The organism is Streptomyces sp. NPDC034670 (assembly GCF_055574875.1).
The window spans coordinates 61619-116754 of sequence record NZ_JBVITR010000003.1; the positions used below are offsets into that span (position 1 = coordinate 61619).

Below are 55136 nucleotides of genomic sequence, written 5' to 3' on the forward strand. Positions count from 1 at the left end.
CCCTGAGGTGTCCTCTCCGTCTCTCCTTTCCCTCCCCCCCCCCCCCCCCCTTCTTCCCCCCCCCCCCCCCCCCCCCCCCCCCCCCGGTACCGCCACCCCGCGGGGCTCAGCCGAGCAGGATCACCTCGGCCTCGGTGCCCGGGGCGAGCGAGGCGACGTCCTCGGGGACGACGATCAGCGCGTTGGCCCGGGCGAGGGCCGCCACGAGGTGGGATCCGGCGCCGCCCACCGGGGTCACCGTGCCGTTCGCGTACCGGCCGCGCAGGAACTGGCGGCGGCCCTTCGGCGAGGTCAGCGTCCCGTCCGCGGCGAGCGTCGCGCGGGTCCTCGGCCGGTGGACGTCCGCCAGGCCCATCAGGGTGCGGATGGCGGGGCGGACGAACAGCTCGAAGGAGACGTACGAGGAGACCGGGTTGCCGGGCAGGGCCAGCAGCGGGGTGCGGTCGGGGCCGATAGAGCCGAAGCCCTGGGGCTTGCCCGGCTGCATGGCGAGCCTGCGGAACTCGACGCCGCCGCCCGGCTCGTCCGCGTCCGCCAGGGACGACAGCGCCTCGCGGACGACGTCGTACGCCCCGACGCTCACGCCGCCGGAGGTGACCAGCAGATCGGCGCGCACCAACTGGTCCTCGATGGTGTCCCGCAGGGTCTGCGCGTCGTCGGCGACGGCGCCCACCCGGTAGGCGATGGCGCCGGCGTCGCGGGCGGCGGCGGTGAGGGCGAAGCTGTTGGAGTCGTGGATCTGGCCGGGGCGCAGTTCCTCGCCGGGCTGGACGAGTTCGCTGCCGGTGGAGAGCACGACCACGCGCGGGCGCGGGCGCACCCGGACCGTGCCGCGGCCGATCGCGGCCAGCAGGGAGATCTGCGGCGGGCCGAGGACGGTGCCGGCCTCCAGGGCGCGGTCGCCGGCCCCGACGTCGCTGCCCCGGGCGCGCACGTGCGCGCCCGCCGGGGCCGGACGGTGGACGTGCACCTGCCCGGCGGCGCCCTCCGGTGCGAGGCTGTGGGCGGGCATCACGGTGGCCGGGCCCGCGCCGAGGCCGCCGTCGGTCCACTCCACGGGGACGACGGTCTCGGCGCCCGGCGGGAGCGGGGCGCCGGTCATGATGCGGACCGCCTGGCCGGGGCCGACGTGGAGGAGGTCGGCCTGGCCGGCCGCGACGTCCCCGACGACGTCGAGGACCGCCGGGTACCGCTCGCTCGCGCCCGCGATGTCCGCGACCCGCACCGCGTACCCGTCCATGGAGCTGTTGTCGAACGGCGGCAGGGGCACCGGCACCGTGACGTCCTCGACCAGGACGCAGCCCTGGGCGTCGAGGAGGTTCAGCTCGATGGGTTCGAGGGGGCGGACGGTGGCGAGGATGTCGTCCAGGTGCTCGTCCACCGACCAGAGGTGGTCCGGGCCTGCGGTGCGGGGCGCGGCGGTGCTCAACGTTCCTGCATCTCCTCGGTGACGTAACGGCGGAGCCAGGTCCGGAAGTCCGGGCCCAGGTCCTCACGTTCGCACGCGAGCCGGACGATGGCACGCAGGTAGTCGCCGCGGTCGCCGGTGTCATAGCGGCGGCCCTCGAAGACGACGCCGTGCACCGGGCCGCCGATCCGCTCGTCCGCCGCGAGCTGCTGGAGGGCGTCGGTGAGCTGGATCTCGCCGCCGCGGCCCGGCTCGGTCTTGCGCAGCACGTCGAAGACGGCCGGGTCGAGGACGTAGCGGCCGATGATGGCGTAGTGGGAGGGCGCCTCCTCGGCCGCGGGCTTCTCGACCAGGCCGGTGACCCTGACGACGTCGGAGTCCTCGGTGGCCTCGACGGCGGCGGACCCGTACAGGTGGATCTGCTCGGGGGCCACCTCCATGAGCGCGACGACGCTGCCGCCGTGCCGCTCCTGGACCTCGATCATCCGCCGGAGCAGGGGGTCGCGCGGGTCGATCAGGTCGTCGCCGAGGAGGACGGCGAAGGGTTCGTCGCCGACGTGCGGCGCGGCGCACAGGACGGCGTGGCCGAGGCCCTTGGGATCACCCTGGCGGACGTAGTGCATGGTGGCCAGGTCACTGGATTCCTGCACCTTGGCGAGCCGGTCGGCGTCGCCCTTCTTCTCCAGGGCGGATTCCAGCTCGTAATTGCGGTCGAAGTGGTCCTCCAGGGGGCGCTTGTTGCGGCCCGTCACCATGAGGACGTCGTCGAGGCCCGCGGCGACCGCCTCCTCGACCACGTACTGGATCGCCGGCTTGTCGACGACCGGCAGCATTTCCTTGGGGGTGGCCTTGGTGGCCGGCAGGAACCGGGTGCCGAGGCCTGCTGCGGGGATGACAGCCTTGCTGATCCGAGGGTGCGACTGAATCATGCCGGTCACCCTAGCCGGTGTTCTTGGAGGGAATCCTTGGCTCCGGGCCCTTAAATCTCATATGAGCATATTGAAACGGTACGGGGACAATCTTGGAACACAACGCACGCGCGGACGATCCCGGCAAGCGCGTACGGCGACGGGAGGTCCTCCGGGCGAGGAACGCATTGACGGCGGTCGACCTGCGGGAATCCGCGACCGCGCTGGCCCGCCGGGCACTCGGGCTGCCCGAACTGGCGCACGCGGGCACGGTGGCGGCGTACGTCTCCGTGGGAAGCGAGCCCGGCACGCCCGCGCTGCTGGACGCGCTGCGCGAGCGGGGCGTCCGCGTGCTGCTGCCCGCCCTGCTGCCCGACAACGACCTGGACTGGGGCGTGTACACCGGCGAGGACTCCCTCGTCCGCGTCCGGCACGGCGGGCGGATGGCGCTCCTCGAGCCGGCCGGGGACCGTCTCGGACCAGACGCCGTGACCGGGGCGGACGTCGTCCTGCTGCCGGGCCTCGCCGTCGACGCGCGCGGGATGCGGCTGGGGCGCGGCGGGGGCTCCTACGACCGGGTCCTCGCCCGGCTGGAGCGCGCGGGCGCGCACCCGGCGCTGGTGGTGCTGCTGTACGACCGCGAGGTCGTCGGGCGCCTTCCCGCGCAGCCGCACGACCGGCCGGTGCACGCGGTGGTGACGCCGTCGGGGGTGCGGCGGTTCGGCTGAGCCCTTCCCCGCGGGGCCGGGCCGGGCGGCGCGGCCGCGTCCGGTGACACGCGAAGGCGGCCGCCACGCGCGCGTGGCGGCCGCCTTCCCCGTGCGGGCCGGTCCGGTCAGGGCTTGAGCACCAGCGTGTCGGCGGTGCTCTTCTCGACCGCCTTCTCGGTGAACGGCCACTCCAGCAGCTCGCCCTCGGCCCACTTGTCCGTCTGGTCGACGTAGTGGGCGCTGTAGGCGTGCCCGGAGGCGCCGGTGAGGTTGATCCACCGCGACTTGTCGAGGTCGCCGAGGTTGACCACCATCCGCATGGACGGCACCCACACGACCCCGTAGCCGCCGGCGGCGTTCCAGCCGGTCGCGTTGACCGTCGCCTCGCCGCCGCCGAGCTCCCACGGACCGCGGTTGAGGACGTACCGCAGGACTCCGGGGCCCTCGGTGCCGAGCGTCTGGTTCTCCAGGAACAGGCGGTGCAGCCGGCCCCAGCTCCAGCTGTCGATGTCCTTGCCGAGCTCGGCGGTCAGCTCCCAGCGGGCGTCGATCAGGGCGCGCTTGAACAGCTCGTCACGGTTGTCCGCGGCGGGGCGGGTGCCCCTCTCGGGGGTCTTCCACCACTCGCTGTCCTCCTTGTCCATCAGCCTGCGGACCACCTCGAACCAGCGGTCGCCGCCGTCCGGCTGCGCCTGGTCGGCGTCGCGCCGGCCGCACTCGCGGACCTTGCCGGCCTCGTCCGCGGGCCCGGTGGTGTTGACCGGGTCGACCCACAGGCACTGGCCCTTGACCCGCAGCTCCTTGGGCAGCTTGTTGCCGAAGGCGAGCTTGAGGATGTTGCGCCAGACGGAGTTGAAGTAGGCGGCGGCCGCCGAGTCGGCGTCCTGGGTGTAGTCCCAGCCCTCCAGCAGCTTCTGCGCCTCGCGCACGTGCGGGTCGTCGACGTCGATCTTGAGCAGCTCGGGCACGATCAGCTTGGCGATGGAGCTGCTGTTGTCGAGCTGCATCTGCCGCATGTCGTCGGTGGAGATCTTGCCGCCGTCCTTGATCTTCGACTGGATCAGGTCGTCGATCCGCTGGCTGCGGGCGCCGTAGCCCCAGTCGGTGGTCAGCGTGTGGGGGTAGTCCTCGCCGACGACGGCCTGGTTGGCGGTGACGATGTAGCCGCGCTCCGGGTTGAACTCGTAGGGCAGCGCGTCCTGGTCGACCCAGTCGGTCCAGCGGGAGTCGGGGTCCCAGCCCGGCGCCGGGAGGGAGCCGTCGTGGCCCTCCGCGCGGACGGGGATCCTGCCGGGCAGGGTGTAGCCGATGCTGCCCTCGGTGTCCGCGTAGACGAGGTTCTGCGAGGGCACCTCGAACAGGGTGGCCGCCTCGCGGAAGTCGTCCCAGTCCTTCGCGCGGTTGATCGCGAAGACGGCGTCCATGGTGCGGCCCGGGTCCAGCGCGGTCCAGCGCAGCGAGACGCCGTAGCCGTCGCCCCGGTCGGGGGCGGCGCTGTCGACGGCGGCCTTCTTGCCGGTCCTGACGAGTTCGTCGGAGCGGTCGGAGAGCAGGGGGCCGTTGGCGGTCTCCCGCACGACGATCCTCCGCGCGGAGCCGCCGGCGACCTTGATGACCTCCTCGCGCGTCTTGAACGGCACCACCTCGTCGCCGTACTGGTAGCCGTCGCCGGTGATCTTCTCCAGGTAGAGGTCGGTGACGTCGACGCCGGAGTTGGTCAGGCCCCAGGCGATGTCCTGGTTGTGGCCGATGATGACGCCGGGCAGGCCGGCGAAGGTGTAACCGGTGACGTCGTACCGGCACTCGGCGGAGACCTCGCGGCAGTGCAGGCCCATCTGGTACCAGACGGACGGCAGCGAGGCCGACAGGTGCGGGTCGTTGGCGAGCAGCGGTTCGCCGGTGATGGTGTGCCTGCCGGAGACCACCCAGGAGTTGGAGCCGATGCCGTCGCCGTTGACGCCGACGGCGGTGGGCAGGTCCTGCAGGACCTGCTGGAGGCCGGCCAGCTGGCTCTCCGGGCCGGACCCGCCGGTGCCGGTCCCCGTGCCCGTCCCCGTCCCGGTGCCGGTTCCTATGCCGGTGCCGGCGCCTGCACCCGTGCCGGTGCCCGTGCCCGTGCCGGTTCCTATGCCGGTGCCTGCACCCGTGCCGGTGCCGGTGCCCGTGCCGCCCGTGTCCTCGCCCTGCTCGTAGGTTCCGGTGAACTCGTTGTACGAGCCCTCCCGGATCACCGGCTTGTTCCGGTCGTACGGGTACGCCGGGTACAGGTCGGCGATCTGCTTCTGGTCGAGGCGGCTGGTCAGCAGGGCGCGGTCGATCTCGTCCTGCATGTTGCCGCGCAGGTCCCAGGCCATCGCCTTCAGCCAGGCCACCGAGTCGACCGGGGTCCACGGCTCGGGCCGGTAGTCGTTGACGAAGCCCAGCGCCGCGTACTCCAGGGAGATCTCCTTGCCCTCCTTGCCCTCCAGGTAGGCGTTGACGCCCTTGGCGTACGCCTGGAGGTACTTCTTCGTGGCGGGGGAGAGCTTCTTCTCGTACTCCTGCTCCGCGACCCGGTCCCAGCCGAGGGTGCGCAGGAACGCGTCGTTGTCGACCTGGTCCTTGCCGAACATCTCCGACAGGCGTCCGGCGGTCATGTGCCGGCGCACGTCCATCTCGTAGAACCGGTCCTGCGCCTGGACGTAGCCCTGCGCCATGAACAGGTCCTCGTCGGAGGCGGCGTAGATCTGCGGGATGCCGTGGCCGTCGCGCTTGACGTCGACGGGGCCCGACAGGCCCTGCAGCGTGATCGAGCCCGTGGTCTGCGGGAAGGAGGCGCGCACGGTGCTGACGGACCAGTACGCCCCGTAGGCGACGCCGCCGATCAGGGCCAGCACCAGGACGAGCACGACCAGGCGGACCTTGCGCCCCTTTTTCCTGCCGGACTTGTTCTTCCTGCCGGACGTGCCGGCCTGCTGACCCGTGGGAGCGGTGGTGTCGGTGGGCATCGCTGTCCTTGCTGTCCTAACGCGAGCGGCAGGTCGAGGCTGTGCTTTTAACTGAGCGCTGGAGCAACGATAGGCGCAGGGCCCCGCCGCCCTTGACGCGGAGTCGCGAACCAGCCCGGACGGACGTTCGATCCTGCCCCCCTTGACGTCAAGAACGCGTCAAGAGTTAGGTAAGGTAACGAAGTAGTTTGCCGCCGCAGCGGTGGATCGCACGCGATGTACGTGTACTCAGGCGCCGCCGCGCGTGGGTCGGGGAAGGGAACGGCCGCTGACAGTCCACCACCTCAACCAGCTCCTGCTCATCTGCTCGATCGTCCTGCTCGTCGCGGTCGTGGCGGTCCGGGTCTCCTCGCGCAGCGGGCTCCCCAGCCTGCTCGTCTACCTGGGCATCGGCGTCGCCATCGGCCAGGACGGCATCGGCCACGTCCACTTCGACAACGCCGAGCTGACCCAGGTCATCGGATACGCGGCCCTGGTCGTGATCCTGGCCGAGGGCGGCCTGGGCACCAAGTGGACCGAGGTCAGACCGGCCCTGTCCGCCGCCGCCGCGCTCGCGCTGGCCGGTGTCGCGGTCAGCGTCGGGGTCACGGCGACGGCCGCGCACTTCCTGATCGGGCTGGAGTGGCGGCAGGCGCTCATCATCGGCGCGGTGGTGTCCTCGACCGACGCGGCGGCCGTGTTCTCGGTGCTGCGGAAGATCCCCCTCCCCTCACGGGTGACGGGCACGCTGGAGGCCGAGTCCGGCTTCAACGACGCCCCCGTCGTCATCCTGGTCGTCGCCTTCTCCGCGACCGGTCCGGTCGAGCACTGGTACGTGCTGATCGGCGAGATAGCCCTGGAGCTGGCCATCGGTGCCGCCGTCGGACTCGCGGTGGGCTGGCTGGGCGCCTGGGGCCTGCGGCACGTGGCGCTGCCCGCCTCCGGCCTCTACCCGATCGCCGTCATGGCCATCGCCGTCGCCGCCTACGCGGCCGGCGCCCTCGCCCACGGCAGCGGCTTCCTCGCCGTCTACCTCGCCTCCATGGTGCTGGGCAACGCCAGGCTGCCGCACTGGCCCGCCACGCGCGGCTTCGCCGAAGGGCTCGGCTGGCTCGCCCAGATCGGCATGTTCGTCCTGCTCGGCCTGCTGGTCACCCCGCACGAACTGGGGGACGACATCGTGCCGGCGCTGGTCATCGGACTGGTGCTCACCATGGTGGCCCGCCCGCTGAGCGTCGTGCTGTGCCTGTCGCCGTTCCGGGTGCCCTGGCAGGAGCAGGCGCTGATGTCGTGGGCGGGGCTGCGCGGCGCCGTGCCCATCATCCTGGCGACGATCCCGATGGTGCAGGGCGTCGCGGGGAGCGAGCGGATCTTCAACATCGTCTTCGTCCTGGTCGTCGTCTACACCCTCCTCCAGGGCCCGACGCTGCCCTGGCTGGCCCGCAGGCTGCGCCTGGGCGGGGAGGCCGGGGCCGCCGACCTCGGCATAGAGTCGGCGCCCCTGGAGCGGCTGCGCGGGCACCTGCTGTCGGTGGTCGTCCCGGACGGCTCGAGGATGCACGGTGTGGAGGTCGCCGAGCTGCGGCTGCCCACCGGGGCCGCCGTCACCCTCGTCGTGCGCGGCGGGGAGTCCTTCGTCCCGCTGCCCACGACGGTGCTGCGGCACGGGGACGAACTGCTCGTCGTCGCCACCGACCCGGTGCGGGACGCCGCCGAACGGCGCCTGCGCGCGGTGGGCCGCGGCGGCAAGCTGGCCGGCTGGCTGGGCATCGGCGGCGCACCGGTGGGGCCCTGAACCGGCCGGTTCCCGGGCTCGGCCGCCCTCCCTCCCCTTCACCGGCGCACGCGCCCCGGGTGCTCGTCTTCACAGGCACGCGGGACCCGGTCCCTGTACGATGCAGACGACACCCAGATGACCTGATCGAACCAACTCTGCCTGATGCAGAGCTGGCGCGACCGTATGGCGGCCGGGACGCCCTGAGCTGTGGCACCGGCATCTACCGCAGTCAGCGCAAGAGGACAGCTCTCGGCGCGCCCGCCCCACCCGCGGGCCGCGCTACCAGGCGGCGGAAAGGCACGGGCCGTGGCATCCACGGTCACCACGTCGAAGGACTCGGCGGCCACCTCCCGCCCGGGATACGGACAGTTGCTGCGCACGCGCGGCGTCTGGACCTTCCTGCTCCCCGGCTTCGCGGCACGCCAGCCGTTCGCGATGCTCACCCTGTCCATCGTGCTGCTGGTGCAGCACACCACCGGCTCCTACGGTGCGGCCGGCGCCGTCGCGGCCGTCACCGGCATCTCCATGGCGCTGTTCGCCCCCTACAGCGGCCGCCTGGCCGACCGCCACGGGCAGCGTGCGGTCCTCGTGCCCGGTGTCCTGGTGCACGCCCTGTCCGGGCTGACCCTGACCGCGCTGGCCCTGAACGGCGCCCCCCTGTGGGCGCTGTTCGCCGCCGCCGTGCCCACCGGCGCCTCGGTGCCGCAGGTCGGGCCCATGGTGCGCGCCCGCTGGGGCGCGAAGCTCAAGGACTCCCCCCTGATGACCACGGCGGCGGCCTTCGAGTCCGTCACCGACGAGTTCACCTTCGTCGTCGGGCCACTGCTGGCCACGGCCCTGTGCACGGCCGTCGACCCGGCCGCGGGCCTCGTCACCGAGGCCGCGCTGACCCTGGTCGGCGGTCTGCTGTTCGCCGCCCAGCGGGGCACCCAGCCGAAGACCGCCGCCGACGGGCACGCGCGCGTGGAGCACGCCTCCGCGCTGCGCGTCCCCGGGGTGCGCGTGCTGATCGTGGCCTTCCTGGGCATCGGTTCCGTCTTCGGCGGCATGCAGGTCTCCCTGGCCGCCTTCACCGAGTCGATCGGCGAGCCCGGTCTGAACGGCGTCCTGTACGGCGTCTTCGCCGCGGGCAACATGCTCTCCGGCATCGCCTGCGGGGCCATCGCCTGGAAGGCCGCCCCGCAGCGGCGCCTGGTCGTCGGGTACGCGGCGCTCGCCCTGACCGCCTCGGCCCTGTGGACCTCCCAGTCGGCACTGCTGCTGGCCGGGCTCGGCCTCCTGGTCGGCATGTCCATCGCACCGACCCTGATCACCGGCTACACGCTGGTGGAGGACCTGGTCCCGACCGGCGCCCGCACCGAGGCCTTCACCTGGCTGACCGGCGCGGTCGCGCTCGGCCAGGCCGCCGGCGTCACCCTCGCCGGACAGCTGGAGGACCGCCTCTGGGGCGGCGCCGGCTTCCTGGTGCCGATGGGCGGCACGGTGCTCGCCCTGGTGACGCTGCTGGCGCTGCGGTCGCGGCTGGTGCCGCCCCCGCGCGAGCGCGCGGTCGCGCGTGGCGTGGGTCACCGCGCCACCACTCCAGTGGACTGAACGCTGGGAATAGGTCAGTATGGACCGTCGTTAGCACTCATCGAGTGAGAGTGCCAGGAGGAAGACAGTGCCCACCTACCAGTACCAGTGCACCGAGTGCGGCGAGGGCCTCGAGGCGGTGCAGAAGTTCACCGACGACGCCCTGACCGAGTGCCCCAGCTGCAAAGGTCGCCTGAAGAAGGTCTTCTCGGCGGTCGGCATCGTCTTCAAGGGCTCCGGCTTCTACCGCAACGACAGCCGCGGCTCCTCGTCGAGCAGCTCCCCGGCGTCGTCGAAGTCGTCGGACTCCTCGTCCTCCTCGGCGTCCTCCTCCTCGGACTCCGGCTCGGGCTCGAGCGCCTCGGCCGGCTCCAGCAGCTCCAGCGCCACCACCGCCGCGTAGGACCGCTTCCTCACGGGACCCCGTCGTCGTACGACGACGGGGTCCTCGGCGCTTCCCCGTCCGGCTAGGGTGCGGGACATGGCGAACATGGCGAACGTGGCGACGGCCGGCATCGGCGTGATCGGCGGCTCCGGCTTCTACTCCTTCCTCGACGACGTGACCGAGATCCGGGTGGACACCCCGTACGGGGCCCCCAGCGACTCCCTCTTCCTCGGCGAGGTGGCCGGCCGCCGGGTCGCCTTCCTCCCCCGGCACGGGCGCGGCCACCACCTGCCGCCGCACCGGATCAACTACCGGGCCAACCTGTGGGCCCTCCGGTCCGTCGGGGTGCGCCAGGTGCTCGGGCCGTGCGCGGTGGGCGGCCTGCGCCCCGAGTACGGGCCGGGCACGCTGCTGGTGCCGGACCAGTTCGTGGACCGCACGAAGTCCCGGACGACCACGTACTTCGACGGCCTGCCGCTGCCCGACGGCACGGTGCCGAACGTGGTCCACGTGTCCCTGGCCGACCCCTACTGCCCCACGGGGCGCGCGGTCGCGCTGAAGGCGGCGCGCGGCCGGCACTGGGAACCGGTGGACGGCGGCACGCTGGTCGTGGTGGAGGGGCCGCGCTTCTCCACCCGCGCCGAATCGCTGTGGCACCGGGCGCAGGGCTGGTCGGTGGTGGGCATGACCGGACACCCCGAGGCGGCGCTCGCCCGTGAGCTGGAGCTCTGCTACACCTCCCTGACCCTGGTCACCGACCTCGACGCCGGCGTCGAGACCGGGGAGGGCGTCTCCCACGAGGAGGTCCTGCGGGTGTTCGCCGCCAACGTGGACCGGCTGCGGGGCGTGCTCTTCGACGCGGTGGCCGCGCTGCCGGCGACGGACGAGCGGGACTGCCCGTGCGCGTCGGCGCTGGGCGGGATGAACCCGGGGTTCACGCTGCCGTAGGGCGGAGGACGGAAGGCGGAGGGCGGTGCCGCCGGGACGGTGCGGCGGGCGGATCCTCCCGGTCCGGCGGGCGGATCGTCTCCTTCGGGTGAGGGGGATGTCCACAGGCCGGTGGCGCGTCCACAGGGCCGGGCGGGGCGGGGCGCGGAGCCTCATCGTGGAGGTCGCAAGCCGGTCCCTCGTCGCAGGTGGTGGTCCCGTGTCCCTCCGTCCGTCCCCGTCCTCCCCCTTCTCCCCTTCCTCCTCCTCTTCCTCGCGCCCGGCCTCCCCGTTCCCCGCCTCTCCCGGGGTGCCGCGTCCGCCCGGCGCCGACGTGCCTCCCCGCTGCGAGGTGCCGCACTTCGCCCCGGTGCGGGTGCGCGAGGGCCTGCTGCACCCGGGCCGGCTCGCCCGGCACCGGAGGCGGGCCGTGGCGGTCGGCCTCGCGGTCACGGCGGCGGCACTCGTGGCCGCGGGCCCGCGGGACACCGACCGGTCCCGCGGGCATCCCGGCGCGGCCGCGTCCGCCCGCGCGGACGCGGCCACCGCCGGAGACCGCCCGGTACGGCCCCGGCGGGCCGGGGAGACGGTCACCGCACCGGTGCGGATCGCCGACGCCGCCACGGTGCGGCTGCTGCGGCCGGGCGACCGGGTGGACGTGATCGCCGCCGAGGAGGCGGCGCCGGGCCCGGCGGCCCGCGTGGTCGCGCGCGGGGCACGGGTGACCGACGTGCCGGAACCGCTGGAGGGCGCGGACGACGGCGGGGCGCTGGTGGTGCTGTCGGTGCCGCGCTCCGCCGCGGCCGGACTGGTCGGCGCGAGCGCCACGGCACGGCTGGCGGTGACCCTGTGGTGAACCGTGTCCTCCCGGACCGCGCCCGTGGGTCCGGCGCCTCCCGCCGGCCACCCGATGGGACAGGCCGGTCCGGCCCTGGCGTATGTTGCGGAGCGTTTTGTTCCGCGCGCTGCGCGCACGAGAGGGGGACCCGGGGTGAGCGAGAAGAGGGAATCCGGCGTCTGGCAGGGCTTCAAGGCCTTCCTGATGCGCGGGAACGTCGTCGACCTGGCCGTGGCGGTGGTGATCGGCGCGGCCTTCACCAACATCGTCAACTCGGTCGTGAAGGGCGTGATCAATCCGCTGGTCGGCGCGTTCGGCACCCAGAACCTGGACAGCTACAGCTCGTGCCTGAAGGGCCCCTGCGAGGGCACCGGCGACGCCGCGACGGGCGTGCGGATCCTGTGGGGGTCCGTCCTCGGGTCGACGCTGCAGTTCCTGATCACCGCGGCGGTCGTCTACTTCCTGATGGTGCTGCCGATGGCCAAGTACCTGGCCCGGCTGGAGGCCCGCAGGAAGGCGAAGGAGGGCACGCGGGAGGTCATGGAGGTGTCCGAGCTGGAGGTGCTCAAGGAGATCCGCGACGCCCTCGTCTCGCAGCGCGGCTCCGGCCACGACGGGCGCTAAGGCCTTTCGTCTGGGTCGGGCCGGATCAGGGAGCGGTGCCCGATCCCAACGAAAGGCCCTGGGCCCCGCCGCGGCGGGTCAGATGTGGTGGGGCGGCTTCTCGTCGAGGAAGCGCTTCAGGTCGGCCGCGCCGCCACCGGACGGGCGCTCGCCCCACCCGCGGTCGGTGTCGTCCGAGGACTGCTGGTCCAGCGGGTCGTCGAAGACCAGCGCGGGCTTCGGCTCGCGCGGCCGGGGATCGGGGGCGGTGCTCATGCGTCCAGGGTACGGCGCCCCGCCGGCCGGGCGGCCCGGCGCGGACCGGGCCGCCGTCGGGCCGGGCGGCCCCGCGGGTGCGGTCGCGCCCGCCCGCGGCCGGGCGGAGCGGGGCCGGAGTCCCGTCAGCGGACGACGTCGAAGACGTTCTTCTGGATGCCGTTGGCGTACGCCTCGTGCTCGACGAGCCTCAGCTTCTGGGCGTCCTTGTCCGTGTCGCTGAACAGGCGCTTGCCCGCGCCGAGCAGGAGCGGGAAGACGAGCAGGTGGTAACGGTCGATCAGGCCGGCGTCCGAGAGGCTCCGGTTGAGGCCGGCGCTGCCGTGGACGATGATCGGACCGCCCTCGGTCTCCTTCAGCTCCGCCACCTCGTCGAGCGAGCGCAGGATCGTGGTCTCGCCCCAGTCGGGGACCAGGGCGTCCTCGGTGAGGGTGGTCGACACGACGTACTTCGGCATCGCCTTGTAGCCGGCGAACTCCTCCATGCCCGGCCAGACCGGGCTGAACGCCTCGTAACTGACGCGGCCCAGCAGCAGCGCGGCGGCTTCCCGCTGCTCCCGGTCCTTGATCTCGTACGCCTCCGGGAGGAACTCCACGTCCTTGAACGTCCATCCGGAGTTGCGGTAGCCGGGTTCACCGCCCGGGGCCTCCACGACGCCGTCGAGCGAGACGAAGGCGGTGCTGATCAGAGTGCGCATGCGAGGTCTCCCCAGGGTCGCGCGGCCGGCTGCCGACCGGCCCGTCCGGTGCCCGCCGCGACCGGTCCCGCGGCTGTGGCACATCATTCACCACTGGCTGACCGCACGGCACGGGGAAACTCATCGGTCCCCGTCCGGTTCTCCCGGCGGCCGGGCGCACGGGACCGGAGCGGCGGCCGGGCGACACTGGCGCCATGACACGTGACGCTCTGACGGATGTGGCCGGCCTGCGGGTGGGGCACGCGACGCTCGCCGGCGGCGGCCGGCTCACCGGCACCACGGTCGTGCTCGCGCCGGAGGGCGGGGCGGTGGCCGCGGTGGACGTGCGCGGCGGCGGTCCCGGCACGAAGGAGACCGACGCGCTGGATCCCCGCAACCTCGTGCAGAAGGTCGAGGCGATCGTGCTGACCGGGGGCAGCGCCTACGGACTCGACGCGGCGTCCGGGGTGATGGCCTGGCTGGAGGAGCGGGGGCGCGGGGTCCGCGTCGGACCGGATCCCGCGCACGTGGTGCCGGTCGTGCCGGCCGCCTGCGTCTTCGACCTGGGCCGGGGCGGCGACTTCCGGGCCCGGCCGGACGCGGCCACCGGCCGGGCGGCCGTCGAGGCGGCGGCGGTGAGCGGACCGGGGGCGCGGGTGGCGCAGGGGTGCGTGGGCGCCGGTACGGGGGCCACGGTCGGACCGGTGAAGGGCGGGGTCGGCACCGCGAGCACGGTGCTGGGGTCCGGGATCACCGTGGCCGCGCTGGTGGTGGCCAACGCGGCGGGGTCGGCGGTGGATCCGGAAACGGGGGTGCTGTACGGGGAGTTGTTCCGGGGCCGGGTGCGTCCCCCGGAGGCACGGGTGCACGAGGCCGCGCTGCGGCGGCTCGCGGAGCTGTCCGGGCGGAACGCGCCTCCCCCGCTCAACACCACGCTCGCGGTGGTCGCGACCGACGCGGACCTGTCCAGGGCCCAGGCGCAGAAGCTGGCCGGCACCGCGCACGACGGCATCGCGCGGGCCGTGCGCCCGGTGCACCTGCTCAACGACGGCGACACGGTCTTCGCCCTCGCCACGGCAGAGCGCCCGCTCGACGCGGCGGACCCCCTCGCCCTGAACGACGTCCTCGCGGCGGGCGCGGACCTGGTGACCCGCGCGATCGTACGGGCGGTGCGCGCCGCCGGGTCGGTGGACGGCCCGGGCGGGGCGTGGCCGTCGTACGGGGAGCTGTACGGCGACGGGTGACGGGCCGGGCGCGGCGGGCGCGCCCCGGCGGTCCGTTCCGGGCGGGCGAGTGTCCCGGTTCTGTCACGGTGGGCCGCTCGCGGGGGGCGGCGGGAACCCGGGCGGCCGCCGGCCCCCTCTTCCTTCCCGTAAGCGAGCGGATCACCCGACATCACATGAACATGGAGCAGCCCGTGACAAGGCCGGACATCGCACCTCGGCGCGCACTGGCGGCCTGTGCCGCCCTGGTGGCCGGCGCCCTCGCCCTCACCGCGTGCAGCGGCGGCACGGACACCGGGGGCGGGAACGACGGCAAGGGCGGCGGGGACTCCGCCAGGACGTCCGTCGCGAGGATAACCATCTCGGCGAAGGACGGTTCGACCGGCGCGTCCATCAACAGCACGGGGGTGAAGGTCAGCGGCGGCCGGCTGACCGGGGTGCGGATGACGGTGGCGGAGACCGGGCAGGCGGTGCCGGGTTCGGTCTCCGCCGACGGGCGCGCCTGGAAGCCCGAGGAACAGCTGGAGCGCGGGACGAAGTACCGGATAGCGGCGACCGCCGAGGACGGCGACGGCCGCACCGCGGCGGCCGACTCCGTCTTCACCACCGTCACTCCGGCGAACAGCTTCATCGGCACCTACACCCCGGACGGCGGCACCACGGTCGGGGTGGGCATGCCGGTGTCGTTCACCTTCGACAAGGCCATCACCGACAAGAAGGCCGTGCAGTCCCACATCACCGTCACCTCCAGCAGCGGGCAGGAGGTGGCCGGGCACTGGTTCGGCTCGCAGCGGCTGGACTTCCGGCCCCGGGAGTACTGGAAGGCCGGCTCGAAGGTCACGATGAGGATCGACCTGGACGGCGTCGAGGGCGCGGACGGCGTCCACGGGGTGCAGCGGAAGACGGTCACCTTCACCGTCGGGCGTTCGCAGGTCTCCACGGTCGACGCCGGCACCCAGACCATGACGGTCGTGCGGGACGGGAAGACGGTCAGGTCCGTCCCGATCTCGGCGGGCGACGCGCGGCACACCACGTACAACGGGCAGATGGTGATCTCAGAGAAGTTCACCGAGACCCGGATGAACAGTCAGACGGTCGGCCTGGGCTCCGAGTACGACATCCCGGACGTGCCGCACGCGATGCGGCTGACCCGGAGCGGCACCTTCATCCACGGCAACTACTGGTACGACAAGGGCAATCCGCCCTTCGGCCGGCAGGGCACCAGCCACGGCTGCATCGGCCTGCAGGACGCCCGGGGGGCCCGGGGCGACACCCCCGGCAAGTGGTTCTACGACAACTCCCTGGTCGGGGACGTGGTGATCGTGAAGAACTCCCCCGACACCACGGTCGCGCCGGACAACGGCCTCAACGGCTGGAACATGGACTGGAGTCGGTGGACGGCGGGCGGCGCCGCCTGAGCCGGGGCGCCGGCGCGCGGGCGGGCGGGCGGAGCTCTTGGGGTCCGCGGCGGGCCGCGCGGGAATCTTTCACGCGGCCCGCTCGTTTTGCCACCGTACGTTTTCTCGGTTCCCGGACACGATGTCCGACCGAGGGGCTACGGTATGCACCCACAAGGTGACATGCAGCAACGCCGGGAGAAGCCTTGAGCGTTCCGTACGAGACGGCAGCGTGCGAACCACCCGACTCGCCCGAGTCCCAGTCTCCCGAGGAGCACCTCGCGCGGCTCCTCGGCCGCGCCCTGAACTCCTTCGAGCTGCCGGACGAGGCGATACGACGGCTGGACTGCGCGCTGGCGTACGACGGTTCGCTGCACTCCGCGCACCACAGCGCGGGCCTGCACCGGGAGACGTACCGGCACACCTGGCTGCTCGCCGACGGCTGTGCGCTCACGCTCTGGGAGCTCGTCCACAACACCGCGCCGGGCAGCGAGCCGCAGCACGAGCTGTACGCGGACGAGGAGGAGCTGCGCGTCGCCACCTCCCGGCTGCCGATGCCGCCGGACGCCTCGGACTTCGAGCTGCCGGTGACGGTGCAGCTCCCCCCGGTGCCCGCGCCCCGGCACGCGTACGTCCCCGACGACTCGGCGGATCACGCGCGCCGTTTACTGCGGCGCGCGGAGAACACCGACCGGCCGGGCCCGGAGACGGCCCGGCTGCTGTCCACCGCGTTCGCGTACCAGATCACGCAGGCCTTCGGCCGCCCGTCCCGGGCGGGGCGCCCCGCACTGTGCTTCTCCCTCTACGAGCACGCGTTCCTGCTGCGTGACGGCAGGGAGGTCTCCCTGTGGGAGGTCGAGCACACGGCCACGCCCGACGGACGGCACATGTGCGAGGTGTACGTCACCGAGGACGCGGCCCGGGAGGCGATGGAGCGCCGGGCGGCGCAGGTCCCCTGAGACCCGGCCGCACCCGCCGGCGATCCCCAGCCGCCGGCGGCCCCCACCACCGCCACCACCGGTGACGCTCACCCGCCGGTGACGCTCAACCGCCGACGGCGCTCAGTCGCCCTCACCGAAGCGCCGCACCAGCCCCGCGAACGCGTCGCGCTCCGCCGGGGTGAGCCGCACCGCCTCCGCGTGCGGGCCCGTCCGCCGCTGCCTCGGTATCACCGGGACCGCCGGCACCGGTGTGCTTCCGTGGTGCCCGTGCCGCCGGACGGCCTCGGCGTGCTCGCGCTCCCGCGTCCTGCGCCCGCGTCCGCGCCGCAGCGCCTCCGCCAGGCCCGCCGTGCAGGCCACGGCCACCAGGGTGAGGGCGGCGGCGCCCGTCACCCTCAAGATCGCGTCGTGCTCAGACATGCGCCCCAGTACACACCACGGTCCGGGGCCGTAGACCCCGGACCGTGAGAAGAGTGATCTATCTCGCAGTAGGCATGAATGGCCCACATCACCCATAAGGAACAAGGCGCCGGTGTCCCGCGGGCGCCCCGCCCGGGTGCGTCACGCGGCCACCGGCTGCTCCTCCCGCGCCGTCGGGGCCGGCGCGCCGTCGGGGCCGGTCGCGTCCGCTCCCGGGGCTGGCTTACGCAGGCCCTTCAGGATGATCACCAGGGCCGCCGTGACGCAGACGCCCGCGGCGATGGCGACGAGGTAGAGGAGCGGGTTGCCGATCAGCGGGACCACGAAGATGCCGCCGTGCGGGGCGCGCAGCGTGGCGCCGAAGGCCATGGACAGGGCACCGGTGACCGCGCCGCCCGCCATCGAGGCGGGGATCACGCGCAGCGGGTCGGCGGCGGCGAACGGGATCGCGCCCTCGGAGATGAAGGAGGCGCCCAGCACCCAGGCGGCCTTGCCGTTCTCCCGCTCGGTCCGGTTGAAGAGCTTGCCGCGGACCGTGGTGGCCAGGGCCATCGCCAGCGGCGGGACCATGCCGGCCGCCATCACCGCGGCCATGATCTTCATGGCGGAGTCGCCGGGGCTCGCGACGGCGATGCCGGCCGTGGCGAAGGTGTACGCGACCTTGTTGACCGGGCCGCCGAGGTCGAAGCACATCATCAGGCCGAGCAGGCCGCCGAGCAGGACGGCGTTGGTGCCGGTGAGGCCGTTCAGCCAGTCGGTCATGGCCTGCTGCGCCTCGGCGATGGGCTTGCCGATGACCACGAACATCAGGAAGCCGACGACCGCCGAGGAGATCAGCGGGATCACCACCACCGGCATGATGCCGCGCAGCGCCGCCGGGATCCGCGCCTTCTGGATCGCCATCACCACGCCACCGGCGATCAGACCGGCCGCGAGGCCGCCGAGGAAGCCGGCGTTGATGGTGAGCGATATCGCGCCGCCGACGAAGCCGGGCACCAGGCCGGGCCGGTCGGCCATGCCGTAGGCGATGTAGCCGGCCAGGACCGGGACGAGGAAGCCGAAGGCGACGCCGCCGATCTGGAAGAGCAGGGCGCCCCAGCTCGCGGCCTGGGTCCACGCGAAGTGGTCCATGACCGACGGCGCCTCGTTGATCTCGTACCCGCCGATCGCGAAGCCGAGGGCGATGAGGAGACCGCCCGCCGCGACGAACGGGACCATGTAGCTGACGCCGGACATGAGCCAGGTGCGCAGCTTGGTGCCGTAGCCCTCGCCGGACGCGCCGGCGCGCTCCACGGGCGTGCCGCCGGGGCCGTCGGCCGTGCCGGGCCCGGCGGCCGCGGTGACCTCGCCGCGCTCGGCCTTGCCGCGGACCTCGGCGATCAGGTCGGCGGGCCGGTTGATGGCCGCCTTGACGCCGGTGTCGACGGTCGGCTTGCCCGCGAAGCGGTCCTTCTCCCGCACCGGCACGTCGTGGGCGAAGATCACACCGTCCGCCGCCGCGATCACGGCCGGGTCGAGCCGGGTGAACCCGGCCGAGCCCTGCGTCTCGACGGCGACCTCGACGCCCGCCTCCCGCCCGGCGTTCTCCAGCGACTCGGCCGCCATGTAGGTGTGGGCGATGCCGGTGGGGCAGGAGGTGACGGCGACGATCCGGAACGGACGGTCCGCGCCGGTCCCGGTGCCGACGGCGTCGGTGCCCGGGGCGGCACCGGCGGAGGCCGCCGCCGGTGCCGCCGCGGAGTCCACGGAGCCGGAGCCGGATGCGGGACCGGAGCCGGCTGCGGGGCCGGAGCCGGCTGCGGGGCCGGAGTCGGCTGCGGCCGGCACGGGTGCCTCCGCCGCGTCCGCGGCGGTGTCCCCGCCGGCCGTGGGCGGCTCGTCCCCGCGGATGAGCGCCGCCGCGGCCGACGCGTCGTCCACCGACCGGAGCGCGTCGGTGAACTCGGCGTTCATCAGCTGCCGGGCCAGCGACGACAGGATCGTCAGATGGGCGTCGTCGGCACCGGCCGGCGCGGCGATGAGGAAGACCAGGTCGGCGGGGCCGTCCGCCGCGCCGAAGTCGATCCCGGCGGTGCTGCGTCCGAAGGCGAGCGTCGGCTCGGTGACGTGCTCGCTGCGGCAGTGCGGGATGCCGATGCCTCCGTCGAGGCCGGTCGGCATCTGGGCCTCGCGGGCCGCGACGTCGGCGAGGAAGCCCTCCAGGTCGGTCACCCGGCCCAGGGCCACCATGCGTGCCGCGAGGGCGCGCGCCGCTGCTTCCTTGGTGTCGGCGGACAGGTCGAGGTCGACCAGGTCCGCGGTGATCATGTCACTCATCGCGAGCTCCTTCGCACGCGTGCCGCCCGTGCGGTGGGGTGGGCGGAAAGGGGGACGGGGGTGCGGTGGGGGGCGGTGGAGAAGTGGGGGAGGACGGGGCCGGGGAGCGCCCGTCCGCCGGGCTGCCGCGCCGCGGCGGCGGCGGTGTGCGGGGGGCGGACACGGACCGGCCGGACGGGGGGCGTGCGGGGGTTCACGACACCGGCTCCTTCAGTACGCGGTCCACCGGGACGTCCGCCGTGACGGTCACCGCGGCCGGGTCCAGGTCGCCCGGTGCCGGCATCAGGCTGCCGGGCAGCTGGACGGCCGCCGCGCCGTGCGCGACCGCGGAGGCGAGCGCCTCCGGTCCACGGCCGCCGGCGACCAGGAAGCCGGCCAGCGAGGAGTCGCCGGCGCCCACGTTGCTGCGGACCGCGGCCACCCGCGCGGTGCCGAACCAGGCGCCGTCCTCGTCCACGAGCAGCTGCCCGTCGGCGCCCAGGCTGGCGAGCACGGTCACCGCGCCCAGGGCGCGCAGTTCCTCGGCGGCCTTCACCGCGTCGCCCACGGTGCTCAGCGGACGCCCCACGGCGCCGGCGAGTTCCGCGGCGTTCGGCTTCACCACGTCGGGCCGCTCCCGCAGGGCCGCGAGCAGCGCGGGTCCGGAGGTGTCCAGGGCGACGCGCACGCCGGTGGCGTGGACCCGGGCGACCAGCTCGGCGTACCAGGAGGGCGCGAGTCCGCGCGGCAGGCTGCCGCAGCAGGCGATCCAGTCCGCGCCCCGCGCCTGGTCCCGCACCGTCTCCAGGAGGAGTTCCTGTTCGGCCGCCGTCAGGTGCGGGCCGGGCGCGTTGATCTTCGTCAGGACGCCGTCCGCCTCGGCGAGCGCGATGTTGGAGCGGGTGGCCCCGGCGATCGGGACCGGCGCCACCTCGATGCCCTGCGCGTCGAGGAGCTCGGCGACCAGGGCGCCCGGCGCACCGCCCAGGGGCAGTACGGCCACCGTGCGCCGGCCCGCCGCCGTGACGGCGCGCGAGACGTTGACCCCCTTGCCCCCCGGGTCCACGCGCTCGCCGGTGGCCCGGACGACCTCGCCGCGGTCCAGCGAGGGGACCTCGTAGGTGCGGTCCAGGGAGGGGTTGGGGGTGACGGTGAGGATCATGCGCGTACCACTTCCGTGCCGCCGCGTTCGATCGCGAGGGCGTCTTCCGGGCTCAGCCCGCTGTCGGTGATCAGCAGGTCCACGTCGCCCAGGCCGCCGAAGCGGGCGAAGTGCTCCTGGCCGTGCTTGGAGGAGTCGGCGAGCAGCACCACGCGGCGGGCGGCGGCCATCGCCGCCCGCTTCACCGCGGCCTCGGCGAGGTCGGGGGTGGTCAGGCCCTGCTCGGCGGAGAAACCATTGGCGGCCACGAACAGCACGTCCGCGCGGATCTCGCCGTACGCGCGCAGCGCCCAGGCGTCGACGGCGGCGCGCGTGCGGTGCCGCACGCGGCCCCCGACGAGGTGCAGCTGGATGCCGGGGTGGTCGGCGAGGCGGGCCGCGATGGGCAGGCTGTGGGTGACGACGGTGAGGGAGAGCTCCCTCGGGAGCGTGCCGGCCAGCCGTGCCACCGTGGACCCGGCGTCGACGATCACCGTGCCGTCGGCGGGGACCTCGGCGAGGGCGGCCTTGGCGATGCGGTCCTTCTCGTCGGCCGCGGTCGTCTCGCGCTCGGCGAGGTCCGGCTCGAAGTCGAGGCGCCCGGCGGGGATGGCGCCGCCGTGCACCCGCCGGACCAGGCCCGCGCGGTCGAGGGCCTTCAGGTCCCGGCGGATCGTCTCGGCCGTCACCTGGAACTGCTCGGCCAGCGAGATCACGTCCACCCGGCCGCCGTCCCGGGCGAGCCGCAGGATCTCCTGCTGGCGCTCCGGTGCGTACATGCCCGCTCACCTCCGCCCATGTCCGAACGTGTGGTTTCGCTCGAAGGGTACGTCCGAATGTCCGAAAAGTAAACGGTCATCAAGAGAGCCGGGCATGAGTGGACGTCCGTTTGTGTCCGTTCCCTTCTCGGCGGGGGTCGTGTCCCGAAGCCGTGGCCGATGGAGGACGGAACCTGTCCTCCTTCCGCGGCATCCTCGGACCCATGACGACGGACACCCCCGGCCGGCTCCTGACGCTCCTCTCCCTCCTCCAGACGCCCCGCGAATGGCCCGGCGGGGAGCTCGCCGAGCGGCTCGGGGTCTCCCGGCGCACCATCCGGCGGGACATCGACCGCCTGCGGGGGCTCGGCTACCCCGTGCAGGCGACCTACGGCACGGACGGCGGCTACCGGCTGGTCGCCGGCAAGGCGCTGCCGCCGCTGGTGCTCGACGACGAGGAGGCGGTGGCCATCGCGGTCGGGCTGCGGGCCGGCGCCGGGCACGCGCTGAAGGGCGTGGACGAGGCGTCCGTGCGGGCGCTGGCCAAACTGGAGCAGGTGCTGCCCGCGCGGCTGCGCCACCGCGTCAGCACGCTCCAGGCCGCGACCACCCCGCTGACCAGCGGCGACGGGCCGAACATCGCCCCCGGGACACTGACCGCCATGGCCTCCACGGTGGCGGGGCGCGAGCGGCTGCGGTTCGCCTACCGCGCGGCCGACGGCACCACCTCCCGGCGCCTGACGGAGCCGTACCGGCTGGTGTCGACCGGGCAGCGCTGGTACCTCGTGGCCTACGACCTCGACCGCGCGGACTGGCGCACGTTCCGCGTGGACCGGGTGAGCGAGCCGTTCGCGACCGGGGCGCGGTTCGCCCCGAGGGAGCTGCCGGCCGGAAGCGCGGCGGAGTACCTGCGGCAGTCCATGCAGCGGTCGCAGGAGTCGTACGAACTCGTCGTCGCCTTCGCCGCGCCGGCCGAGGCCGTCGCGGCCCGGCTGCCGGGGTGGCTGGGCCGTCCCGAGCCGCTGGACGGGCACAGCTGCCTGCTGCGCGCGACGGTGAGCGACGCCAAGGACTGGACGGCGATGTGGCTGGCGGTGGTCGGCTACGACTTCACCGTGCGGGAGCCCGCGGAACTCGTCGAGGAGGTGAGGAAGCTGGGCGAGCGGCTGAGCAAGGCGGCGCCGCCGGCGGGGCGGTGAGGCACCACGGCCCGCCGGTCGTGTCACACGTCCGCCGGTCGTGTCACACGTCCGCCGCCGGCTCCTCCCAGGGGAAGTCCCGCAGCGCCGCGAGGTGGGCCAGCGCCAGTGCCGCCGGTCCCCGCGGGCCCTCGGCCGGGCCGTCGCCCGCCGCCCAGGCCTCCAGGGCGACGCGCACGGCGGAACCGGCGACGGCGGCGGCGAAGCGCGCCCGGACGGGGACGGCAACGTTGTCGGAGCCGTCCGGGAGCCGGCTGCCCGCCGCCTCCCCCGCGGCCGTCCCGCCGTCCCCCGCCCGCCCGTCCGGCACGCGTCCGGCCCGCGCCCGCTCCGTCAGCACCTCCGCCAGGATCCGCTCCGACTCCTGGCACACCTCGGCCCACACCCCGCGCAGGGAGGGGGCCTCCCCGGCCAGCCGGATCAGGGCGCGCACCCACCGCCAGGAGTCCGCCGACACCCCGCGGCCGGGCGTCAGCGTGTGGCGCACCGCCTCCTCCAGGGCCCGCGGCAGGGGAACCTCCGCGGGAGCGGTGCGCACCGCCTCCACCCAGCGCCGGGCGCCGGCCTCGTAGAGGGGGCCGACGGCCTCCTCCTTGCCGGCGAAGTACCGGTAGAAGGTGCGCGGCGCGACACCGGCCGCCCGGGCGACGTCCTCGGCCCGGGTGGCCCGCAGGCCCTGCCGGACGAAGAGGCCGGCCGCCGCCCGGGCGATCTCCATACGGGTCTCGGCCTTGCGCCGCTCGGTCAGCGACGCGGCGGTACCGGCCGCGGAATGCGGGGGAGGAGGCGTCGGGGTGGTGCTGCTCACGCCCGGCAGGCTATGCCTCTGTGGCACAATCTGCCATCTGGTGGGCCACCCCGGGGTTCAGGTCCGGGGTGGCCCATCCCCTCCGAACACCCCGCCCCGCTCCCGGCCGCGTTGACACGTGCCCACCCGGGTCGGTTCCTGCCCGTTCACACGGCGGTTCGCGCCCGCCCGCGCGTCGGTGCCCGCCCGCCCACGCACCGGTTCTCGCCCGTCCGCGCGTCGGTTCCCGCCTGTCCGTGCATCGGTTCTCGCCCGTCCGCGCGTCGGTTCCCGCCCACCCCGCTTCGGCCGTGACCGCCCCACGCCGGCTCGCGCCCACCGCGTCGGTTCGCGCGCCCCGCGTCGGCCCGTTCCCGCCCGCGGAGCGCATCCGCCCGGACACGAAGGAGGCCGGGTCCGGCGCCCGGGGGGAGGGCGCCGAACCCGGCTCTGGGAAGTCCCGGCGCCGGGGGGGTGGTGCGTCGGGACGTGGTTCGGGGTGTGGTGCGGCTCAGGCGGGCCGGGAGCGGGGCTCCGGGGCCCGGACATCTGGGCTCGGAGTTCTTGTTCCCTGGGCCCGGTGGGTTGAAGCGACGCGGAACGGCCATGTTTTGCGCGGTCTTTCGCCACCCGGCGTACGCGGCCGGGGGCGGGAATGCGGCCCACCGCTCCCTCGTCGGCGAGCGGTGCCGCTCCGCCCCCGCGGCCCGCGTGAGTGCGCCGTCCGCGCCCCGCGGTCCGCGCGCCGGTCTCACGCCGCCGCGTCGAACCCGGTGTCGCGGGCCAGCTTCTTCAGCTCCAGCAGCGCGTGCTTCTCGATCTGGCGGATGCGCTCGCGGGTCAGGCCGTGCTCCTTGCCCACCTCGGTCAGCGTGCGCTCCCGGCCGTCCTCGATGCCGTAGCGCATCTTGATGATGGAGGCCGTGCGCTGGTCGAGGCGGCCGATCAGGTCGTCCAGCTCCTCGCTGCGCAGCAGCGTCAGCACCGACTGCTCCGGCGACACCGCGGAGGTGTCCTCCAGGAGGTCGCCGAACTGGGTCTCGCCCTCGTCGTCCACCGACATGTTCAGCGAGACCGGGTCACGGGCCCAGTCGAGCACGTCGGTGACGCGCTCCGGCGTGGAACCGAGTTCGGCGGCGACCTCGGCGGGCTCCGGGTCGCGGCCGTGCTCGCGGTTGAACTCGCGCTGCACGCGCCGGATCCGGCCGAGCTCCTCCACGAGGTGGACGGGCAGGCGGATGGTGCGCGACTGGTCGGCTATGGACCGGGTGATGGCCTGACGGATCCACCAGGTCGCGTACGTCGAGAACTTGAAGCCCTTGCGGTAGTCGAACTTCTCGACCGCGCGCACCAGGCCGGCGTTGCCCTCCTGGATCAGGTCGAGGAGGGGCAGGCCGCTGCGGGGGTAGCGGCGCGCCACGGCGACGACCAGGCGGAGGTTGGAGCGGATGAACACGTCCTTGGCCCGCTCAGCCTCGTCGACCAGGGCCTGGAGCTCCTCGGGGGTGGCTCCGACCTTGTTCGCCTCGTAACCGTCAAGGATCTGCCGCGCGAACACACCCGCTTCGATGATCTGGGACAGCTCGACCTCCTTGGCGGCGTCGAGCAGCGGTGTGCGCGCGATCTCGTCGAGGTACATGCCGACCAGGTCGCGATCGGCGATCTCGCCGCTGTGGGCGCGGACACTGCCTGCCGAGTCGACCGTCTCACCTGCGGTGGACTGACGACGGGCGACGGCACGGGTTGCCATGCGTGCTCCCTTGCGATGTGAGGTCAGCGGGTGGTCCTGCGGACGCTCGGCACGTCCGTCAAGCCCTTCCGGACTGTGCTCGGGTGCCCTGCATCCATGGGAAACAACGACTGGAATCCGGACAGAATTCCCAACCCGGCCGTCAATTTTTCTGATCATGCAGTACCCTGTCCGCCCGCACTGGGGGCGAGGCCGCGCCGGAGTGCGCGGAGGCCCAGGTCAGAACGGGAACGGAGGGGCCTCAGGAGGCCCTCACCGCTCCGCGTCTCCCCCTCCGCACGTGAGACCGCACTCACACATACGGCACCGTGTTCACTCGGGAGGAGTACCACCCCCGACGGCTCTCCCCACCCTGTAGACGGCCCGCGCCCCCCGATGGTTGCCTGGGCGGCCGGCCCGTCGGCCGCCGGCGGGACACGGCCCGACACGGGGCGGGGCGCCGGCCGCCCGGGCCGCGCCCGGCACGGGCTGCCCCGCACGACTCGTGCGGCACGGCCCCGCCCGGTGCGGTCCGGTGCCGCCCGGTGCGGCCCGGTGGGTGCCGTCCGGTGCGGCCCGGTGGGTGCCGTCCGGTGCCGCCCGGTGCCCCTCAGCCGAACTGCACCGACCGCTTCGCCAGCCCCATCCAGAACCCGTCGATCACGGACTTCTGTTCCCCGAGCTCGCCGACGGCGTCCGCGGCGCCCATCGTGACGAAGAGCGGCGCGAAGTGCTCGGTGCGCGGGTGGGCGAGCTGACCGGCCGGGGACTTGCGGAGGAAGTCGAGCAGCCCGTCCACGTCGCCGGAGTCCAGCGCCCGTCGGCCCCAGTCGTCGAACTCCGCCGACCAGGCCGGGATGCCGCCCTGCCGCAGCGCGGCCAGGTTGTGGGTGAAGAACCCGGAGCCGATGATCAGCACGCCCTCGTCGCGCAGCGGCGCGAGCCTGCGCCCGATCTCCATCAGCTTCACCGGGTCCAGGGTCGGCATGGACACCTGGAGCACCGGGATGTCGGCCTCGGGGAACATCTCGACCAGCGGGACGTAGGCGCCGTGGTCCAGGCCCCGGTCGGGGACGTCCTGCACGGGCATGCCGGGCGCGCGCAGCAGTTTGCGCACCGAGTCGGCGAGCGCGGGGGCCCCGGGAGCGCCGTAGGTCACCCGGTAGTAGTGCTCGGGGAAGCCCCAGAAGTCGTAGACGAGGGGGACCGTCTCGGTGGCACCGAGGGCGAGCGGCGCCTCCTCCCAGTGGGCGGAGACGACGAGGATCGCCTTCGGGCGGGGCAGCCCCGCGGACCAGGCGGCCAGCTCACCGGGCCAGACCGGGTCGTCGGCCAGGGGCGGGGCACCGTGGCTGAGGTAGAGCGCGGGCATGCGCTCCTGAGTGGCTGCGGTCATGACGGCGACTCCCTCCGGGGGTACGGACCTTCCGGTCTTCCAGTTGCTTGAACTATCAACTTTCACCGTCGACCCTACGCCTTATTTGTTTAAGATTCAAAAAGAGTGGACGTAGAGTGGAGTACATGAAGACGGCACCCGGATCGGCACACGCCGACGCACCCCGCTGGCTCACCGAAGAGGAGCAGCGCGTCTGGCGCTCGTACATCGAGGCGACCACCCTCCTGGAAGACCACCTCGACCGCCAGCTCCAGCGTGACGCGGGGATGCCGCACGTCTACTACGGCCTGCTGGTCAAGCTCGCCGAGTCCCCGCGCCGGCGGCTGCGGATGACGGAGCTGGCGAAGCTGGCGAAGATCACCCGCTCCCGCCTCTCGCACGCCGTGGCCCGCCTGGAGAAGAACGGCTGGGTGCGCCGGGAGGACTGCCCCTCCGACAAGCGGGGCCAGTTCGCGGTGCTGACGGACGAGGGCTACGAGATGCTGCGCCTCCATGCGCCCGGTCACGTGGAGGCCGTGCGCCAGGCGGTCTTCGACCGGCTGACCCCCGAGCAGCAGAAGTCCCTCGGCGAGATCATGCAGATCGTCGCCGAGGGACTCGAGCCGGGCGAAGCGGGCGCGGACCTGCCCTGGCTCCGCTGACGCGCCGGCACCGGGACAGGTCCGGGGACCGTGCGGACGGGCGTCCCCACCTCGCCCGCCGGTACGGCCGACCCGGAAGGGCCCCGAGGGAAACGGAAGGGAACCGAGGAAACCCGGAGGAACCGGGGGAACCCGGGGGAACCGAAGGGGTACGGCCCGAAGGGGCGGTACGGGGCACGCACGGACCGGGACCGCGCTCGGCCCGCGACCCGCACCGTGGCCGCGTACGGCCCGCGCCCCGCACCGGAACCGTCAGCGGCCGGCGGCCGGCGGCCGACCCGACCCGACCCCCGGACCGTCCGTGGACCCGATGAGCTCACCGGACCCACCGGACCCACCGGACCCATGCGGCTCGATCAGCTCAGTGGGCGATCACCGGTACCACCGCCTCCCCCCGGTCGGCCCCGTCCGAGGACGAGGCGGCCGCGGGAGCGGCCGGCCGGCCGGCGTCGACGAGGACCAGGGCGATGGCCGCGGCCACGACCAGGATCCCGACGGCGAACCAGATCGCGCTGGTGTAGCCCTCCACCTGCCCCTGGAGCTGGATCAGCCGCTGCTGGGACCGGCTCGTGGCGCCACCGATGCGGTCGGCGACGTAGGCCGTGGTGGCCGAGGCCGCGATCGTGTTCAGCAGGGCCGTGCCGATCGCGCCGCCCACCTGCTGCGAGGTGTTGACCATCGCGGAGGCGACTCCGGAGTCCCGGGGCTCGACACCCTGGGTGGCCAGGGACATGGCCGGCATGAACGCCGTCCCCATGCCGAGACCGAGCAGCAGCATCGCCGGCAGCAGCAGGGCCGGGTACGAGGAACCGATCTCCATCCGGGTCAGCAGCAGCATGCCGACGGCCGCGACCAGGAAGCCGGGGCCCATCAGCAGCCGGGGCGCGACCCGGGTCATCAGGCGGGCGCCGATCTGGGTGGAGCCCGTGATCATGCCCGCGACCATCGGCAGGAAGGCGAAGCCGGTCCTGACCGGCGTGTAGCCCTTCACGACCTGCAGGTAGTAGGTCAGGAAGAGGAACAGTCCGAACATCGCGATGATCGCCAGGCCGAGCGAGAGGTAGACCCCGCCGCGGTTGCGCTCGGTGACCACGCGCAGCGGCAGCAGCGGTGCCCTGACCCGGGACTCGACCAGTACGAAGGCGGCGAGCAGCAGGGCGGAGGCGACGAACACGCCGACGGTCACGGAGTCGCTCCAGCCGTCGGACTCGGCGCGGGTGAAGCCGTAGACGAGCGCGACCAGGCCCAGGGTGGACAGCAGCACGCCGGGGACGTCCAGCGGCGAGCGGTTGCGGCCGCCGGCCGGCTCCCGGATGACGAAGTACGCGCCGGCCGCGGCGACGAGGGCGAACGGGATGTTCACGAAGAACGTCCAGCGCCAGTCCAGGTACTCGGTGAGGAAACCGCCGAGTATCAGGCCGACGGCGCCACCGCCGCCGGCGATCGCGCCGTAGATGCCGAACGCCTTGGCCCGCTCCCTGCCGTCGGTGAACGTCACCGCGAGCAGGGAGAGCGCGGCGGGCGCGAGCAGCGCGCCGAACACGCCCTGCAGCGCACGGGCGCCGAACATCGTGATCTCGTCGGTGGCCGCGCCGCCGAGTGCGGAGGCCGCGGCGAAACCGCCCAGACCGAGCACGAAGGCCCGCTTGCGGCCCCACAGGTCGGCCAGCCGCCCGCCGAACAGCAGCAGTCCGCCGAAGGCGAGGGCGTAGGCGGTGACGACCCACTGGCGGTTGCCGTCCGAGATGCCGAGGTCCTGCTGGGCCGAGGGCAGGGCGATGTTCACGATGGTGGCGTCCAGGACGACCATCAGCTGGGCGATCGCGATGAACACGAGCGCTTTCCAGCGGTGGGCGTCGGGAACGCCGGACGGACCGGGCGAACCGGGAGCGCCGAGTGTCTTTCCTGAAGCCGCTGAGGCTGTTTCAGACATGGGGGTACCCACTTCGGGACTTCGTGACGGAAATCAGGACGGTGTGACGGGAAAAAGGTGTCGTCGAGGAGCGGCGCGTCCTCGGGGACGGCCGCCGGCGCGGCCGCCCGTCATCCGGACGGGCGGCCGTCGGTCAGGGATCGCCGTGGTTCAGCTGCGCAGACCCTCCATGGTCACGGCCGCGCCCGGCAGGACGGTCCGGGCCGGAGCCCGCATCCCGTCCAGGAACAGCTGCAGATGGCGGTGGACGAAGCGGTCGGCGCTCGTGCAGCCGGTGCCGGCCGGGGGCCGGCTCAGCTGGGCGACGCCCATCATCAGGTCGCCGTACTCCACGTCGGTGCGGAGCTGACCGGCCGCCTTGGCCCGGTCCATGAGCCGCGCGACGAGACTCTCGACACGCCGGCGCGCGTCCTCCAGGTCGGGGTGGTGCTGGTCGAAGGTGCTGGAGACCATCGGGCACAGCGCGCTGACCCGTTCGTCGGCGGCGGCGTGCGTGAAACGCTCCAGCGCCTCGAAGGCGTCCCCGGTCTCGGCGAGCGCCAGCTCGGCCGCCCGCGCCGTACGGTCCATCACGGAGCAGACGACCTCGCGCACCAGCGCGTCGCGGTCGGGGAAGTTGCGGTACACCGTGGCGTTGCCCACGCCGGCCCGGCGGGCGATCTCGTCGAACGGCACCTCGGGACCGAACTCGACGAACATCTCCCGGGCGGCGGTGACGATCCGCTCCCGGTTGCGCAGGGCGTCGGCGCGGGGCCGGGGCGTCCTGCGCGGTGCGGGGTCGGCGGTCTGCACGGTGCACTCCTCGGTTGCTGCTGTGTGTCGGTGGTGCCCCGCGACGATCCGGGGAAGGAATCCCCGTTTCGCGCGGACACAGGTTCAAACGGGGAGACGGTCCCCGCTTATTTCCCGCACCGGGGGCTTCCCGCGTGATGCGCGTCACAGAAATCCGTCATGAGTACCCCCGTCCGGCCCACCTGATCCCCCTTTCCCGCGCTCACCCCACGATCGGCCCCCTCAGCGAGCGTCCACCCGGCCGGTGACGCAGGGTGATCGCAAGGGTGCAGCCGGAGACCGGCGGCTGCCGTGCGGAGCGGAGGTTCCCCCATGCAGCCGCATCCGAACCGGCGCCGAATATCCCGGATATCCCCGCGCCGCCTGGCCGCCCTGACCTCCGTGACCGTCCTGACGCTCGCCGTCACCAGCTCGGCCGGCAACAGCCGCCTCTCCCCCGGCCCCTCCGCCGCCGGCGCCGGACCGGTCCCGCCGGCCCACTTCTCCACGCACGGCCCCTGCATGATCAGCAGCAGCCGCGAGGTCCAGCTCTCCGAGGGCATCCCCACACCCCCCGGGTACTCCCGTTCCACCGGCACCGTCCGCGCCCTGACCCTGATGATCGACTTCCCCGACGCACCCGGCGAGGGCGACGCCCTGGACCGCTACGGGGAGTTCTTCCCGCAGACCCGCGAGTGGTTCCGCGTCAGCTCCTACGGCCGCCTCGACTACCGCCCCGAGATCCCCGTCCCCGACTGGCTGCGCATGCCCCGCCCCTTCCACGCCTACGGAATAGAGCGCGGCGCCCCCTTCGACCCCGGCTACCGCGAACTGGTCCGCGACATCGTGGAGGCGGCCGACCCCGAGGTGGACTTCCAGGCGTACGACCTGCTGAACGTGCTGGTCACCCCCAACGCCGGCCCGCCCGCCCTCGACACGGTCCTGTCCGTCACCTTCGCCGGCAACACCGAGGCCCCGAGCGCGGACGGCATCCCGGTGGCCAACGCGTCCTTCGTCTACTCCCGCCAGGACGACGGCTCCGGTTCCTACCACCGCAACGGCTACCGCGTCCTGCCGCACGAGAACGGCCACGTCTTCGGCCTGCCCGACCTCTACACGGCCGGGGGCGGCGGCGCGGTCGGCCACTGGGACATCATGAGCGAGGACTGGGGCGCCAACAACGACTTCCTCGGCTGGCACAAGTGGAAACTGGGCTGGCTGGACGCGGACCAGGTCGGCTGCGCGGCGGACGGGGGGACGAAGGAGTACACCCTGACGCCGCTGGCGGAGGCGGGCGGCCCGAAGCTCGTCTTCGTCCCGCTGGACGACCGTTCCGGCTACGCCGTCGAGCTGCGCACCCGCGCGGGCAACGACGAGGTGGTGTGCCGCCCGGGGGTGCTGGTCTACAAGGTCGACGCGGACGTGGACACGGGCATGGGCCCGATCACCGTCCACGACTCCCGCCGCGACAGCGGCGGTTGCACCCGCAGCCCGAACGTCCACGCGGAACTGTCGGACGCGACGTTCGTCCCGGGCGAGAGCTTCGTGGACCGGCAGGCGGGGGTCCGGGTGACGGTGGTGGCGGCGGACGAGGACGGACACACCTACCGGATACGGGTGACACGGGAGCCCCGGAGCGCGCAGGACTGAGACGGTGGCGGAGGAGGACGGACGACGGGACGGAGGAAACGGATACGGAACGAGGACGGAGGGCACGAGTGCCACGGAGGCACGGGCACCACGGAGGACGCGGGGGTCACGAAGAACGCGGGGGCCACGAAGAACGCAGGCGTCACGAAGAACGCGGGCGCCACGGAGGAAACGACACCACTCGCCGACCACCGCAGGCCCGCCGCGCCCACCGCCCCGAAGAACCGACGCCCGCCCGCCGCCTGACGACCCCCACCCCCACGATCGTCGATCCGGTACCCTGACGCATGTGGTCCTCACGGCCCACGGGGCTGCGCACGCGGCCCGGCTTGCCTTCGTAGCTCAGGGGATAGAGCACCGCTCTCCTAAAGCGGGTGTCGCAGGTTCGAATCCTGCCGGGGGCACACGGCACAGGGCCGGTTCGAAGGGCTTGATCTCTCGAACCGGCCCTGCTGCGTGATCACATCCGTGCCCCGGTGTGCTCCCACCGCACCAGTGCCCTGCCGTCAGCCTTCGTGAGGCACCCTCGGGCGGGTGACCGGCACGACGGTGAGGAGGTCATCCAGCCCTCTGAAGTCGTCGGGGTTGGTGGTGAAGAGGGGAAGGTTCTCAGCCACGGCGATGGCAGCGATCATCAGGTCGGCCACCCGGCGGCGTGGCTTGCGGCCGGCGCTGATCACTGCGGCACAGATACGGCCGTAGATGCGGGCCGCTTCGGCATCGAAGGGGATGGGGTCGAACTCGTTCTCAGCGCGTTGCAGGACGTCAAGCCTGCGGGCGCGTTCGGCGTGTTCGTCATAGCTGCTCTGTTCGTCGTTACGGCGGACCTCGTGCGGGCCGGCGGACAACTCGGCCAGGGTGATGGCGGTGATCGCCATTTCGTCCGGTAGCTCCTCGGGTGCCACCCAGCGGCGCAGAATCATGATGTTGGTGTCGAGGAGGCCCTGCTGATGCGTCGAGCGGTCAGCGGTCATAGGGGTCGTCCGGGTAGGTGTCGGCCGTGGCGTCCTGATCGGCGCGGAACCTGTCGAGGTCGATGCCGGGGGCGCTCCTGGACATCGCGGCGAACTCCTGGCGGGAGACGAACCGGCGGCGTCGACGCAGTGGGACGAGCTGGCCGATCGGATGTCCGTCGCGGGTGACGGTGAACGACTGACCGCCTTGTATGGCATCCATGATCTCTCGGGACCGGCTGCGTAGATCCCGTTGGGTGATTTCGGGCTGAATGCTCATATCAACCAAGGTAGCACCGCGTGCTACCAGGTGACACATGACAGCCCAACGCTTGCGCCGACAAACTTTCGGCCGTAGCGGCCGGGTATGACCTTTGCTGATCGATCCGGCTGGGGCTACGGGCCCAAGAGGTCGCTGACATCCACGGCTGACATCAACGATGCCGGACGGAGTCGCACCCCAGCACCCCTGTCCGGCCGCCGTGCCAGTGATCAGTGGCGGCAGGGAGGGCCACGGATCGACCTCCTAAAGCGGGTGTCGCAGGTTCGAATCCTGCCGGGGGCACGGAGAAAAGGGCCAGCTCAGGAGGGGTTTCCTCCCAGGCTGGCCCTTCGTCGTGTCCGGGGTCGTGCCACACGCGTGCCACTACGCGCTACCAGGTCTGGAGCCCCATCCCTCAGCGCGTGTCCAACGGGTCGCGTGACACAGCACCACCCCTCGACGTCCCGGACGAAGCCCTGGTGGCCCTCGCCCGCGGCCCGACCCATCCGCTGCCGAACTGTACGGTCCACTCCCCCGCACCATCCGGTATCCCCTACGGGCCCCGAGGGGGTTTCCCCTTTGCAGCTCGGGGGGTCGCTCCATGTCCCAGCGGAGCGGCCGGCGGACATGATCCACCCATGACTTTACGACGAACAAGCATCCGAATTCTGGCTGGCGCGGCGGTCCTCGGCGGTGTGTCCGCCCCGGTGGCTCCGGCCTCGGCGGCGGGCGGCTCCCACAGCGAGCGGGCACAAGGCGGGGCCGTCGTTTCCGTCGAGCAAGCGGCCGACCTCACAGCGGAGGAAGTGGCCGGGGAGCTCCGTGGAAAGATCGATTCCTCCCAGGTCCGCTACGGCGTGACCGCCTACCGGGTCACCTACCGCACCACTGACAGCGCAGGCGCCCCCACGACCGCGAGCCAGCCCGTCGTCCTGCCCAAGAACGGGGCGCGCCACCTGTCCACCGTCTCCTGGCTGCACGGCACCACCGTCTACCGCAAGGACGTCGCCTCGGAGAATCCGAAGTCGAACGACCGGCTCGTCGCCCTGCTGTTCGCCTCCACCGGGCGGGCCGTTTCGGCACCCGACTACGTGGGCCTCGGCTCGGGCGAAGGTTTCCACCCCTACGGTGACCCTCGGGCCACCGTCGCGGCCTCGGTGGACGGCCTGCGCGCAGCCCGGACCCTCGCCCACCGCAACGGCCGGGAGCTGAAGCGGAAGGTCCAGGTCAGCGGGTTCTCGCAGGGCGGCCCCGCGACCATGCTGGTAGGCCGGGCGCTTCAGCAGGAGGGCGCCGACCGCCACTTCAGGCTGGGGGCACTCGCCCCGGTCAGCGGCCCCTACAACCTCTCGGCCTTCGAGGCCGCCGCGGCCGACGACAAGATCGCCAAATCCGGCATCTACCTCGCCTACTTCGTCACCGCCTGGAACAAGATGTACGGCCTCTACACGTCACCCGGCGACGTCTTCCGCTCCCCCTACGACAGCAAGGTGGAGGATCTCTTCGACGGCCATCACACCGCCGGGCAGATCGTCAGCGAACTCCCGGCGGCTTCCAAGGACCTGTTCACCGAGGACTTCCTGAACAGGATCCGCAAGCCCGACGGTGTCCTGAAGGACAAACTGCGTCCGATGGACAACACGTGCGACTGGCGGCCGAACGTACCGGTGGAGATTTTCCACGGCCGGGGCGACAAGGACGTCGACATCAGTCACGCGGCCTACTGTGCCGACCAGTTGACGAGGAACGGCGCCGCACATCGGCTGACCGACGTCGGCGAATACGACCACAACGAATCGGTGCGGCAAGCCCTGCCCCGGATCGTCAGGTTCTTCGACGAGTCGGCGAAGACCGGCTGAAGCGCGCCACCGTCAACGGCCGGTCGGGCGAAGGGTGCGCCCGACCGCGCCGTTCGTCACCTGTCGGACGTGCCCTAGTCCGGAGGCGCCTCATCCTCACTCTCGCGGATCATGGCACCAAGCCCTACCGCGCAGACCGAGTTACAACTTTCTCCACTGGCTGAAGGCGGCTCGCTCCGCTCACCGCGCGCGGCCCGGCCCCCGGCCGGGCCTACGCTCCTGCCTTCGTCCCGCTCCAGCCCGGCCGGCGCCCGTGCCGCGCTGCGACTCCATGGTCTCCATGATGCAGCGCGCCCCGCCGCTGCGGGGTGCGCGGCGAGGCCTGGGGGTGGTGGTCAGCGTTGCGCGACATCAGCGATCAGAAGTCAGTTCGGGACGCTTTGATGGTCTTGCACTCGAGCTTCTCGGCGTCCTTGATCTCGTCCGCGTTCACCAGCGCCCCAGCGTTCTTGTCGGTGAACTCCTGGCCCGGGGCGAGGTTCTCGGCGGTTGACATGAAGTCGTTGACCTTCTTGCCGTCGGCCAGGACCTCGCCCTCAACGAAGTACGAGTATCGACGGTCGCCGTTGTTGGCGTAGTCGACGTGGATGGCCATCTCCTTGATGCCGAAGTCGCCGGTGACCACGTCGCACTTAGTGACTTCGAAGTCCTTCATGACCTCGGACTCCTTGGCGCCGCCGGTCTTGGACTTACCGTCGCCGACGGTGGTGGAGTCGTACGACTTGTCCAGCTCCTCGCTGGCCTTGTCGACGGCGGAGAAGAACAGGGCGTTCATGGCGAAGAACATCATGATCGCTACGGCCGACGTGACGAGGCCGGTGATGCCGGCGCCCTTGCCCTTGCGGACCTTGCCCGCCTTGGAGAGGCCGATGGCGCCGAAGATGACGCCAAGGATGGCGAGCGGCCAGACGACAACGTTGAGGACAGGGATGAAGCTGACTACGACGGCGATGATGCCGAGGACGAGTGCGGTGGTGGCCAGGCCGTTGCTGCCGGGCTGCTGGGGCTCGCCGTAGCCGGGCTGCTGGGGCTGGGGCGGGTACTGCTGGCTCATGGTCCCCCCTGGGGCTTGCGTTGTGAATTGCGAGTGTGTGACTTGTGGAGCTGCTGTGTGGTTGCCTCGATCTGGTGGTATTCACCTGATCGTTACAAACTGCCGGGGGCTGCGAGGCCGGGCCCGCTGCCTGGCGGTGAGTGAGCTTGCGGTGAGCGTCAGAGAGGCCGTTTACGGGGGCACTTGAAGGCCCCGACGGCTATCCCGTGGTGCGCCGGGAGAGCGTCGAGCGCGCTCTGGAGCGGAGTGCGGAGGAGCTCACCGAGGCTCAGTGACCCGCCAGTGGGGCAGTGACTTTCCACTCGCTGCCCCACTGGATCACCTCACTGAACGCTTGTCATCGTGTGGTTTGCGGGTGACGGCGGCTGATGGCCAGGGACCGTGACGCGGCAGGACTCCTGGTTGTTGCGGCTGGTGATCTCACTCGCCAACGTCTCGCCACAGGAGCCCTGTCGGTCCCGTATCGTGCCATGCTCGACGTCCCGCACGAGGTCGTTGAGCACGTTTCCTGGCTCATCTACGCCCGAAGGTGTGAGCTGAACTCCCGCTGGCGCAGGCTGGGCTGCTTCCGGCAGGCCCTGCTGGTCCTGGTGCACCTGCGCAAGAACGAGACCCCGGCCCAGGTCGCTGCGGGGTTCGGCGTCGCCGTCACGGGATGAACGTGCGGGTCGTGGCTGCCCCGGACGGAACACCCCTGTGGTTCTCTCGAGCGCCGCCCGGCCGCACGCACGACCTGACCGCAGCCCGCGCACACGGGGTGATCCAAGCCTGTCCGTCCCGCCAGCTCCTCGTCCTGGCCGACCGCGCTTGTCAGGGTGCCGGCGTCACCGTCCGCACCCTCTACTACCGCCACCACGAGCTTCCCGAGCACCACCAGCAGTACAACCGGGGCCACGCCCGGCTGTGAGCACCAGGCGAACGCGCCTTCGCTCGCCTCGAGCAATGGCGGCTCCTCCGCGAGGTTCGGTGCAGCACCAACCGCATCGGTCGCACGGTCGCCGCCCTTCCCGTCATCGAGATCGCCTGGCGCTCGGGATGAGAAGCGTTCACTGACGCTGACCAGCGAAAGAGCGATCAAGTGAGGCAGTGAGGCCGTTTCCAGAGGTGCCCGGCTCCTCTCCGTACTCCGCCAAAAACACTTTCAGCCGGCCGCCGTGCTCGTAGACGGCGTGGTTGCGCTTCTTGAGGCGGTGCAGGACCTCGGTGGTGCGCAGCGGCTTCTCGTCGCATACGACGGCCGCGAGGTCGGCGAGGTGGTCGACGGGCTGCACAATCTCCAGCTGGTGCACGGTGGCCACGGCCTCGCGCTGGGACTTGGCCCGGTCGGTGAGCGCCACGGCGTCCTCGCCGGGGATGAAGTGCGTGCGGACGGTGACGGAGGCCTTCCCGCTACCGCGACCGCTGCGCCCTCAGCCACAAGAAGTCCGACCACCTCGACGCCAAGGTCCTGGTCCACCTCCTGCGCACCGACCCGGCCGAACACCGGCCCCTGCCCGCGGACAGCCATCTCGCGCAGGCCATCACCGTGCTGGCCCGAGCCCAGCAGGACGCCGTCTGGGACCGCGTCCAGGCCGGCGCCCGGCTGCGCTCCCACCTGCGCCAGCACTTCCCCGGCCTCCTCCCCGTCTTCACGCACTACCGCGAAGGCCTCGCCTCCCCCGTCACCCGCGCCCTGCTCGCCGCGGCCCCCATCCCCACCCAGGCCGCCCAGCTCACCCGCTTCCCCACCGCCCGTGCCCTCAAGGCCTACGCCGGATCCGCCCCCATCACCCGATCCCTCCGGACGCAAGACCACCGTCCTGGCCAGACACATCAAGAACCAGCGCCTCGCCTCAGCCGGCTACCTCTGGGCCTTCGCCGCCCTCACCGCATGCTCCGGAGCACACGCCCACTACGACCGCCGCCGCGCAGCCGACGAGCGGCACGTCGCAGCCCAGCGCAACCTCTTCAACCGGCTACTGGGCTGCCTTCACCACTGCCTCACCCACCGCATCCCCTACGACGAGCAGACCGCCTTCCCCAACCCGGCTTGACTGATCAACCGCATCGGATGTCTCTCTCCGCCCCGCTCCAGGCCGGCCGGCACCCGGGTCGGGCTACGAGCGACCCGCCCGTTGAGACCGGATGGCCCGTGTCGCTGCCGTTCGAATCCCGCCGGGGGGCACAGAGCAAAGGACCAGTTCAGGAGGGGTTTGCTCCCAGGCTGACCCTTCGTCGTGTCCGGGACGTGCGCCTCGGTCAGTGCCTCCGGCTGTTGCGTTTTCACGGTGGGAAACCAGCTGTGAAGGAAGGGGAGTCCGGACGAGGATGTCTGTATGCGGGTAGGAGTGGTAGGGCTCAGGATGGGGCTTCATCTGGCGGAGTGGTGCCGCAAGGTGGGTTTGGAGGTCGTGGCGGCGTGCGACCGCGATCCCGAACGCCGTACCGTGGCACGGGCTCAATTATCCGGCGCGGTGCTGGTGGAACGGTGGCAGGAACTGCTGGAGCACCGTCTTGACGGGGTCGTCCTGGCCAACGACTTCGATGAGCACGCGCCGTTGGCCATCACGTTCCTGGACCGTGGGGTGCATGTGCTGTCCGAGTCGGCGGCGTGCGTGGACGCCGCGGAAGGTGAGCGGCTCATCGCGGCGGCGGACAGGTCGTCCGCGACCTACTCCTTCGCCGAGAACTACGTGGCCCATCCGCACGTCCGTCTCATCCGGCAGGCGATCGAGGCCGGGGAGCTGGGCCGGATCAGCCTGATCGAGGCGGACTACCTGCACGGCATGTCCCCGGCCGAGGTCACGGGCCTGATCGGTGATCCGGCGCACTGGCGTGGGCGCATCGCTCCCACGGCGTACTGCACGCACACCCTCTCCCCGGTGCTGGCCCTCACGGACGCCTGGCCGGTGGAGGTGTCGGCGTTCTCGGTGGACGAGGCGAATCCACGCGCCGCGGTCGTCATGGCGGTACGGCTGTCCACCGGGGCACTGGCCCTCACCCGGCACGGCTTCCTCCAGGGCGAACCCGACAGCGACTGGAGCTGGATCTCCGTACGCGGCACCAGGGCGCTGGCCGAGTCCGTCCGGGCCGCCGGCGAACGGTCCTGGTCGGTCCGGGTCAGAACGGAGGGCTGGGCGACCCCGGAGGGCCACGCCCGCGAGGAGGAACGCACCCCTGAGCCGCTCGTTCTCGCCGGGGAGCCCGTGGCACGCGGGGCCGAGGGCACCGTGGCGGTCCTGCACGCCTTCCGGGCCACGATGGAACGCGGAGAACCACCGCTGGTACCGGTGCGGCCCGCCGTGGCCGCGTCACTGGTCGGCGTGGCCGGCGCGGAGTCCCTGGCCAATGGTTCCCGCCCGGTCCCGGTGCCTGTGATGACGACCGGTCCGGAGAGCCACTCAGACGGTTCCTGACATCTACATCTGACATCAACGACGCCGGACGGGGACGTACACCAGCGTCTCTGTCCGGCTGTCCCACCAGCCGACGACCGCAGCCTGAGAGGCCCCGGATCGAATTCCTGAAGCGGGTGTCGCAGGTTCGAATCCGCCCGGCCACGGCTCCTGCCTTCGGCCCGCTCCGCGCACGCTGCGCCGACGCGCGCCCACGACGAGATGGGGCCGGGGCGGCAAGGCGGGTACCGCGCAGCCGGGGCCGCGGTGAAGGACATGCCTCCGGCGGGGGCGCTCGGGCACCGAGAGGGCGGGGCGCCGCTCGCGGGTGCCGGCCGAGTGTGGCGGGCGCGGAGGAGCTCCCGTCCCGTCCGCCGTCGACCCGGGCAGACGGGACGGGAGCTGGGGTGAGTGGTGGCCTGGGAGGCCCTGGAAGGTCCGCCGTCCTGGGTCCCGTCCGGGTGGACCGTGATGAGATGGTGCCGTGAGCCGCGCTGCAGAAGAGACCAATCGCCGTATGCTCCGAGCGCGTGACGTGATGGACCGCGACTACGCGCAGCCACTGGACGTCCCCGCCCTGGCCCGCGTCGCACACGTGTCGCCGGCCCACTTCACGCGTACCTTCCGGGCCACGTTCGGTGAGACACCGCACCGCTACCTGCAGCGTCGCCGCGTGGAACGGGCGATGTTCCTGCTGCGGGAGACCGACCGCAGCGTGACGGACATCAGTTTCGAGGTCGGCTTCACCAGCCCGGGCACCTTCAGCCGAACGTTCCGCGACATCGTCGGCCGGTCGCCCCGGACGTACCGCAAGGAAGCGGTTGCCGTGGCCGTGCCGACGTGCTTCACGATGGCGTGGACCCGACCGCATGCCTGACTAACCGTCAGGACGTCTTGCTCGCCGAGCAGTTTTGGATAAGTTCTCGTCCTGACTGATCGCTAGTGTCAGTGTCATGTTCAACGCCATCACGCAGTCGCAGATATACGTCCTCGACCAGAACGAGGCCATCGACTTCTACGTCGGCAAGCTCGGCCTGGAGATCACCGCAGACGTCGACATGGGTTTCATGCGCTGGCTGACCGTCGGCGTACCGGGTCAACCCGAGCGACAGATCCTTCTGGAGAAGCCGGGTGCGCCGGCGATGTCGGAGGAGACGGCGGAGCAGGTGCGCGAGCTGGTGACCAAGGGGGCCATGGGCGGCTGGCTCATCCTCACCACGGACGACTGCCGCAAGACCTACGAGACGCTGCGCGAGAAGGGGGTGGAGTTCACCGAGGAGCCCACCGAGCGTCCGTACGGGATCGACTGCGGTCTGCGTGACCCCTTCGGCAACCGCATCCGCTTCACCCAGCCGAAGGCCTGAAGCACTCCGGCACTTCGACATCCACGAACGGTCACACCCGGGCCCGGCGCGCAGCACAGAAGTACAGCAACCGCAGTGACTTGCAGCAGACCACAGTGACACCATCGGCTGCCGGGAGCCAGTTCGTCGGTGGGGTCCTGACCGTCGGCACCGTCGCCGGTCACCCCTGGTCGCGCTCCTGGGCCGGGACGGCGTACACCAGCAGGTTCCGCTGGTAGCCGCCGCGTTCGCGGTCGTACGGGGGCGCGCAGGTGACCAGGGTCAGGACCGGCCGTCCGTGGCGCCGGAACACCTCCTCGGGGAGCCTGTCCTTGTCGACCACCTCGCGGGCCGTCACCCTGTACCGCACGGGGGGCGCGTCCTCGCGGGCGACGGTGGCGTCGTCGCCCTCCCGGACCCCGTACAGCTTGGCGAAAGCGCCCAGGTCGCCGGTGTGGTCGTCCACGTGGCCGATGAGGACGGCGGATCCGGCGGGGGCGCCCGGCGCGGGGCCGTAGCGGTACCAGCCGGCCTGCCCCGCGCTGTCGGGGATCTCCACCGTTCCGTCGTCCTTGACGCCGACGCCCTGGATCCGGGCGTCCAGGGAGACCCGTGGGATGCGCAGCGCCGTCGGCTCGGGTGGGGAGCCGGACGCGTTCCCCGCCTCGGCCGGTCCGCCGTCGCGGGTTCCGGACGCGGGTCCGGCCGTGGGCTCCTGGGCCCGCGGCCGGTCGCCGAAGGCCGACGGCGCCGAGGTTCCGGACGTCCGCAGCGACCAGGCCAGCAGTGCCGCCAGGACGGTGGCGACGACCGCGGCGGCCCCGACGGCCGCCGCGGAGGGCCGCCCACCCCTGGGGAAGGAGCGCATGGCCGTCAGTCGCTCCGGGTGTACCGGCGGCGGGCGGCCAGCAGACCGGCGACCGCGACGGCACCCGTGGTGCCCCAGACGAGCCAGGCGGTGGCGGACTCGTTGTCGGCGGCCATCGCGCCGCTCCCACCGGCGTCCACACCGCGCGGTGCCGAGTCCATGCCGCTGATCGTCTGCGTCTTCAGCGCGAGGTTCTCGTCCTCGGCGCTGCCCCAGGCGTAGACGACCGTGTGGGTGCCCTCGGCGAGGTCGAGGTCGGCGGGGCCGATGACCACGGTGCCGGTCCCGGCCAGGACGACGTCGGCGTTCACCGTGCCGGCGGGCACCTCGAGCGACTTCTCGTTCGGGTTGGTCAGGCCCTCGACGACCGGCTCGCCGCCCGCGCGGACGTCCACGGCGGGCGCCGCGGCCACGTGGCGGACGGTCAGCCGCGACTGACCGGCCGGGACCTCGGAGGTGTCGTTGACGAACGCGGTGAGCGCGGGGTCGCCCTGCGCGTCGAGGTGGGCCGCGAGCGTGGCGTTCGCCCCGGCCGGGACCTCGACGCTCTTCTGGACGGCGGGGTCGCCGTCGGGGCCCTCACCGTCGGCGAAGACCGCGATGTCGTAGGTGCCCGGGTTCAGGGGCCGGGGTTCGCTCAGGGTGCCGGGCTCGAAGTCGGGGAGCAGTTCGTTCCCGTTGGCATACACGTCGACGGTGAGGCCCGGAACGCCGTGGAAGACGGACACGGTCGCCTTGCCGTCCTCCTGCGCCGTACCGCCCGCGGAGGCGGGGACGGCCACGGCGAGGACCAGGACGCAGGCACCGGCGGTGGCGCTGACGGTGGCGGTGGCGGTGGTGATCTTCCTGCTGCGCGAGTTCGTCATCGGAACTCCCTTCGGGGGACCCCGGTCACACGTGGGGCCCGGCTTCCGGATGAGCGGATCTTCGGATGCATCGCACGACGAGTTCTTCGGTCGGATGCCCGGCCGGCCTCTCCCTGGAGTCCGGCGGCCGTCGTGCTGTCGCACGCGGTCGCGGCCGGTGCCACGGGTGCTGTCGGGAGGGGTGTCACGGGTGTTGTCGGGCTGTGCTGCCGGCCGTGCTGTCGGAAGAGAGGGGGCCGCCCGGGCGGGTCTCCGAAGGGGCCCAGCACTTCGGTGCCGGCCGCCGCGGGGCGACGCAGGCGCTCCTCGTCGAGCGGCCTGCTCCCCGTGACACCCGATCCAGCATGGGGTGCCATGCGGCATTGCGCCACTTGTGCCCGGAATGCCCCGACCGGAAACGGCACGCCGACCCGGCCGGCCCCCGCCGCCCTCACCTGACCTTGAGCGGGAGGGGCAGGCCGGCGGTCTTCGCCGAGACGGGCACCCCGCCCGGGCGAACCGTGGCTGCGGGTGCCGGGGACGGGGCAGCCGACGGGGCACCCGTCGTCGATCTCCGGTCCGGCCCCCGGTGGCCGCCACGCACCACGCCGATCGTCGTCGGCGTCCACGGCGGCATGGACCACGCGGGGAGGGGCCGTCACCCCTCCCCGGGAAGACCGGGAAGAGGGGATCCCCGGGAAGACCGGGAAGAGGGGAGCGGTCGGTCCGTCGCCGTCGGTCTCGGGCCGTCCGCCCGGCCGAAGTGCGCCGACACCGAACATTGCGGAAAGTGGAAGCCAGGAAGGGAGCGTTCCATGAGCTGTCGGTGCGGACACGGCCCTGGCACCACCCTGTCCGTCCGCACCCGCCACCCCGCGGTTACCGTCCGGCACGCCATCCTCACGTACCGTCGCCGACGGCCCCGCGCCCGGGCCGCAGACGCGGAGGAGGCCGGGGACCGTCTGCGGCAGTTCCGGGACGGGACCTCAGGCTGTCGGCGGGACGTGGACGAGCCGGGGCGCCGGTCCGGCAAGCCGGAGCGGCGACCGTCGATCGTGGTGGCGGCGTGCCACGCCGCCCGGGGAGGGCCACCACCGCAGCGACCGACCCGTACGACACCTTGAGAAAGCAGGCCCTCTCATGGCAGCCACACCCGTCATGCAACTGCCGGTCATCAGCGAGTGCGCGGCCGAGAGCTGCGCCTACAACCACGAGCACACCTGCCACGCCGCGGCGATCACCGTGGGAGACGCCGGTGCCCCCGTCTGTGACACGTTCATGAGCGCGGACATGGAGGGCGGGGAGCCGTCCGTCACCGGCCGGGTCGGCGCGTGCAAGATGGCCGACTGCCGGCACAACACCGGGCTGGAGTGCCACGCCCCGTCCATCACCGTCGGTTACGAGCACGAGCAGGTCAACTGCCTCACCTACGCGCGGGCCTGAGCGACGGGCGCAGCCGTCGCGAACCGCCGGGGTCGCCCTACGGCGGCGGAGTACGGCGACCTCGGAACCGTCCCGTTCCGGCAGCGTCCGCCGGAAACCGGGAAGCGTCGCTCCGGGCCCGGCTCCCCCGCGTGACCCCTCCGCCCGTCCCGTCGCCTGTGGGGTGATCACGCCACCGGGGAAGGGAGTGGCGCGTGCCTCAGGACCGGGAGCGATCCCTCGTCGAGAGCCCCGGTTGGATGGTGCTGTGCCTCGTCTGGTCCGGGTGGTCGGCCGCCAGTACCGGCAGTCCGCCGTGGGTCCGCCTCGGCTTCCTGGTGCTCTTCGTCGCCTGTGCCGCGCTCCTGCTGCGTCGTGTGATCGGGGACCGCCGGAGAGGCGGGTCCCGCCTCTCCCCGTAGGGCGGGCGGGGGACGGCGGGGACGCGCGGGTGGGGGCGGCCGGGCCCGCGGAGGCCGCGAGCCGGCCCTTCGGCCGGGACGGCGTCCGCGCCGGGCCTCCGGTGTACGCGGCTTCCCGGGCCGGGGCTCCGGCATCCACCCCCCGCCCGTGGCCGGCGTCGTTCTTCCGCGGGGCCTGGTCGCTCCGCGGCGCGGTGGGCACACCGCCCGGTCGAGGATGGTCGAGCACTTCGTGCGCGCGGGCCGGCGGGCGGCCGGGGCCCTGACGCCGGCGCCGCTCCTCGCCGAGCCGGTTCCCACGGGGCGTGCGGGACGGCCCGGACCGCTCCGCGGCGGAGCCGGGTCACGCTCTTCGACGGCGGGGCGAGTCCGACAGCCACTGGAGCTGGATCTCCGTACGCGGCACCAGGGCGCTGGCCGAGTCCGTCCGGGCCGTCGGCGAACGGTCCTGGTCGGTCCGGGTCGGTCCGGGTCGGTCCGGGTCAGGACGGAGGGCTGGGCGGCCCCGGAGGGCCGCACCCGTGAGGAGGAACGCGCCCCTGAGCCGCTCGTTCTCGCCGGGGAGCCCGTGGCGCGCGGGGACGAGGGGGCGGTGCGGCTCCTGCGCGCCTTCCGGGCCACGGTGGAGCACGGCGCGCCACCGCTGGTACCGGTGCGGCCCGCCGTGGCCGCGCCGCTGGTCGGCGTGGCCGGCGCGGGGTCACTGGCCGACGGCTCCCGTCCGGTTCCGGCCGGTGCCGGCGCCCGTGGCGCCGAGCGGTCCGCGAAGCCGCGGGTCGGGTGGCCCCTGACGTCCCCGGCCGGCATCGGCGGTCGGGGACGTCCCGGTGCCGGTCCCGGCCCCCGGCACGTTGCCGGGGGCCGGCGCGGTCCGCGAGCCTCCGCGGCCCGGCCGGTCAGCAGGCGCCGGCCGGTTCGGAGGTCCGGCAGAGGTTGTCGGCGAACTCGTTCTCCTTCCCTTCGTCGTCGCGGGTGGCCAGATCGGCCGGACGGTTGCCCAGCACGAGGTTCTCGCGGATGACGTTCCCCTCGTTGGAGACGCCGTCCATGCTGCCGAACACGACGATCCCGCCGGAGTAGGGCGAGTCGCCCACGTTGTCGCGGACCGCGTTCTGCGTCACCAGCACCTTCTCCGTACCGACGAGGACGATGCCGGTCCCCTGGAGGTGGGGCAGGCGCGCGGCGGCGGGGCAGTACCTGTTGTTCTCGTGGACCGCGTTGCGGCGGATGGTCAGGTCGCCCGTCGTGCGCGGCAGGATGACGAAGATGCCCGCGCAGTTCCCGGTGGTGACGTTGTGCTCGACGGTGAGGTTGCGGAGCCGACGGGTGGTCATGCCGATCCGGTTGCCCGTCAGGAGGTTTCCGCTGATCACCGTGCCACGGGTGTCGAGGGTCCTGCTGTCCGCGTCGGCCTCGAACACGTTGGCGGTGTAGAGCCCGGCGTCGCCGTTGCCGCTCGCGATGTTGTGGCGGAACGAGGCGCGGGTGGAGCGGTCCTGCGCGATGCCCCACCGGCCGTTGTCCCGGGCGGCCACCCGGTGGACCTCCAACCGGTCGGTGCGCGTGGCCGAGACGCCGTTCTTCTCGAACCCCTTGACGGTCAGCGACTGGATCCGCACCCCGGTGACGGGTTCCTCGTCCGTGCCGGTGACGCAGATGCCGCTGCCCTCCTCGGCGCACGCGCCCCGTGCCTCCTCGTCCTTCCCGGGCACGATCACGGTCTGCTCGCCCGCGCCCCGCAGGGTCAGCCGCTTGGTGATCGTGACGCTTCCGGTGTAGGTGCCCCGCGTCAGGACGATGGTGGCGCCGGGGTCGGCCGCGTCGACGGCCTCCTGGATGGACTGGCCCGGACGGACCACCTGCTCGGCCTCGCCGTGGGCGGAGGCGGCCGGGGCGAGGGCGCCCGCGCCGACGATGAGGGGCGCGATGGCGCAATTAAGGCTTATGATCTGGTATTTCCTCATGCGTCAGACGCTAGGGGCCACTTCCGCGACACCGCCACTCTGGGCGACCATATGGACACAAAAAGCCACCGATGGGGCTCGCCCCGGCTCCGGTGCGGTGCCGGATCCGGCGGGGGGTCGCGCCCGGGCGGGGGCCTTCGGCGGGTACCGCGTGGTTCCGCGGCGGTGTTCCGCGCGGGAGCCGGAACCGCCCGGGACGGGCGACGGCCCGGCGTCGGCCCGCGCGGCGCCGGCCGGGTCGCCTTACGCCCCGGCGACGAGCGCCGGGCCGGCTCTCCGTGCCCGTGGGCGGGGGCGGCGGGAAGGCCGTGGGGCGCGCCGGGCCGGTGTGCCGGTGCGTCACGCTCCCGGCGCGCCCCACGGGTTCGCCCGTGCGGTGGCCGGAGCGGGCTCCCGGGCGGGTGGGCCCGTTCAGATGCCGAGGACGGTCCTGATGGTGCGGACGACGCCGTCGTCGTGGTGGGCGGGGGCGAGGTGGCGTGCGCGGCGGATGACGTCCGGGTGGGCGTTGGCCACGGCGTACGACCAGTCGGCGGCGTCGAGCATGCCGAGGTCGTTGAGGTAGTCCCCGAACACCATGGTCCGGTCCGGTCCGATGCCCAGGCGCTGCTGGAGCCGGCGCACGGCGGCGCCCTTGTCGGCGGTGGGGTTCATGAGGTCGGTCCAGTGCTCGCTGGAGACGACCACCCGGTGGGTGTCGGCGAAGGCGGCCAGGGCCGGTGCCGTGGTGCGCTCGGCCGGGCCGAAGTCGAAGACGGCGACCTTGACGATCTCGTCGTCCACCGCGGTGGCGTCCTCGACGAGGCGGTGCGCGCGGTAGTACTTGTCCACTTCGGCGAGGAAGGCGCGGTCGCCGCGCTCGGTGTAGGCCGAGTGCTTGCCGCAGACGACGACGCCCGCGTCCACGCCCTCGTCCACCAGCTGCCGGACGGTCTTGACGACGCGGGCGGACACCGCGGGGTCCAGCGGGTCCGAGGAGAGCTCGACGCCGTCGCGGACGACGAGGGCGCCGTTCTCGGCGATGTAGACCATGCCGTCGTCGGCGCCGGCGAACAGGTGGGCCAGGGTGGCGTACTGGCGGCCGCTGGCCGGACTGAAGACGACGCCCCGGCGGCGCAGTTCGGCCAGGAGCGGCCACAGGCCCCGCGGTACGCGTCCCTCGGCGTCCAGCAGCGTGCCGTCCATGTCGGTGACGACGAGTCGGATGTCGGGCCGCGCGGAGGACGGGGGGCGGGGGGTGTGCCGTGTGCTCATGGTGGTCCTGGGAGGTGGGAGACGGGAGACGGGGGACGCGTGAGGGCGCGCAGCACGTTCTCGTCCGTCAGGCCCCGCAGCAGCTCCGGCGACGGCTTCGGCGGGCTCATGGGGCCATCCTAGTAAGGACTCCTCATCGAAGGGTTCGGGGGATGTCCGGCTCCGTTTCGGGCAAGGAGTCCCGGCTTCCGTAGGGAATTCCGGCTTCCGTAGGGAATTCCGGCTTCCGTGAGCGGTCCCGGCCGGACGGGGCCGGGGACCGGTGGGCCTCGGCCGACCCGCCGCCGGGGCTGCGGCGGCGGGTCGGATGCGCGCGTGCCACCATGCTGGCATGCGGGTCGTCGTGGTCGGAGCGGGGCAGGTCGGTCACACCGTGGTCAAGTCGCTCGCCGAGACGCACGAGTGCACGGTGATCGACATCGACCGGGCGCGCCTGGAGGCCGTGTCGCACGCCTACGACGTCCGGATCACGCACGGCAGCGGCACCCGGCGCGAGACGCTCCTCGAAGCCGGCGTGGCCGACGCCGAACTCGTCCTGGCCTGCACGTCGCGGGACGAGGTGAACCTGGTGACCGCCATGCTCGCCCGCCGGCTGTCGTCGGCGCGGACGGTCGTGCGCGCCACCGGAATGGACTACCTGGCGGCCTGGCACGCGGGCGACCTCGACGTGGACCTGCTCGTCTCGACGGCCTTCGAGACCGCGAGCGCCGTCGCACGCGCCCTCCACGTGCCGGGCGCCCGGCACGTGGACCTCTTCGCCGGCGGCGAGGTGGTCGTGCTCGGCGTCGACGTCCCCGAGACGGATCCGCCGTGGCTGGTCGGCCGCCCCCTGCGCGAGGCGGGCCTGCCCGGGGCGTCGCGGGTGGTCGCCGTCGTGCGCGACGGGAACTGGATCAGGCCGACCGCGCACGAGGTGGTGCGGCCCGGTGACTGGGTGATCGTGATGGCGTCGCTCGCGGCGGCGCGCGCGTGGAGCCGGCTGGTCACCGGGGCCGAGCCCGTCGACGACGTCGCGCTCTTCGGCGCCGGGCGCATGGGGACGGCCATCGCCCGCGTGCTGCTCGACAAGGGGATCTCCGTGCGGCTGATCGAGCCGGACGCGGCGCGGGCCCGCGCGGCCGCCGACGCGCTCGACCGGGTACGGGTCTTCCACGCGACGGGCCTGGACCCGGCGTTCCTGCACCGCGAGCGCATCGGCACGGCGGGAGCGGCGGTGCTCGCCGGCGGGGACGACGCGCGCAACCTGTACGCGGCGGTGCTGGCGAAGGTCCACGGGGTCGGCCTCACGCTGGCGGTCCTCGACGATCCCGCCGCCGCCGAGGTCTTCGAGGCCGCCGGCGTCGACGTGGCCGTCGACCCGGGCGACGAGACCGCCGAGAAGATGGCCCGCTTCACGTTCGACGAGCGCACCCGCCAGATGGCGATGCTCGGCGACGACCGCTTCGAGGTCCTCGACATCACCGTCCGGTCCGGCAGCCGGTTCGCGCACGCCCCGGTCGACGCGCTTCCCGGGGCCGGCGTGGGCGCGATCGTCCGCGACGGCAGCGTGCTCTTCCCCGGCGGCGGGGACGTGCTGCGGCCCGGGGACCGCGTCGTCGTCCTCACCGAGCCCGACCGCGTCCCGGCGATCGAGCACGACCTGTGAAGCCGTCGCGCTCGTCGCCGCGTCCGCACCGAAAGCGCCCGCGCAGGCCGGCCGGCGTCGACCTGCGGACCGTGCTGGGCGTCGTCGGCGCCCTGCTCGCGTGGTTCGCGCTCGCGTTCGTCGCGCCGGCGGCCGTCGCGCTGGCGGCCGGTGAGCCCCCGTGGCCCTTCCTCGTCACCGGGCTCGCCGTGGCCGTCACGGGCCTGGCGCTCAAGCGTCTGACGGGCGAGCGGCCCCCGCTGGGCGTCCGGGAGGGCTTCCTCGTCGTCGTCGCCGTCTGGCTGCTCGCGCCCGCGTTCGGCGCGCTGCCGTTCGTGCTCGGTCGCGTCCCGCAGCTCGGCCACCCGGTCGACGCCTACTTCGAGGCGATGTCGGGGTTCACCGCCACCGGCGCGACCGTCCTGACCGACGTGGGCGCGCTCGGACCCGGCATGCTGTTCTGGCGTCAGCTCACCCACTGGCTGGGGGGCCTGGGGATCATCGTGCTCGCGCTCGCGGTGTTGCCGCGGCTCCGCATCGGCGGCCGCGAGCTCCTGCGCTCCGAGCTGCCGGGGCCGGTCGAGATGGAGTCGCTCGGCGCGACCGTCCGCGAGACCGCCCGACGGCTCTGGAAGGTCTACCTCGCGGTGACGGCGGTCGGCGTCCTGGCCCTGGCCGCCCTGGGGTGGACCGGGCTGGACCGGCGGATGGGCCTCTTCGACGCGTTCTCCTACGCGACGTCCGCCGTGTCCCTCGGCGGGTTCGCCCCGGAGAACGACTCGGCCCGGGGCCTCGCGCCGGTGACGCAGTGGGTGCTGTGCGGGCTGATGGTGGTGGCCGGGGTGAACCTGCTGCGGTTGTACCGCCTCGCCGCGCTGCGCCAGATCAGGTCCGCGACCCGCGACGAGGAACTGCGCCTGTATCTCGGCCTGCTCCTCGTGGGCACGTCCGTCCTGGCGGTCGAGCTGTCCGTCGGCGGCGTGGTGGACGGGTTCGGCGGCATCCGGCACGCGGCCTTCCAGACGGTCTCGGTGATGACCACCACCGGCTTCGCGACGCTGGACTGGGCGGACTGGGGGACGCTCGCCACGCTCACCCTGCTGGCGCTGATGTTCGTCGGGGCCTGCGCCGGGTCGGCGAGCGGCTCGGTCAAGGTCGTCCGCCACCTCGTCCTCTTCCGCTTCGCCCGCCACGAGCTGGAACAGGCCGTCCACCCCGACGCCGTCCTCCCGGTGCGGGTGAGCGGCCGGGTGATCGACAACCCCACGCTCCGCTCGACGCTCGTGTTCGCCCTCCTCTACCTGCTCGCCCTCGCGCTCGGGACGCTCGGCCTCGCCCTCGACGCCGAGACGGACACGGGCGGAGCCGGGGTCTTCACCGCGCTCGGCGCCGCCGCGGCCTGCCTCGGCAACGTCGGCCCGGCGTTCGGCGAGGTCGGCCCGTTCGGTTCCTACGCGCCGCTCGGGGCGCTGTCGAAGGCGATCCTCACCGCCCTCATGCTCCTCGGCCGCATCGAGATCGTCCCCCTGGCGGTACTGCTCCGCCGCAGCTACTGGCGCGCGTAGGCGGTGGGGGGCGGCCCGCCCCGCCGTCCTGCCCGGGGGGCCCGCGCCCCGCCGGTCCCCGCCCGGCCCCGGCCGGTCAGGCGCCCGGGGCGGTGCGCACGAAGAGGCAGAACGGGTGGCCCACCGGGTCGTACAGCACCCGTACGTCGTCCTGCGGCTGGAAGTCCGCCGGGGCCGCCCCCAGGGCGAGGGCGTGCTCGACGGCCCGCGCCAGGTCGTCCACCTCGATGTCCAGGTGCATCATCATCTGCTGCTCGGACCGGTCGGAGGGCCACCGCGGACGGGTGAAGAGCGGTTCCGTCTGGAACGACAGTCCGGCACCGCCGTCGGCGGGCCCGATCTCGACCCAGCCCGGTTCCTCCTTCCTCGTCGGCCAGCCGAGCAGGCGCCGGTAGAACCGCGCCAGCTCGCGGGCGTCCGGCGCGTCGAGCGTGGTCGCGGCCAGGGTGAAACGCGGTGCAGGCTTCATGCGGGGCTGTTACCCGGTTTCCCCTCCCCCCTCCCGTGCCGCTCCCGTCCGCCGGCCGTGGTCCGGCGTCCGCGCGGCGAACGCCGGACCGGACCGCGACGGCCATCGAGGATGATGTCCGTATGCAGAACAGGGACGGGAACGGTGGGGCGGCCGCCAACAAGGCGCTGGCGACGGGCATATCGGTGGGGCTGTCGCTCGGCACGGCGCTCGGCCTGGTGCTGGGACTGACCGTCTTCGGCAACCTCGGGCTCGGTCTGGCCCTGGGAATGGCTCTGGGCATCGGGGCCGGCACCGCCGTGGGCGTGGCGGCGGGGACCAAGGGCGGGGGCGGGGACCAGGGCGGGGGCGGGCGGGAGGAAGACCGGCGGGGCTGAGGGGCGTCGGGCTGCCGGTCGCGGATGCCGGGGGCGCGGGGAAGCGGACCGGTCGTCCGCGCGACCCCGTCGCCGTACCCGTCGAGGCCGTTCACGTCGCGGGACGACACAGCCAGGGCCTTTGGTCCGGCTCGGGCCGGCCCCCGCGAGCCCGGCCCGAGCCGGACGAAAGGCCCTAGCATCTCGGTCATGACGAACGCAGAGAACAGCGGCAGCAACGGCACCGGTGGTGCCTCCCCCCTCGACGTCGAGATCGGTGCCCTGAACGGTGGCCCCGCCGGGCTCGCGCAGTACGCGGGGCGGGTCGTGCTCGTCGTGAACGTGGCCTCCAAGTGCGGGCTGACGCCGCAGTACGCCGGGCTGGAGCGGCTGCACGAGCGGTACGCGGAACGCGGGTTCACGGTGCTCGGCGTGCCCTGCAACCAGTTCCTCGGGCAGGAGCCGGGGAGCGCGGAGGAGATCGCCGAGTTCTGTTCGGCGACGTACGGCGTGACCTTCCCGATGACCGAGAAGATCGAGGTGAACGGGGAGGGCCGGCACGCCCTGTACCGGCGCCTGGTCGGTTTCGCCGACGCCGAGGGGCACAGCGGGGACGTCCGCTGGAACTTCGAGAAGTTCCTGATCGGGCGGGACGGCGAGGTCGTCGCCCGCTTCTCGCCGCAGACCGAGCCGGAGGCGGCCCAGGTCGTGGCGGCGGTGGAGAAGGCGCTCGGCTGACGTCCGCCCCCGGCCCGGCGGCCGGCCCGGCCGGGGGGTGCGCTCCACGGACCGGGACGCCACGGGGCCGGGGACCCGGCGTGTGACGCGGCGTTCCCGGTGGGCTGGGCGCGGGGAGGCCGGGGCCGTGCGCCGAAGCCCTCTCGGCTAGGACGGCGAACTGGTCGAGAGGGCCCGGTCGGTGGTGCCGGTGCCGGTGGCACGCGGGCCGGCGGCGTCCGCACCGGTGGCGTCCGCGCCCGAGGCGTGCGTACCGGCGGGTCCGGCACCGGTGGTCCGTGGAGCGGCCGCCGGTCCGGTCAGTCCTTCACCGAGGCCACGAAGGCGTTCCACGCGTCCACGGGAAAGGCCAGCTTCGGCCCCTCGGGCACCTTGGTGTCCCCGAGCTCCAGCGCTTCCTCGACGGTCGACCTCACCATCACGCACGCGCCGTTGTTATTCGTGTAGGAGGATGTCGTCCACGTCTCCGTGGCACCCAGACGAATTGCCATGTTCGCTCCGTAGCCAGTTGCTGAGTTGCCGTCCCGGGCTGCGCATTCCGGCAGGGACCCGCAGAACGGATTACGCCACCCCACGCTGGGGGGTGGCGTGATCGACGCTACTCGCCGGCATCCGCTTGCGAAGCGTGCGTTCACTCGACCGGATGGCATATTCCGGGCGAGGCTTTCCGCCGGTCATGCCAGGGGTGTACGCTCCGCCCCCGCTTGACGGCGGATCAGCGTGCGTACTCCTTCGCGATGCGCTCCACGAGCTGACGGGACTGGTCCACGTTCAGGGACTGGGCCCGCAGGTGCTCGTACATCACGGTGTACTTCTGCACGTCGTGCGGCTTCTCCAGGTACAGGTCGCTGGTCACGCCCTCGATGTACACGACGCTCGAGTCGGCCGCGTCGGCGAACTCCAGGATCGAGTACTGGCCGTTGATACCGGCGTGCGCGCCCACCTCGAACGGCAGCACCTGCACGGTGACGTGCGGCAGCTGGGACAGCTCCATGACGTGCTCCAGCTGTTCGCGCATCACCTGCCGGCTCCCGACGACCCGCCGCAGCGACGCCTCGTCCAGGACCACCCACAGCCGCAACGGGTCCTTCTCCGCGGTGATGCGGCTCTGCCTGCGCAGGCGGACCTCGACCCGCTTGTCGTTCTCCTGCCCGGACGACTCCGGCGAGCCCCCCTGGACGATCGCCTCGGCGTACGCGCGGGTCTGCAGCAGGCCGGTGATGATCTGGGGTTCGTAGACCCTCAGCGACTCCGCGTCCGTCTCCAGGCCGATGTAGACGCTGTACGGGATGTCGCCGAAGGCGTGCCACCAGCCCTGCTGGCGCGAGTCCTTGGCCATCTGCATCAGCGAGTCGACGACGCGCTGGTCCTCCACCTCGTAGACCCCGCACAGGTCGCGGACGTCACGCTGGCTGATGCTGCGCCGGCCGTTCTCCAGCCGGCTGATCTTCGACTGCGACACGAGCAGCCGCTCCGCCACCTCCTCGGCGGTCATGCCCTTGAGCTCGCGGAGCCTGCGCAGCTCCTGGCCCAGCCGGCGCCGCCTGACGGTGGGGTTGACATTGGATGCCACGGGACGTGCACCTCCGGCTGCGTGTCTCGTACTTGCCACTTCGCGTGTCCGCTGTCGAGCAGAGTGCCACCAAGGTGCTTCCTGCCGCTGGGAAACGGTGGATGTGCGGCGGGTACGCGTCGGTCCGCGGGACGGTGGCGGCGCGGACGCCGGTCCGGGGCACGCCGAGCGGGGGGGGGGGGGGGGGGGGGGGGGGCGCCCCCCCCCCCCCCCCCCCCCCCCCCCGCTCGGACAGCGGCTCCCGTGACCGGGTCTGCGGTGCCGTGCCGTGGGTCCGCGGTGTGTCGTGGGCCCCTCGGGGACCCGCGGTTCAGTGGGCCACCACACGCTCCATGGATCCGCGGCGCGGTTGCGACGGAACGCCTCGGGCGGGCTCCGTCGCGCCCCGGCCGCCGGCGGGGGCCTGGCGGCCCGCCGAGGCGGGGCTGCGGCGCGGCTGGGCCGCCGCGCCGTTCTGGACGTCCATCACGGCGTGCGCCACGAGGCCGCCCATCGGGTCGTGCCGGATCAGGTCCCGCAACCGGGAACGCGAGGAGCGCCCCTCGTTCCCCGGGTACAGGTGCTTGCCGAGGCCGACCGCGTGCGCCAGTGCGGCGAGCGCCGCGGTCCGCGGGTCCGGCGGGACGCCGGTGCGGATCGCGGAGTCCAGCCGGGCCCTGATCTCCCGGCTGATCTCGGTGTCCGTCGCCTGGTAGCGAGTCGTCGGCAAGACCCCGCACATCTGTCCGGCCACGGCGTGCACCATGCCGCACCGCTCCAGATGCGAGAGGTAGGTCTGGCGGAGCCCGAGACGCGGCCCGCCGATCCAGTGGACGGCCCGTACCGGAGCGCCGCGCCTTCGCAGCAACTCCAACGCGCTGTCCAGTGTCGGATCTCCAGTCGGCCGTGGCACCACCACGGCGATACGATCCCCGTCTGGGGCTATCCGTCCGGCCAGCGCCAGCTCCACTAGCTGTGCTCCGGCCAGACCGAGGTCGAGCGACTGCGGCTGCGCAGTGGTACCCGTGGTCGGGTCCAGTGCCAGCAGCAGAAGCTCCTCCGGAAGTGTTCTGCGGCTCCTGCCCATCCATGCCTCCCCGCGTGGATGTCTGACAGGGTGACCCCTCTCACATTGGTCTGTCGAGGGTGCGTGACCGGTTCGTAAGGGAACCGACAGGTATGTCGTTCTCGTCTACCACGTGGGACCGGTCCGCGACACAGGACACTGGTACAGGGCTCGGACAGCGCTGCGGAGCGTTGTCGCGGGCGATGGTTCACGGTTGGGTTGGCGCACGCGGGGCGTGCGGCGCATGGAGGAGGCATCGGTGGCGGGCGAGTCCCCCGACAGGTCGAAGCAGCGCGAGTCGTCGGCGGAACCGACGTCGGGGAGCGCGGGTCCGGTTCCCGAGGCGAGGAACTCCGCCGGGAAGCGGGACCCGCGGTTGGCGGTGGCCCGCGAGGCCTCGCCCTCGGGGAGCCGCACGGGCGGTGACACGGCCACGCGGGTGCTGTCGGTGCGTGAGGCGACGGAGGACGGGGCGACGGCCGACGACGCGCCCGCCGGGGGCCGTGACGTTTCCGCCGGGGAGGGCGACGGCCGGCTGCGCGAGGCGGTGGCCTCGTGGGTGCGCCCGGCGGGGCCCGGGGGCGGGGCCACCGCCGAGGACGGCTCCGACGCCGGTACGGGGACCGGGAACGGCGCGGAGGCCGCCTCCGCGCAGGCGGCCCCCGCCGCCGGGGAGTCGAGGACCGAGGCCGAGGCCGAGAGCGTGGACACGGACGCGGACGCGGACACGGACACCGACGCCGGCGAGGGCGCATCCGACGTCCGGGAGGCGGGGGTTGACGGGCCGTCCCGGAAGGGCACTGCCGGCGAGGACGAGG

At 73.0% G+C, this 55136-nt stretch carries 51 protein-coding genes, 1 tRNA gene and 2 pseudogenes (1 of these 54 cut by a window edge); 27 read left to right on the top strand and 27 right to left on the bottom strand.

From position 1 onward, the window contains the following. Positions 1 to 106 precede the first annotated feature (106 nt). Together glp and galU are read right to left on the bottom strand one after the other, a co-directional pair. Positions 107 to 1429, bottom strand: coding sequence for a molybdotransferase-like divisome protein Glp (gene glp / locus ACZ56B_RS03000; protein WP_468785594.1), 1323 nt, complete (start codon positions 1427 to 1429; stop codon positions 107 to 109). Further along, positions 1426 to 2337, bottom strand: a complete 912-nt coding sequence (gene galU, locus ACZ56B_RS03005; protein WP_468785596.1) for a UTP--glucose-1-phosphate uridylyltransferase GalU — start codon at positions 2335 to 2337, stop codon at positions 1426 to 1428. The genes glp and galU overlap by 4 nt, the downstream gene beginning before the upstream one ends. Positions 2338 to 2429: 92 nt before the next feature. On the opposite strand from galU, the gene ACZ56B_RS03010 reads away from it, so the two are divergent. Next, a complete protein-coding gene (locus ACZ56B_RS03010) occupies positions 2430 to 3044 on the top strand; it encodes a 5-formyltetrahydrofolate cyclo-ligase (RefSeq protein WP_468785598.1) in 615 nt (204 codons plus the stop codon). A 107-nt stretch (positions 3045 to 3151) separates the two neighbouring features. On the opposite strand, the gene ACZ56B_RS03015 is transcribed toward ACZ56B_RS03010, so the two are convergent. Continuing rightward, positions 3152 to 6013 (bottom strand): penicillin acylase family protein, encoded by a 2862-nt coding sequence (locus ACZ56B_RS03015; RefSeq protein WP_468785600.1) that lies wholly within the window; start codon positions 6011 to 6013, stop codon positions 3152 to 3154. A 244-nt stretch (positions 6014 to 6257) separates the two neighbouring features. Here ACZ56B_RS03015 and ACZ56B_RS03020 point away from each other — a divergent pair, with 244 nt between their 5' ends. The 6 genes from ACZ56B_RS03020 to mscL all read left to right on the top strand — a co-directional run bounded on the left by ACZ56B_RS03020 (position 6258) and on the right by mscL (position 12115). Next, entirely contained in the window at positions 6258 to 7787 is a 1530-nt protein-coding gene (locus ACZ56B_RS03020; RefSeq protein WP_468785602.1) for a potassium/proton antiporter, read from the top strand. Positions 7788 to 8075: 288 nt separating this feature from the next. Then, positions 8076 to 9362 carry an MFS transporter gene (locus ACZ56B_RS03025; RefSeq protein ID WP_468785604.1) on the top strand — a complete coding sequence of 429 codons (1287 nt, stop codon included), beginning with the start codon at positions 8076 to 8078 and terminating at the stop codon, positions 9360 to 9362. A 67-nt stretch (positions 9363 to 9429) separates the two neighbouring features. Beyond that, positions 9430 to 9744, top strand: coding sequence for an FmdB family zinc ribbon protein (locus ACZ56B_RS03030; protein WP_468785606.1), 315 nt, complete (start codon positions 9430 to 9432; stop codon positions 9742 to 9744). An 87-nt stretch (positions 9745 to 9831) separates the two neighbouring features. After that, entirely contained in the window at positions 9832 to 10674 is an 843-nt protein-coding gene (locus ACZ56B_RS03035) for an S-methyl-5'-thioadenosine phosphorylase (protein ID WP_468785918.1), read from the top strand. A gap of 289 nt (positions 10675 to 10963) precedes the next feature. After that, complete coding sequence (locus tag ACZ56B_RS03040) at positions 10964 to 11509, top strand: hypothetical protein (protein WP_468785608.1); 546 nt, start codon at positions 10964 to 10966, stop codon at positions 11507 to 11509. Positions 11510 to 11644: 135 nt separating this feature from the next. After that, entirely contained in the window at positions 11645 to 12115 is a 471-nt protein-coding gene (gene mscL / locus ACZ56B_RS03045) for a large conductance mechanosensitive channel protein MscL (RefSeq protein ID WP_468785610.1), read from the top strand. 78 nt (positions 12116 to 12193) lie between these two features. Here mscL and ACZ56B_RS03050 read toward each other — a convergent pair whose 3' ends face one another. Continuing rightward, positions 12194 to 12370, bottom strand: coding sequence for a hypothetical protein (locus ACZ56B_RS03050; protein WP_468785612.1), 177 nt, complete (start codon positions 12368 to 12370; stop codon positions 12194 to 12196). A 125-nt stretch (positions 12371 to 12495) separates the two neighbouring features. After that, on the bottom strand, positions 12496 to 13068 hold the full coding sequence (locus ACZ56B_RS03055) for a dihydrofolate reductase family protein (RefSeq protein WP_468785614.1): 573 nt from the start codon (positions 13066 to 13068) through the stop codon (positions 12496 to 12498). Positions 13069 to 13262: 194 nt separating this feature from the next. Between ACZ56B_RS03055 and ACZ56B_RS03060 the strand changes: the two genes are divergently transcribed. The 3 genes from ACZ56B_RS03060 to ACZ56B_RS03070 all read left to right on the top strand — a co-directional run bounded on the left by ACZ56B_RS03060 (position 13263) and on the right by ACZ56B_RS03070 (position 16626). After that, positions 13263 to 14291 carry a P1 family peptidase gene (locus ACZ56B_RS03060; RefSeq protein ID WP_468785616.1) on the top strand — a complete coding sequence of 343 codons (1029 nt, stop codon included), beginning with the start codon at positions 13263 to 13265 and terminating at the stop codon, positions 14289 to 14291. Positions 14292 to 14464: 173 nt separating this feature from the next. Then, positions 14465 to 15688: a L,D-transpeptidase gene (locus ACZ56B_RS03065; RefSeq protein WP_468785618.1), complete on the top strand. Its 1224-nt coding sequence runs from the start codon at positions 14465 to 14467 to the stop codon at positions 15686 to 15688. 185 nt (positions 15689 to 15873) lie between these two features. Next, entirely contained in the window at positions 15874 to 16626 is a 753-nt protein-coding gene (locus tag ACZ56B_RS03070; protein WP_468785620.1) for a DUF6227 family protein, read from the top strand. Between the two features lie 102 nt (positions 16627 to 16728). On the opposite strand, the gene ACZ56B_RS03075 is transcribed toward ACZ56B_RS03070, so the two are convergent. The 4 genes from ACZ56B_RS03075 to ACZ56B_RS03090 all read right to left on the bottom strand — a co-directional run bounded on the left by ACZ56B_RS03075 (position 16729) and on the right by ACZ56B_RS03090 (position 21243). After that, the gene (locus ACZ56B_RS03075) at positions 16729 to 17028 is read right to left on the bottom strand and encodes a hypothetical protein (protein ID WP_468785622.1); all 300 of its coding nucleotides are present in this window, start codon (positions 17026 to 17028) and stop codon (positions 16729 to 16731) included. Positions 17029 to 17169: 141 nt separating this feature from the next. Then, positions 17170 to 19344 carry a PTS fructose transporter subunit IIABC gene (locus tag ACZ56B_RS03080; protein WP_468785624.1) on the bottom strand — a complete coding sequence of 725 codons (2175 nt, stop codon included), beginning with the start codon at positions 19342 to 19344 and terminating at the stop codon, positions 17170 to 17172. A 193-nt stretch (positions 19345 to 19537) separates the two neighbouring features. Next, on the bottom strand, positions 19538 to 20485 hold the full coding sequence (pfkB, locus tag ACZ56B_RS03085) for a 1-phosphofructokinase (protein ID WP_468785626.1): 948 nt from the start codon (positions 20483 to 20485) through the stop codon (positions 19538 to 19540). Further along, positions 20482 to 21243: a DeoR/GlpR family DNA-binding transcription regulator gene (locus ACZ56B_RS03090; protein WP_468785628.1), complete on the bottom strand. Its 762-nt coding sequence runs from the start codon at positions 21241 to 21243 to the stop codon at positions 20482 to 20484. Before ACZ56B_RS03090 ends, pfkB begins: the two co-directional genes overlap by 4 nt. A gap of 203 nt (positions 21244 to 21446) precedes the next feature. Between ACZ56B_RS03090 and ACZ56B_RS03095 the strand changes: the two genes are divergently transcribed. After that, a complete protein-coding gene (locus ACZ56B_RS03095) occupies positions 21447 to 22421 on the top strand; it encodes a helix-turn-helix transcriptional regulator (protein WP_468785630.1) in 975 nt (324 codons plus the stop codon). Positions 22422 to 22464: 43 nt separating this feature from the next. On the opposite strand, the gene ACZ56B_RS03100 is transcribed toward ACZ56B_RS03095, so the two are convergent. The 3 genes from ACZ56B_RS03100 to ACZ56B_RS03110 all read right to left on the bottom strand — a co-directional run bounded on the left by ACZ56B_RS03100 (position 22465) and on the right by ACZ56B_RS03110 (position 26333). Continuing rightward, complete coding sequence (locus ACZ56B_RS03100) at positions 22465 to 23229, bottom strand: TetR/AcrR family transcriptional regulator (RefSeq protein ID WP_468785632.1); 765 nt, start codon at positions 23227 to 23229, stop codon at positions 22465 to 22467. A 730-nt stretch (positions 23230 to 23959) separates the two neighbouring features. Continuing rightward, positions 23960 to 24958 (bottom strand): sigma-70 family RNA polymerase sigma factor, encoded by a 999-nt coding sequence (locus tag ACZ56B_RS03105; protein ID WP_468785634.1) that lies wholly within the window; start codon positions 24956 to 24958, stop codon positions 23960 to 23962. 589 nt (positions 24959 to 25547) lie between these two features. Beyond that, complete coding sequence (locus ACZ56B_RS03110; RefSeq protein WP_468785636.1) at positions 25548 to 26333, bottom strand: dioxygenase family protein; 786 nt, start codon at positions 26331 to 26333, stop codon at positions 25548 to 25550. A 125-nt stretch (positions 26334 to 26458) separates the two neighbouring features. Between ACZ56B_RS03110 and ACZ56B_RS03115 the strand changes: the two genes are divergently transcribed. Further along, positions 26459 to 26974: a MarR family winged helix-turn-helix transcriptional regulator gene (locus tag ACZ56B_RS03115; protein WP_468785638.1), complete on the top strand. Its 516-nt coding sequence runs from the start codon at positions 26459 to 26461 to the stop codon at positions 26972 to 26974. 361 nt (positions 26975 to 27335) lie between these two features. Here ACZ56B_RS03115 and ACZ56B_RS03120 read toward each other — a convergent pair whose 3' ends face one another. Both ACZ56B_RS03120 and ACZ56B_RS03125 read right to left on the bottom strand, forming a co-directional pair. Then, the gene (locus ACZ56B_RS03120; RefSeq protein WP_468785640.1) at positions 27336 to 28907 is read right to left on the bottom strand and encodes an MFS transporter; all 1572 of its coding nucleotides are present in this window, start codon (positions 28905 to 28907) and stop codon (positions 27336 to 27338) included. Between the two features lie 150 nt (positions 28908 to 29057). Beyond that, positions 29058 to 29699, bottom strand: a complete 642-nt coding sequence (locus tag ACZ56B_RS03125; protein ID WP_468785642.1) for a TetR/AcrR family transcriptional regulator — start codon at positions 29697 to 29699, stop codon at positions 29058 to 29060. Between the two features lie 312 nt (positions 29700 to 30011). Between ACZ56B_RS03125 and ACZ56B_RS03130 the strand changes: the two genes are divergently transcribed. Both ACZ56B_RS03130 and ACZ56B_RS03135 read left to right on the top strand, forming a co-directional pair. Continuing rightward, positions 30012 to 31328, top strand: coding sequence for a M6 family metalloprotease domain-containing protein (locus tag ACZ56B_RS03130; protein WP_468785644.1), 1317 nt, complete (start codon positions 30012 to 30014; stop codon positions 31326 to 31328). Between the two features lie 331 nt (positions 31329 to 31659). Continuing rightward, positions 31660 to 31732, top strand: a tRNA-Arg gene (locus ACZ56B_RS03135). 102 nt (positions 31733 to 31834) lie between these two features. On the opposite strand, the gene ACZ56B_RS03140 is transcribed toward ACZ56B_RS03135, so the two are convergent. Further along, complete coding sequence (locus ACZ56B_RS03140) at positions 31835 to 32302, bottom strand: PIN domain-containing protein (RefSeq protein ID WP_468785646.1); 468 nt, start codon at positions 32300 to 32302, stop codon at positions 31835 to 31837. After that, complete coding sequence (locus ACZ56B_RS03145) at positions 32292 to 32561, bottom strand: type II toxin-antitoxin system Phd/YefM family antitoxin (protein ID WP_364042667.1); 270 nt, start codon at positions 32559 to 32561, stop codon at positions 32292 to 32294. The genes ACZ56B_RS03140 and ACZ56B_RS03145 overlap by 11 nt, the downstream gene beginning before the upstream one ends. A 620-nt stretch (positions 32562 to 33181) precedes the next feature. On the opposite strand from ACZ56B_RS03145, the gene ACZ56B_RS03150 reads away from it, so the two are divergent. Then, positions 33182 to 34402 (top strand): lipase family protein, encoded by a 1221-nt coding sequence (locus ACZ56B_RS03150; RefSeq protein WP_468785649.1) that lies wholly within the window; start codon positions 33182 to 33184, stop codon positions 34400 to 34402. 358 nt (positions 34403 to 34760) lie between these two features. Here ACZ56B_RS03150 and ACZ56B_RS03155 read toward each other — a convergent pair whose 3' ends face one another. Next, positions 34761 to 35456 carry a DUF4190 domain-containing protein gene (locus tag ACZ56B_RS03155; RefSeq protein WP_468785651.1) on the bottom strand — a complete coding sequence of 232 codons (696 nt, stop codon included), beginning with the start codon at positions 35454 to 35456 and terminating at the stop codon, positions 34761 to 34763. Between the two features lie 470 nt (positions 35457 to 35926). Here ACZ56B_RS03155 and ACZ56B_RS03160 point away from each other — a divergent pair. Then, positions 35927 to 36495: pseudogene (locus tag ACZ56B_RS03160) on the top strand (transposase family protein). A gap of 7 nt (positions 36496 to 36502) precedes the next feature. Here the strand turns inward: ACZ56B_RS03160 and ACZ56B_RS03165 are convergent. Further along, positions 36503 to 36793: a hypothetical protein gene (locus tag ACZ56B_RS03165; protein WP_468785653.1), complete on the bottom strand. Its 291-nt coding sequence runs from the start codon at positions 36791 to 36793 to the stop codon at positions 36503 to 36505. Positions 36794 to 36840: 47 nt separating this feature from the next. Here ACZ56B_RS03165 and ACZ56B_RS03170 point away from each other — a divergent pair. From ACZ56B_RS03170 to ACZ56B_RS03185, 4 genes and pseudogenes are all read left to right on the top strand, one after another. Beyond that, a pseudogene (locus tag ACZ56B_RS03170) lies at positions 36841 to 37489 on the top strand (IS110 family transposase); the annotation flags it as partial. A gap of 282 nt (positions 37490 to 37771) precedes the next feature. Then, positions 37772 to 38851 carry a Gfo/Idh/MocA family protein gene (locus ACZ56B_RS03175; RefSeq protein ID WP_468785654.1) on the top strand — a complete coding sequence of 360 codons (1080 nt, stop codon included), beginning with the start codon at positions 37772 to 37774 and terminating at the stop codon, positions 38849 to 38851. A 463-nt stretch (positions 38852 to 39314) separates the two neighbouring features. Next, complete coding sequence (locus tag ACZ56B_RS03180; protein WP_468785656.1) at positions 39315 to 39707, top strand: helix-turn-helix domain-containing protein; 393 nt, start codon at positions 39315 to 39317, stop codon at positions 39705 to 39707. 76 nt (positions 39708 to 39783) lie between these two features. Further along, the gene (locus tag ACZ56B_RS03185) at positions 39784 to 40194 is read left to right on the top strand and encodes a VOC family protein (RefSeq protein WP_468785658.1); all 411 of its coding nucleotides are present in this window, start codon (positions 39784 to 39786) and stop codon (positions 40192 to 40194) included. A gap of 160 nt (positions 40195 to 40354) precedes the next feature. Here ACZ56B_RS03185 and ACZ56B_RS03190 read toward each other — a convergent pair whose 3' ends face one another. Then, on the bottom strand, positions 40355 to 41041 hold the full coding sequence (locus tag ACZ56B_RS03190; protein ID WP_468785660.1) for a class F sortase: 687 nt from the start codon (positions 41039 to 41041) through the stop codon (positions 40355 to 40357). A 5-nt stretch (positions 41042 to 41046) separates the two neighbouring features. Beyond that, positions 41047 to 41907 carry a DUF4397 domain-containing protein gene (locus tag ACZ56B_RS03195; protein ID WP_468785662.1) on the bottom strand — a complete coding sequence of 287 codons (861 nt, stop codon included), beginning with the start codon at positions 41905 to 41907 and terminating at the stop codon, positions 41047 to 41049. Between the two features lie 1119 nt (positions 41908 to 43026). Between ACZ56B_RS03195 and ACZ56B_RS03200 the strand changes: the two genes are divergently transcribed. Further along, a complete protein-coding gene (locus tag ACZ56B_RS03200) occupies positions 43027 to 43329 on the top strand; it encodes a DUF1540 domain-containing protein (RefSeq protein ID WP_468785664.1) in 303 nt (100 codons plus the stop codon). Positions 43330 to 43523: 194 nt separating this feature from the next. After that, on the top strand, positions 43524 to 43730 hold the full coding sequence (locus tag ACZ56B_RS03205; protein ID WP_468785666.1) for a hypothetical protein: 207 nt from the start codon (positions 43524 to 43526) through the stop codon (positions 43728 to 43730). An 896-nt stretch (positions 43731 to 44626) separates the two neighbouring features. Here ACZ56B_RS03205 and ACZ56B_RS03210 read toward each other — a convergent pair. Together ACZ56B_RS03210 and ACZ56B_RS03215 are read right to left on the bottom strand one after the other, a co-directional pair. Continuing rightward, positions 44627 to 45694 (bottom strand): right-handed parallel beta-helix repeat-containing protein, encoded by a 1068-nt coding sequence (locus ACZ56B_RS03210; RefSeq protein ID WP_468785668.1) that lies wholly within the window; start codon positions 45692 to 45694, stop codon positions 44627 to 44629. A gap of 411 nt (positions 45695 to 46105) precedes the next feature. Next, positions 46106 to 46948 (bottom strand): Cof-type HAD-IIB family hydrolase, encoded by an 843-nt coding sequence (locus ACZ56B_RS03215; RefSeq protein WP_468785670.1) that lies wholly within the window; start codon positions 46946 to 46948, stop codon positions 46106 to 46108. A gap of 331 nt (positions 46949 to 47279) precedes the next feature. Here ACZ56B_RS03215 and trkA point away from each other — a divergent pair, with 331 nt between their 5' ends. After that, the gene (trkA, locus tag ACZ56B_RS03220; protein ID WP_468785672.1) at positions 47280 to 48593 is read left to right on the top strand and encodes a Trk system potassium transporter TrkA; all 1314 of its coding nucleotides are present in this window, start codon (positions 47280 to 47282) and stop codon (positions 48591 to 48593) included. Continuing rightward, positions 48590 to 50137 carry a TrkH family potassium uptake protein gene (locus tag ACZ56B_RS03225; protein WP_468785674.1) on the top strand — a complete coding sequence of 516 codons (1548 nt, stop codon included), beginning with the start codon at positions 48590 to 48592 and terminating at the stop codon, positions 50135 to 50137. The genes trkA and ACZ56B_RS03225 overlap by 4 nt, the downstream gene beginning before the upstream one ends. Before the next feature lie 76 nt (positions 50138 to 50213). On the opposite strand, the gene ACZ56B_RS03230 is transcribed toward ACZ56B_RS03225, so the two are convergent. Further along, on the bottom strand, positions 50214 to 50606 hold the full coding sequence (locus ACZ56B_RS03230; protein WP_468785676.1) for a VOC family protein: 393 nt from the start codon (positions 50604 to 50606) through the stop codon (positions 50214 to 50216). Positions 50607 to 50728: 122 nt separating this feature from the next. Between ACZ56B_RS03230 and ACZ56B_RS03235 the strand changes: the two genes are divergently transcribed. Beyond that, positions 50729 to 50983: a hypothetical protein gene (locus ACZ56B_RS03235; RefSeq protein ID WP_468785678.1), complete on the top strand. Its 255-nt coding sequence runs from the start codon at positions 50729 to 50731 to the stop codon at positions 50981 to 50983. 189 nt (positions 50984 to 51172) lie between these two features. After that, the gene (locus tag ACZ56B_RS03240; protein WP_468785680.1) at positions 51173 to 51700 is read left to right on the top strand and encodes a glutathione peroxidase; all 528 of its coding nucleotides are present in this window, start codon (positions 51173 to 51175) and stop codon (positions 51698 to 51700) included. A 147-nt stretch (positions 51701 to 51847) separates the two neighbouring features. Here ACZ56B_RS03240 and ACZ56B_RS03245 read toward each other — a convergent pair whose 3' ends face one another. The 4 genes from ACZ56B_RS03245 to ACZ56B_RS03260 form a co-directional block, all read right to left on the bottom strand. Next, positions 51848 to 52033 carry a hypothetical protein gene (locus ACZ56B_RS03245; protein ID WP_468785936.1) on the bottom strand — a complete coding sequence of 62 codons (186 nt, stop codon included), beginning with the start codon at positions 52031 to 52033 and terminating at the stop codon, positions 51848 to 51850. Further along, positions 52000 to 52191 (bottom strand): DUF397 domain-containing protein, encoded by a 192-nt coding sequence (locus ACZ56B_RS03250; RefSeq protein ID WP_468785682.1) that lies wholly within the window; start codon positions 52189 to 52191, stop codon positions 52000 to 52002. The genes ACZ56B_RS03245 and ACZ56B_RS03250 overlap by 34 nt, the downstream gene beginning before the upstream one ends. Positions 52192 to 52415: 224 nt before the next feature. Continuing rightward, entirely contained in the window at positions 52416 to 53273 is an 858-nt protein-coding gene (locus ACZ56B_RS03255) for a helix-turn-helix domain-containing protein (RefSeq protein WP_468785684.1), read from the bottom strand. Positions 53274 to 53583: 310 nt separating this feature from the next. After that, the gene (locus ACZ56B_RS03260; RefSeq protein ID WP_468785686.1) at positions 53584 to 54339 is read right to left on the bottom strand and encodes a GOLPH3/VPS74 family protein; all 756 of its coding nucleotides are present in this window, start codon (positions 54337 to 54339) and stop codon (positions 53584 to 53586) included. Between the two features lie 223 nt (positions 54340 to 54562). Between ACZ56B_RS03260 and ACZ56B_RS03265 the strand changes: the two genes are divergently transcribed. Beyond that, positions 54563 to 55136, top strand: partial view of a D-alanyl-D-alanine carboxypeptidase gene (locus ACZ56B_RS03265; protein WP_468785688.1) — the beginning only. It continues 2309 nt past the right edge of the window; the window shows 574 of its 2883 coding nt (coding positions 1-574); its start codon is at positions 54563 to 54565; its stop codon lies off the right edge, out of view.

What these genes read in the sequence shown, in the direction of transcription:
- ACZ56B_RS03210 (WP_468785668.1), bottom strand. Translation starts at nt 45,694, where the DNA reads ATGAGGAAATACCAGATCATAAGCCTTAATTGCGCCATCGCGCCCCTC.
- ACZ56B_RS03195 (WP_468785662.1), bottom strand. Translation starts at nt 41,907, where the DNA reads ATGACGAACTCGCGCAGCAGGAAGATCACCACCGCCACCGCCACCGTC.
- ACZ56B_RS03150 (WP_468785649.1), top strand. Translation starts at nt 33,182, where the DNA reads ATGACTTTACGACGAACAAGCATCCGAATTCTGGCTGGCGCGGCGGTC.
- ACZ56B_RS03105 (WP_468785634.1), bottom strand. Translation starts at nt 24,958, where the DNA reads ATGGCAACCCGTGCCGTCGCCCGTCGTCAGTCCACCGCAGGTGAGACG.
- ACZ56B_RS03130 (WP_468785644.1), top strand. Translation starts at nt 30,012, where the DNA reads ATGCAGCCGCATCCGAACCGGCGCCGAATATCCCGGATATCCCCGCGC.
- ACZ56B_RS03185 (WP_468785658.1), top strand. Translation starts at nt 39,784, where the DNA reads ATGTTCAACGCCATCACGCAGTCGCAGATATACGTCCTCGACCAGAAC.
- ACZ56B_RS03240 (WP_468785680.1), top strand. Translation starts at nt 51,173, where the DNA reads ATGACGAACGCAGAGAACAGCGGCAGCAACGGCACCGGTGGTGCCTCC.
- ACZ56B_RS03140 (WP_468785646.1), bottom strand. Translation starts at nt 32,302, where the DNA reads ATGACCGCTGACCGCTCGACGCATCAGCAGGGCCTCCTCGACACCAAC.
- ACZ56B_RS03050 (WP_468785612.1), bottom strand. Translation starts at nt 12,370, where the DNA reads ATGAGCACCGCCCCCGATCCCCGGCCGCGCGAGCCGAAGCCCGCGCTG.
- ACZ56B_RS03215 (WP_468785670.1), bottom strand. Translation starts at nt 46,948, where the DNA reads ATGAGCACACGGCACACCCCCCGCCCCCCGTCCTCCGCGCGGCCCGAC.
- ACZ56B_RS03260 (WP_468785686.1), bottom strand. Translation starts at nt 54,339, where the DNA reads ATGGGCAGGAGCCGCAGAACACTTCCGGAGGAGCTTCTGCTGCTGGCA.
- ACZ56B_RS03115 (WP_468785638.1), top strand. Translation starts at nt 26,459, where the DNA reads ATGAAGACGGCACCCGGATCGGCACACGCCGACGCACCCCGCTGGCTC.
- ACZ56B_RS03145 (WP_364042667.1), bottom strand. Translation starts at nt 32,561, where the DNA reads ATGAGCATTCAGCCCGAAATCACCCAACGGGATCTACGCAGCCGGTCC.
- ACZ56B_RS03155 (WP_468785651.1), bottom strand. Translation starts at nt 35,456, where the DNA reads ATGAGCCAGCAGTACCCGCCCCAGCCCCAGCAGCCCGGCTACGGCGAG.
- ACZ56B_RS03015 (WP_468785600.1), bottom strand. Translation starts at nt 6,013, where the DNA reads ATGCCCACCGACACCACCGCTCCCACGGGTCAGCAGGCCGGCACGTCC.
- ACZ56B_RS03175 (WP_468785654.1), top strand. Translation starts at nt 37,772, where the DNA reads ATGCGGGTAGGAGTGGTAGGGCTCAGGATGGGGCTTCATCTGGCGGAG.
- ACZ56B_RS03200 (WP_468785664.1), top strand. Translation starts at nt 43,027, where the DNA reads ATGGCAGCCACACCCGTCATGCAACTGCCGGTCATCAGCGAGTGCGCG.
- ACZ56B_RS03190 (WP_468785660.1), bottom strand. Translation starts at nt 41,041, where the DNA reads ATGCGCTCCTTCCCCAGGGGTGGGCGGCCCTCCGCGGCGGCCGTCGGG.
- trkA (WP_468785672.1), top strand. Translation starts at nt 47,280, where the DNA reads ATGCGGGTCGTCGTGGTCGGAGCGGGGCAGGTCGGTCACACCGTGGTC.
- ACZ56B_RS03080 (WP_468785624.1), bottom strand. Translation starts at nt 19,344, where the DNA reads ATGAGTGACATGATCACCGCGGACCTGGTCGACCTCGACCTGTCCGCC.
- ACZ56B_RS03230 (WP_468785676.1), bottom strand. Translation starts at nt 50,606, where the DNA reads ATGAAGCCTGCACCGCGTTTCACCCTGGCCGCGACCACGCTCGACGCG.
- ACZ56B_RS03110 (WP_468785636.1), bottom strand. Translation starts at nt 26,333, where the DNA reads ATGACCGCAGCCACTCAGGAGCGCATGCCCGCGCTCTACCTCAGCCAC.
- ACZ56B_RS03090 (WP_468785628.1), bottom strand. Translation starts at nt 21,243, where the DNA reads ATGTACGCACCGGAGCGCCAGCAGGAGATCCTGCGGCTCGCCCGGGAC.
- pfkB (WP_468785626.1), bottom strand. Translation starts at nt 20,485, where the DNA reads ATGATCCTCACCGTCACCCCCAACCCCTCCCTGGACCGCACCTACGAG.
- ACZ56B_RS03250 (WP_468785682.1), bottom strand. Translation starts at nt 52,191, where the DNA reads ATGGCAATTCGTCTGGGTGCCACGGAGACGTGGACGACATCCTCCTAC.
- ACZ56B_RS03060 (WP_468785616.1), top strand. Translation starts at nt 13,263, where the DNA reads ATGACACGTGACGCTCTGACGGATGTGGCCGGCCTGCGGGTGGGGCAC.
- ACZ56B_RS03075 (WP_468785622.1), bottom strand. Translation starts at nt 17,028, where the DNA reads ATGTCTGAGCACGACGCGATCTTGAGGGTGACGGGCGCCGCCGCCCTC.
- ACZ56B_RS03095 (WP_468785630.1), top strand. Translation starts at nt 21,447, where the DNA reads ATGACGACGGACACCCCCGGCCGGCTCCTGACGCTCCTCTCCCTCCTC.
- ACZ56B_RS03035 (WP_468785918.1), top strand. Translation starts at nt 9,832, where the DNA reads ATGGCGAACGTGGCGACGGCCGGCATCGGCGTGATCGGCGGCTCCGGC.
- ACZ56B_RS03055 (WP_468785614.1), bottom strand. Translation starts at nt 13,068, where the DNA reads ATGCGCACTCTGATCAGCACCGCCTTCGTCTCGCTCGACGGCGTCGTG.
- ACZ56B_RS03235 (WP_468785678.1), top strand. Translation starts at nt 50,729, where the DNA reads ATGCAGAACAGGGACGGGAACGGTGGGGCGGCCGCCAACAAGGCGCTG.
- galU (WP_468785596.1), bottom strand. Translation starts at nt 2,337, where the DNA reads ATGATTCAGTCGCACCCTCGGATCAGCAAGGCTGTCATCCCCGCAGCA.
- ACZ56B_RS03120 (WP_468785640.1), bottom strand. Translation starts at nt 28,907, where the DNA reads ATGTCTGAAACAGCCTCAGCGGCTTCAGGAAAGACACTCGGCGCTCCC.